Genomic DNA, 57,671 nt, shown 5'->3' with positions numbered 1-57,671 from the left:
CATTGTTTGAGGGAATCGGCGAACTTTTAAAAAGTGAACATCCCGCACTGTTGAAAGATAAAGTCATGTCGCCGGCGGGCACGACGGTTGCCGGATATATGAAATTGGAAGAGGGCAAAGTGCGCGACAGTTTCATCAAAGCAATGGATGCCGCGTACGAAAGAGCAAAAGATTTGAGCCGTTAAGCTCTCGACTTATTTGGCTTTAAAAAGCTCGGCTAAGCGAGCTTTTGAGCCTTTTTTTTTGCCGAAGACGCCTTCTTCGTCGCCTTCTTCGGCGTTACGACCGCTTTTTTCGCAACGGGTTTATCTTCGGTAATATCGGGGAGCACGTCTTCGAAAATGGTTTTAATATCGTTCCAACGGTGTTCGGAATTGAGCATGACGACCAAAATATCTTTGTTATCTTTTTTGGCGCGTGCGATGAGGCACGGTCCTGCTTTTTGCGTGTATCCCGTTTTGATTCCGACCGCATATTTGTAGTTGTTGAGCAATTTATTGTGCGTGTATGCCGCATAACTGCGTTTGGTATTGAGTGCCCTAAAATCATGGCGTTTGAGTTTTGCCATATCGTTGAACTGGCTGTTTTTGATCGCGTATTCGCTGAGTGCCAATAAATCTTGGGCGGTCGAGTAGTGGTTGCCGATGTCAAAACCGCACGGATTGGTAAAATTGGTATTTTTCATACCGATTTTTTTGGCTTTTTGGTTCATTTGTTTGACAAAATTGTCCACGTCGCCGTCGCCTAAATAGACGCCGATCGACATTGCCGCATCGTTAGCGGACATAACCATCGCCGCTTTGACGAGGTCTCGTAAATAAAATTTTTCGCCGACGCGTAAGTTGGCTTTGGTGGGTTCGACTTGAATCATCTCCCGCGTAATCGTCACGACGTCGTTCATGCGTCCGCTTTCGATCGCCAACATCGCCGTCATGATTTTCGTCAAACTTGCGGGTTGGTTGATTTTTTGTTCGTCTTTGGCAAAAATAAGTTGTTTATTGTTCAAATCTTTTGCAATAATCGCATCGGTATTTTTTTTAATACGGTCGGCTGTTTCTTTATCTAAATAGGCTGCACTCAAACCGGTGACTAAAAGGGTTGTTCCGCAAAAAAGCGTCAATAACGGTCGGATCATGGGACTCTTTTCAAAAAAAATTTTTTTCATTTTAATCAAAAAACCTTAAGTCTATCTTTTTGAAACGGCTAAAATAGCCGTTTTGCTCAAATTACGTCGTTTTAGAAAAGCATTGAGGCGTCTTCACGATCGTTAAAGCGTTTTGGTGAGTAAAAATTCATCATAAAGTCGTTATATCTTTTAAGGTAATAACGTTATAATGCATCGATGTTTAACCGTTTTAAGGTTATTTCGATCCATCGTTATATACTACAACTACATAAGGATAGAGGACGTTATGGAAAACTTCGGTACGGGACTTTTAAGCTTTGATAAACCGGCACTCCTTGAAAAGCGGATTCGGCTTTTAGAGGCGATCGCAACGACGGGATCGATCAGCAGTGCCGCCAAAAGCGTCGGCCTTAGTTACAAAGCGGCTTGGGAAGCCGTCGACACGATGAACAACCTCTCGGATCATCCTTTGGTCGTACGCGTAACGGGAGGAAGCGGCGGCGGCGGAACGACGCTGACTTCTTTCGGGCAAGAGGTCGTTGCCAACTACGCCGTTTTAAAAAAAGAGTATGAGAGGTTTTTAAATCGGCTTTCTGATGTGGGTAATTTTGAAAAAGGTTTTCTTAAACACATACAAAGGATAGCCATGCAAATCAGTGCACGAAATCAGTTAATGGGAAAAATAGGCGACATTAAGCTGGCAAAAGTGAATGCGGAAGTTAGCATCGTTCTTAAAAGCGGCGTGATTTTAGTCTCGAACATTACGCATAGCGCGGTGGAAGAGATGGGGTTAACTATCGGCGACGAGGTTGTCGGTATTATCAAAGCCTCTTCGGTATTGATTTCGAATCAAATCGAACTTGCGACCAGTGCGCGCAATAAACTTTTAGGCATGGTCACCGACGTCAAACTCGGCGAAGTCAATGCCCAAGTGAGCGTCGACATCGGGCAAAACGACGTGATCGTCGCTACCATCACGACCGAGTCGGTGAAAAGCCTTGCTCTTTGCGTCGGCTCACGGGTATGCGCCATCATTAAATCCAGCAGTATCTTAATCGGAAAATAAAATTATTCTAAGGAGTTTACATGTTAAAGTTTTTTCTTTCAAGCGTTCTTCTTTCCGTCTCCCTTCTTGCGGGAGAAATCAGCGTTGCCGTTGCGGCAAATCTGAGCGATGCGATTGAGGTTTTAAAAACGGAGTTTGCCAAAACCAACCCCAATACCAAGGTCAATACGATTTTAGGGGCAAGCGGAAAATTTACGACGCAAATTAAAAGCGGCGCGCCGTTCGATCTTTTTTTAAGCGCGGATATGAAATTCCCCGAAAACCTTTATGCGGAACACTTTGCGATCACCAAACCGGTCGTGTACGCTAGCGGTGCTTTAGCGATGGTGAGTACGAAAGGGTTGGATCTGAGCCGAGGAATGGCGGTTTTAAACGATCCGAAAGTCGAAAAGGTCGCTATTGCCAATCCAACGACCGCACCGTACGGAACGGCGAGCGTCGAAGCGTTTAAAACTGCCAAAGTATTTGAAAAAACCGAGCCCAAATTGGTTTACGGCGACAGCATCGGACAGGCTTTACAGTTTGCGCTAACCGCGGCTGACGTAGGATTTGTCAATGCATCGGCATTTTACAGCGATAAAATGAAAAATTATAAAGAGGGCAAAGAGTGGGTGATGGTCGATGCAAAACTCTATACGCCGATTGCACAAGGTATCGTCGTCTTGAAACAAGCCGAGCATAACGCGGAAGCCAAAGCGTTTTACGATTTTATTTTGAGTGTTCCCGCCAAAAAAATCTTCAAAAGCTACGGATATTTGGTGAATGAATAAGCTACCGGCACGTATCAGTCGAATCGAAGAAGCACAAAATCTTCATATCGTGCATTTTGAGGGGGAAAATTACTCCCTCAAAATGATGGGATTGGAGCTGCCTAAAAACGTACATGTAGGTTCGAACGTTATCTTAGGCGTCAAACCTTCCCACGTTGCTATCGCCAAAAATCTTTCGGGAGAATTGAGCTACTCCAATCAAATTCACGCAACGGTTCATCGTATCGAAGAAGGAACGCTTTTGTGTAACGTCGAGCTACATGTCGGTTCGTCTGTGATGCAAAGCCTCATGACGATGGCATCGTGCAAACGCATGCGTTTACAGGTGGGCGATGAAGTCGTCTTATTGATGAAGGCGAGCGAAGTCTTTATCACGGAGGTTCTCGATGTTTGAAAAAATAACGGCATTGGAATTGACCCCATTTTTCATTTCATTCAAGCTTGCGAGCATCACAACGGTTATCCTCTTGATTATTTCATTGTTTTTAGCATGGAAATTATCGCAGACTCGGTCACGTTATAAGCCTATTTTTGAAGCAATAACCGCTCTGCCTATTGTTTTGCCTCCTTCTGTTTTAGGTTTTTATATTCTGTTCACTCTTTCGTTTCACTCTCCTATCGGTCAATTTTTTAGAGACGTGTTCGGTATAAAATTAGTTTTTAATTTTACGGGTTTGGTTGTAGCAAGTTGTTTTTATTCTCTCCCTTTTATGGTACAACCTTTACAAAGCGGCTTTGAAGCTCTACCGAAAAATATGCTCGAAGCTTCTTATATTGCCGGTAAAAGCAATCTCTCTACGCTTTTTCGCGTCGCGCTGCCCAATATTAAACCCTCTATGCTTACCGCCGTCGTCATTACGTTTGCTCATACGGTCGGCGAATTCGGCGTTGTGTTAATGGTGGGCGGGAGTATTCCGAGTGAAACCAAAGTCGCATCGGTTGCCATTTACGAGATGGTTGAGATTATGGATTACCAAGGTGCGCATATCTATAGCGGCATAATGGTATTCATTAGTTTTTGTGTTTTGTTATCGGTGTATATGTTTAACCGTAAACAGAACAGCCATTTCGGTGGTCTATCATGATCGAAATCAGCATCGAAAAAGAGCTTTTAGGCTCTTTAGGAAAGATGGATCTTTGCATCGACCTTCGTATTGATCGGCAAAGCTTTGTCGCTTTGTCGGGTCAAAGCGGTAGCGGTAAAACGACATTGCTTCGTATTATCGCGGGATTGGAAAAAGCCAAAGGTCGTATTTGCGTCGACGGGGAGGTTTGGCTCGATCAAAACGTTTACCGTGCGCCGCAAAAACGCGGGATCGGTTTTGTTTTTCAAGACTATGCGCTTTTCCCGAATATGAGTGTTTTGGAAAACCTGCTTTTCGTTAAAAAAGACAAAGCTTTAGCAGAGCAACTTCTTGAAATGACAGAGCTAAGCGAACTGGCGCATCGAAAACCGGCAACGCTTTCGGGCGGACAAAAACAGCGCGTGAGTTTGTGTCGCGCGATGATGAACCGACCGAAGCTTTTATTGATGGACGAACCGCTCTCGGCACTCGATCCTTCGATGCGAACCAAGCTTCAGCATGAAATACTCAGTTTACACAAAGCGTTTGAAACGACGACGATCATGGTCAGTCACGATCCAAGCGAGATGTATAAGCTTAGCTCTCGCGTCGTCGTTCTCTCTCAAGGAAAAATCGTTCAAGACGGCGATGCTAAAAGCGTGTTGCTGCGTACGCAAGGCAGTCAAAAATTTTCGTTTGAGGGCGAGCTTTTAGACATTGTGAAAGTCGACGTGATTTATGTCGCGATCGTTGCGATCGGTCAACAAATCGTCGAAGTCGTATTGGACGAGGGCGAGGCGCAAAATTTGCGTGCGGGAGATATCGTCAATATCGGTACGAAAGCATTTGCACCGATTTTACATAAGAAATAAGGAGCTCTAAGATGAAGAGATGGTACGTTGGCTTGCTCGCAAGCGCATTATTGTCGGTTTGTTCGTATGCCGATGCGCTAAAAATCGCCGCGGGTGCAGGGTATAAAAAACCCGTCCAAGAAGTCCTCAAACTCTACGAAGCGAAATATCCGAAAGTCGAAGCGATTTACGGCAATATGGCGCAAATTTTTGCCCAAGCCAAACAGATGGATATTGCCGTCGTGATTGCCGATAAAAAGTTTTTGGAAAAGCAAAAAGAGTTAGCGTTCGTCGAGTATCAAACGATCGGAGAAGGCAAAGCGGTCATCGCATACGCTAAGGGAGTGCATCTTGAAAAAGCAGAGGACATTGCCGATGCTTCGATTAAGAGCGTAGGAATGCCCGAAGCGAAAAAAGCGATTTACGGCGATGCGGGTATCGAGTTTTTAGAGAATGCAAAATTGACGGACAAAGTCAAAGACAAACTCATCGTCGTCGCAACCGTTCCGCAAGTGAGCGCGTATGTCGGTTCGCACGAAGTGGATGCGGGCATTATGAACCTAACCGCCGCGCTGGATAGTTTTGATAAAATCGGCGGTTACGTCAAAATTCCGGAACACTACTACGGTAAAATCGAGATCGTCGCCGGTAGTTTGAAAGCCTGTGAAAGCGATGCTACATGTCGTCAGTTTAAAGCGTTTTTGAAAACGCCCGAAGCCAAAGCCGTATTCGAAAAATATGGGCTTTGAGTGGATGCAGGTTTGGCACCCTTTGGTGCTAAGCCTCAAAACATTGGGATGTGTCGGACTGCTTTTAGTGGTTTTAGGCATTCCTTTAGCATATTTGCTCTCGAAAGAAGAACTCAAATACAAATGGTTTTTAGAAACACTCGTGACCTTGCCCTTGATTTTTCCGCCGATCGCGATCGGTTTTTTGCTTTTACTTTTACTGGGAAAATACGGCTGGATCGGCACGTATTTGAACCAAATAGGCATTCGTTTTATTTTTGATTTTAAAGGGCTCGTATTAGCGGGATTTGTTGCAGCACTTCCTTTGATGGTTAAACCGCTACAATCGGCGATAGAACTCTTCCCCAAGGCGATCAAAGAAGCCGCGTACATGAGCGGAAAATCGCCCCTTTACACCTTATGTTTTATCGTCTTACCCTCCATTCGTAAAAGCCTGATTGCCGCACTGTTGATCGCTCTTGCCCGCGCCCTTGGCGAAGTCGGCATTACGCTGATGTTGGGAGGTAATATCGTCGGTAAAACCGATACGATCTCGCTTGCGATCTACAATGCCGTTTTCGACGGAGATTACCCGCTTGCTTTAAGCTTGTGTTCGATTTTGATCGTCGTCTCTTTAGCGGTATTTGCGGCATTGCATTTTTTAGAACGCCGCGATAAAGTGCTTTAACCCATCGAAACAAAGTCTTTTTAGGGATAATGGAAGCAATGGATTAAAGTTAGGCAATAGAAACTTTCGTTAAAATAAAAAAATGATTTTAATAGACAAAGGTTATACGTTATGATGGATATGATTCGAGAAGATATCGGCTTGATGGATGTAACGACCGTAGGTCTAGGCATCGGAGATTTGGATGCAAAAATTACCTTTGCACCGAAACGTCCGGTCGTTTTATGCGGTGCGGAAATCGTCGAGACGATGTGCAAAGAGATGCATCTGAGCGTCAAACGCTTTTGTAAAAGCGGCGATTTTGTGGAAGCGAATACACTCATTTTAGAAGCTTACGGAAGTGCGGCACAAGTTCATCAGGTTTGGAAAGTGTGTCAGAATATTTTAGAATATTTGTGCGGGATTGCGACGAAAACATCCGAGATGCTCACGCAAGCACGCCTTTACAATCCGCATATCGAACTTTTGACCACGCGTAAAATTTTTCCCCGTACCAAAGAATTAGCCCTTCAAGCCGTATACGCCGGCGGCGGAGCACATCATCGTTTGGGATTGTACGACTCTATTTTGGTTTTTAAACAGCATCGTGTTTTTTTCGACGACAAGGCATCGTTTGAAGCACAATTTCGTAAAATGAAACAACAATTTTTGGAAAAGAAAATCGTCGTCGAGGTCGAAAATGCAGACGAAGCACTCTATTTTGCGCGTTTAGGCGCGGATATTTTGCAGTGTGAAAAAATGACGCCCGAAGAGTTTAGCGCATGCGTCGCGTCGGTACGCCGCGAAGTTCCTTCCGTCTTCTTTTCCGCAACGGGCGGCGTGAACGAGAAAAATATCGGCGAATACGCTCAAGCGGGAGCCGATTGTATCGTGACATCTTCGCCCTATCATGCCAAACCCGCCGATATTCGCGTGATTATCGAGAAGTGCTGATGCAGACGGTGCAAGCCGTTTACCATGCTTCGTCGGAAGAAAAAAAGTCGACGTTTATAGCGTTTTTGTGCCCGATAGAAGCGTTTGAGGCTTTACATGTCAGATTAAAAAACGAACATCCCAAAGCCGCGCACATCGTTTGGGCTAAAAGGGTTTTTAACGAATACCGTCAAATCGTTGAAAACAACAGTGACGACGGCGAACCGAAAGGAACGTCGGGACCTCCGATTTTAAGCGTGATGCGAGGTTTTGAAATCGTCAATGCGGGCATTTTGATCGTTCGTTATTTCGGAGGTATCAAACTGGGAACGGGCGGTTTGGTGCGTGCGTACGGCAATGCCGCCAAAGAGGCGATCGCTGCTTCGACGCTTGTGACGTTCGAGTTTCAAACCGCGGTAGAATTTTTTACGCCTTTTGCGCTTCTCGCGCGTTTTGAACATTACTGTAGCACGCAAATGCTTCTATTTCAACGCACGTTCGATACGCAAGGGGCTTATTGGAAGATGACGCTCAGCGAAGCTCAAAAAGAGGCTTTTGTAAGCTTCGCAGGAGTGTTTGAAACGGAAGGATTTAAACTTTTATAATTCGATCGCTTCGACTTCTATCGCGATTTTGACGATCTCGTCGACCGTTAAGCCGCCGCCTTCTAAGAGTTTATTCCAATTCAATCCGAAATCTTTGCGGTTGATTTGCCCTTCCAAGCTAAAACCGATGCGTTGATGTCCTTGAAAGTCTTTAACGACTCCGTGAACGGTTGCATTTAAGACGACTTCTTTCGTAACGCCGTGCATCGAAAGCTTGCCGTAGACTTTTCCGTCTTTATAGCCGCTCATCGTAAAATCGATCGTTTTAAACTGGTCGACGTTGAAAAAATCCGCACTTCGCAAGTGATCGTCGCGTTTGGTAATGCCCGTATCGATCGAAGAGGCGTTGATCTTGGCGTTGAGTTTGGTAAAAACCTTCTTATCGACGTCGTAGTCGATATCGGCGGAGTAGTTTTCAAACGAACCTTTGACGTTGGATATCATCATATGTTTGATGCTAAATCCGATATTGGAGTGCGTATTGTCGATGACGAATTCTTTTGCATGCGCAAACGAGAAGAAAAGCGCCGTAGCACTTAAAAAAAGTACGATATGCCTCATAGACGATCCTTTCGAGTAAAGTAATGACGTCTATAGTATAATCGCACCTTCCTTACGGCTCTGCTACGGGGGAAAAGTAATTTTTTAGATTAAAGGCGTTACAAGTTGGTAGAGTGCGGCACTGCTGATACCCGCAAGTACACCCGCTAACATGTCGTCTCCCATCACGCCGAGCGCGCCTTTAACGTTGCGATCGATGCGTCCGATTAAAGAGGGTTTCCAAATGTCGTAGAGCCTAAAAAAGAGAAAACTTAAAACGATTTGAATCAGGGTTTGCGAACTGAGGATCAATGCGATCCACACGCCGACGACTTCGTCGATGACGATGCGGGAATCGTCGTGATTGCCGCTTTGTTCTTCGTACGCGTTAATCTGTTTAAAAGCGATCATCGTCACTAAAATCGTCAGCAATACCAACGTTTCCATCGAAATATAGCGTATCAGGACGACGCCTAAAACGGTGGCAAGCAAACTCCCCGCCGTTCCGGGTGCTTTGGGGGAGAGTCCGCTGTAAAAAAAGGTTAAAAAGCTATTGGGCATGAAAATCCTAAGTCAGTGAAGTGGTTTGGTGCAAGCGCATCAGCTCAAGGTAAAATTCGCGTTCGTCATGGTTTTCCAACAATCCGCTGTTCGGGAAAATCGCATCGTAAATTTTACCGATATTCTCGAAACGCTTTTTAAAGAGTTCGCTTAAAATGAGTGCCGAAATATCCTTGCGCATAAAAATCGCGGGAGGTAGCATACCGGCTTTGAGAATTTCCAAAAGCGATTCGGCATGGTACTTGATGTGGTGATGCGCGCCGTGAGGACACGTATTGGTGCTCACCAGCGTTTTGCATTCGTTACAGTAAACAAATTCGGTAATAATCTCGACGTCGATCTCTAAATCTTTGTAGTGATTTAAAATAGATCGCATTTCGTTTTTGTCGTAGTACGCGCCGATACCGCTGTGATTTTGCCCTAAGATCAGTTTGTTACACCCGAAATTCGAAGCGCAAATAGCATCTAAGACGGCATTTTTATAGCTTGAAAAAAGGTAGGTATTCTCAAACGGGACGATCACGACGCGATTTTTCGGCAAATAGTTGTCGACAAAATACTGCAACGCTTTAAAGCGTAAATCGTAGGAGAGAATGTCTTGTTTGTAAGGTTTGAGCAGAAAAATCACGAGCATATCGCATTTTTCCAACGTAATACGCATCACGCGTTCATGCGCTCTGTGAAAAGGATTGGCGTTGATCATGATCGCCGAGACGTTTTTGGCACCGAGTTGTTCTTTGGCATCGGCAATTTTGGCTTTAACGTTTTTAATATCGTCGAAAACGAGTTCGTATTCTCCGCAAACGGCAACGTCTCCGAGACGTTTTAAAAAGGTCAGCGTTTCGGGATTGGAAACGTCGTACGTTCCGAAAATTTGTTCGATGCGTCGTTTTTTATCGACTTCAAAGACTTCATCGACGATGATCGTTCCTTTGATCTTTCCGTCGACGATAAAATCAAGCGGTTCGCCTTTGTACGCGGTAGTGAGAATTTCTCGGTTTTTTTCTCCGGCGGGTGCGATGATAAACGGAAAGGGGAAGGGTTTTCCTTTGTAATAGCCGCTTTGAGCGACCTCTTCGTATTCGGCTTTATTCATCAGCTTGTCTACGGGATGCAAGATGCCTTCTTTAGCGAGGGCTAGGGTGGCGATAAACTCTTTGTCTAAGAAGAGTTGCCGATTATTTTTTCTTGTTGATTCCATACTTCTTCCTTTTTTCCCATAAACTTTTACGTGATATGCCTAATTTTTTCGAGAGCTCGGTATCGGGGAATTTATGTTGAAAATTACAAATCACGTATTTCACGTAATCGTCGATACATAAAATATCGCCTTGATCCAAGATTTTACTGTCGCTGGTGATTTCGATCGTATTCAAGTCGCTCTCTTCGTTCGGGTCGGTACTGCATATAATAGCACGTTTGCCTTCGATCATAGCGTAGATTTTGAGTTTTTCGCTCTTTTTGAGGTTCTGAAGATCGACGATGTAGAGTAACTCCTCACTATCGGCGCGGGTAATCTTTTCAAAGGCGTTAGGGTGCATCAACGAAATAAAACTAAACGTTTCGTTTTGGGAATTGGCGTAGTTAAAGACAAGGGTGTCGGCATGTTTTTGAAAGTTCGTTTTAATCAAGATCGGAAATTTCGTTTTTTTATCCAAAGGGTCTAAATGCGCGCTACTAAAGAGGTTCTTAACATACTCCTTGTAGGTTTCGTTCTCTTTTTTGAGGCTTTTAAATTGGTTGAGATGTTGAAGTTTGCGAATCAACTCTTCGATCATAAAAGGTTTTTGGATATAGTCGCATGCACCGGCTTTGATCGGGTTGGTAACGGTGTCGTTGCTGATGTAGGAGATCATTAAAATAATAATGGACGCACGGTGCTTTTCGATAACGGGGTAAAAATTTTGTCCCGAAATATTCGTAGAGAGTAAAATTGCGTCGTACTTTTCATCTTTGAGCGCATCTTTAATGCTGGTAGCGATTTCACAGATATGCCCGATTTCCATTAACTTAGAGGCGATACTTTGAGCGAGGTAAATCTCATTTTCAACGATTAAAATCTTCATCTATTCTTCCAATCATAGTATTTTAACGTAGCCGTTGCACTGACCGCAACACCTTCTTTTCTGCCCACGAATCCCAATTTTTCCGTTGTCGTCGCTTTGACGTTGACGTGAACGGGCGCAATGCCTAAAATGTCGGCAAGGCAAAAGCGTATGGGATCTTTAAAACCGCTCAGCCTTGGAAATTCCGCCATTACCGTAAGATCGCAATGAGTGATCGTAAAACCGACTTTGGCTAAAAAGGAGCATACTTCGCGTAAGAGTATTTTCGAATCGATATTTTTGTACCGTAGATCGTTATCGGGAAAGAGTTCGCCGATGTCGCCGGCTCCCGCTGCACCTAAAAGCGCGTCGATTAAAGCGTGAATTGCCACATCGCCGTCGGAATGTGCTTTAAAGCCGATGTCGGGGTGCACTTCAACGCCGCCGAGCATCATCACTTTGCCTTCTTCATACGCATGGACGTCGAAGCCGTAACCCGTAAAGTGATCCGAAGAGGGGGGCATCAAGCACGCTAAAGAGGCTAAATCTTCTTGACATGTCAGCTTTTTGGCATTCGCGTTGCCTAAGACGTAAGCGACGCTTCCGCCGATCGCTTTGATTGCACTGCTATCGTCGGTATAGGCAATCGGCGTTTCCAACGCTTTTCGCAAAACCTCCGTTTTTGAGAGTTGCGGCGTTTGGATCAGTTTGACGTCTTCACGCTCGATGGTTTGGTGTTCGTATACGACCGTATCGACGACATTAAGGTACGGTACGACGATATCGGCACTCTCTTTGGCGTCCAAAAGGCGCATCAAAAGCGCTTGATCGATGCAGGCTCGTGCGATGTCGCTAACCAAGACGTAGGGCGTATTGACATGTAAGAGTGCGTTTTTCAAAGAGGCTTGCCTTGTCTCTCCGCCCTCAATAAAACAGATAGCGTCGCTAAATTTTTCGGCATAAAAACGTTCATCGGGGCTTGTCGTTACGATCGTGCGGGCAAAAGGGAGATGTTGTTGAAGGTTTTGTGTGGCAAAAAGCCATAAAGGCAGGTCGCCTATGCGTAGCCACTGCTTCTTAACACGCCGATTAAAACGTGAGGAACTTCCCGCTCCCAACATTATAAGCGTTAAATCGGGCAAACTTTGTCCTTTTTTCTGAAGTGTTACGATATTATACATTTTGAAAGCTTTTTTTTATCTTTTTTGTGTTAAATTCCATCATCACTTACCTCAAAGGTTGAATAATGTTGAATAAAGATGTGGTATTAAAGGCATTAGGTGGCGTAAAATATCCCGGATTTGAAAAGGATATCGTGACATTCGGTTTTGTCAAAAGCGTCGAAGTTTCAGAGAATAATGTTTATGTTGAAGTCGATATCGTCTCCTCTAGTAAAGAAGTAGGTGACGAATTAAAAGCCAATATTGAAAAAGAAATTGATGCACTCGGCGCGGCACGTGTCGACGTTGTCGTTAAACAGCCCAAACCTCCGGTTGAAAAAAGCAATTCGCAATCGGGTAAAAATATGGCTCCGCACATTAAAAATTTCGTGATGGTTAGTTCGGGGAAAGGCGGTGTCGGTAAAACGACGACGACCGTGAACTTGGCGATTGCTATGGCAAGCCAAGGCAAAAAAGTCGGACTTTTAGATGCCGATATTTACGGTCCAAACGTGCCTCGTATGATGGGAGCGGTCGATCAACATCCCGAAATCGTCGGTCAAAAAGTCAAGCCTATCGTTGCGTACGGCGTAGAGATGATGAGTATGGGCTCTTTAATGGAAAGCGGTCAGTCGTTGATTTGGCGCGGAGCGATGATTATGAAAGCGATTGAGCAGCTCTTACGCGATATTTTATGGAGCGATTTGGACGTTTTGTTTATCGATATGCCTCCGGGAACCGGCGATGCACAACTTACCTTGGCTCAAAGCGTTCCGGTGACGGCGGGTATTTGCGTTACTACGCCGCAACAAGTCGCACTCGACGATACCGAGAGAAGCCTTGACATGTTCCAAAAATTGCACATTCCGATTGCAGGTATTATGGAAAATATGAGCGGTTTTATCTGTCCCGAGACACATAAAGAGTACGATATTTTCGGTAAAGGTACGACCAAGCCGTTGGCGGAAAAATTCGAGACGATCGTTATCGGGGAGATTCCTATCGAGCCTGCCGTTCGTGAAGGCGGCGATGCCGGAAAACCGGTCACGTTTTTCCATCCCGAGAGTGAAACGGCGAAACGCTACCAAGCGTCTGCTCGAAAACTATGGGAATGCATTGAGAAAGTCAACGAAGAGGGCGGCGCAAGCAACGAAGCGATCCAACCGACGATGGGTATCAACGGAAGCCCGAGCGCTTGTTCCCAACATTAAAAAAAAGGATAAAGAGATATGGCATTACGTATGACGGTTGACGAAGCCGATTTCAAAGCGTTAGTCGGCGAGATTGAAGCGCAAGAAGGGTATAAAAAACCGATTGCGTTCGGTATCGCTCGAGTGGATCGCGGACAACTCAATCCGCATAAAATTTTACAAGCCACGTTTCCCGTCGTAAACTGGAACGAAAATTTCGGTTCGGCGGCCATCTTGATCGCAGCGTTGCAAGAAAGCGGCGTCGAGATTGATTTTAGCGGAAGCGAATACGTTTGCGACGTGAAGAAAAAGTTTGTTAAAAATGCGATGAACGCGTTTACGCCTTATCTGAATAAAGCATTCGGCGATGCACATAAAAACGTGCAAGTGATTAAAACGCTCGATTGGATTGCGCAGACCGAAAAATTGAAAAAAGAGTATCGTATCGTGTTTATTTTTGAAGACGATAAGCCGCTCAGTCCCGAATCGGTCTACCTCAAACTTTACGCTCTTTCAACGGGTAAAGCCGCTTTACGCTCTTTAAATCTTACCGGAGCGTTCGGCGTACTCGAAAACGTTGCATGGTCATTCGGACAGCCTATCGAACTTGAATGGCTTCGTATGCATGAAGTCGAGATGAAGCTTTACGGTAATTATCCGATGATCGAGTCGGTCGATAAATTCCCGCGTTACCTCTCACATGTCATTCCTGCGGACAATACGCGCGTGCTAGACGCCAGTAAAGTTCGTATGGGAGCGCATTTACATTCGGGAACGACCATTATGCCCGGTGCAAGTTACGTCAATTTCAACGCCGGAACGACGGGTGCGGTGATGGTCGAGGGACGCATCAGCTCTTCGGTCGTCGTCGGTAAAGGCAGCGACGTGGGCGGCGGTGCGAGCATCTTAGGCGTTCTAAGCGGTACGAACGGCAATCCCGTCAGTATCGGCGAAAACACCTTGCTCGGCGCAAACTCGGTAACGGGCATTCCTTTGGGCGATGCATGTATCGTTGATGCGGGTATTGCGATTTTAGAGGGAACGAAAGTCGGCGTTAGCGCGAAAGAGCTCGTTAAAATCATCGAAGCCAATCCCAAAGCGAAACACTTGAAAAAAGCCGACAAAGAAGAGATCGTTTTCTTTAAAGGCTTAGACCTCTCAGGACTTAACGGGATTCATTTCCGTCAAAACAGCGTTAACGGAATGATTCAAGCCGCACGTTCTAAACGCGAGATCAAACTCAACAGCGACCTTCACTAATGCTTTCTAAAGCGAGCGGAAAATCTCCGCTTGCTTTAGTCACAAATCAAACAATTTCTTCCGCTCTCTTTTGCCTTATAGAGCGCATCGTCCGCTAGTTTGATAATCTCGTGAGGCGTTTTACCTTTGAAAGATTGTGCCGCGCCGATACTCACGGAGAGACGTTCTTTTTTAGGCTTTGCGGGAGCCGGCGTTTTTTTAGGTGCTTGTTCGGGACGGTTTTGATCGCGAATGACAAACCCTCGTCTAAAAATGCGCTCCCGTACCTCTTCGAGTGCCATGATGCAATCTTCTCGCTTTTTACCGCTAAAGACGATCGTAAACTCTTCTCCGCCGTACCGATATGCCCTACCGCCGTTTTTTACCTGCGAAAGTTCTTTGGCGACCATTTTGAGCACTTCATCGCCGATGTCGTGTCCGAAGGTATCGTTAAATTTTTTAAAAAAGTCGATATCCACCATCGCCAGTAGATAGTTGGAGCCGATATGCAAAAAACGCTCTTCAAGTGCTCTACGTGCGGGAATACCGGTGAGGGTATCGATGTACGCCATCGTGTAAGCGTCTCTGACCAGCGCGCTAATGGCAATGAGCGAAGCCAGTAAAGAGTAGAGGATAAAGCCGTGCGCTTCTTGCCTAAAAAGAAACGATACGCACAATGCGGCAAGCATCCAAAAAGGTGCTTTTTGCGTGTAGGCGTTAAAGAGCAAGGAGACGAGAAAAATAAAAAGCAGCGCAATGACGACGATAATCACCGTAAAGTCGTTGGTTTGGGTCAGTTGATGCAAAAAAGAGGGTAAAAGCGTCGTGTTGAGTGCGGTTTGAAGTGCAGGCGAAAAATACACGAGAGCGGCATAGCTTAACCCCAAAATCGCAATCGCAATCGTGGTACGCAACGCGCCGAATGCGCTAAAAAGTCCTCTTTCTTGCAGCGCATACAAGAGTAAATAGCCGATAGCACAACTCAAAGGAACGATGTGCCAAAACGCCGTTCCGCTCAGTTTGGTAAAAAACGTATTGGGAAACGCCAAAATCAGGTTGAAAAAAAGCGGGAAGAGGAGTAATGCGAAGAGTTTGCTTTTATTGAAATAGACACTTAACGCCAATGCCAATCCTAAAAAAACAAAGGTGCTTTGCCATAAAAAATAGTACATGTAAGCAGGAATCAGCTCAAAATAAAGCGCGACGAAGCCTAGAAGAATTGCTCCTAAACAAAGCGCGTTAAAGGTATAAAGTACCTCTTTCATTCGTTGCATTGCATCCCTTCATCTCCTGTCATTCCGTATGATTTTACCATCTTTAGGCTTTGGTTTGAGACGGTAAAAGGTATCGGAAGCTTTAAAAAGAACGGAAGGAAATTCTTTTCCTTCCGCAATGCAAGGGTTTGACATGTAAAGAGAAAGAGGCGCGTTAGGGCTATTTTTTCCCGGCAAAAATACCCGCGGCAGACGAGCCCGTTTTGGAAAGTGCCCACGTACCGCCGATCTCATTAGCCGCAGGACCGTAAAAGCTTCCTTTGATCGATCCGGTATTATCCGTACCGTTCAATCCGCCTGCAAAGCCGTTTCCGCTGATAGAGACCGCATTTAAATTGGTTGTCGCATAAGACGCGCCGCTTGAGGCGTAATTGACGTTCATTGTCCCCGTAATCGTACCGCTAGCAAAATTTGCATTCATCGTATGTGTACCGTTCAAGGTTTTCAATGCGCCGCTTTCATAGCTCATACCTTGTACCGTGCCGTTATAGGTTGCCGTTCCGCTTGATGGCATTGAGGTGGTCGGTGTCAATTTTCCCGCAATCCAACGTGACCCGTCTACGACCGTTTTGTGAGAAGCCGACAGTTCGGTGCTCCACGTTCCCCATGAAAGATAGTTGTAGCTATCGTTTTCGCTCATGGTCGTTGCCGCATAGGTTGGAACGCTTCCCGAATCTTTCATCGCAACGAACGCATTTTGGTTGACGTATACGTTTGTGTCGGTATAATCCGTCGTAAGCGTTCGATTGGTCGATCCGTCCGTAACCGTGATGGACGCTTTAACCTCTCCGGTTGAAGGTTTCAACGTCATTTGTACATCATCCGTCGTCGTACTAGCGTCGATTGCAACGGCACCGGTTGAACGGTTGGCTACGAAACCTACCGCATGTCCCGACCAAACTTCACCGTCGCTTGGCGTGTAAGATTTTGCAACGGTTTTCGTATTGACATACCCGCTCATCATCATCGAACTTAAAGACGGCGTACCGCTTTCACTGTAGTACGTCGCCCCGAATGTTCCGCCCATACCGTTAGGATAAGCGTTTCCATAAAGCTGAAGCGTCGTCGTGTCACGCATAGCATCTTTGATGACTCTGGGTAGATTACTGTTTTCGGATACGCTCAACCGACGTGTTTTAAACGTATAGTTTCCTGAAATTTCCAAAGCGGCTCGATCGATGTCGCCGACAAAAATCGTCGTTCCTTCGGCACTATCCATCAATGCGTTCGTATCAAACCCATACACTTTACCTGTCGCCCAATTGACAAATAGCTTCATCGTATCGGAAGCATAAGAAGTTTTTGTATAAGGAGAAACGACTCGTTCGCGAATATCGTAGGTAGAAACACCGGTCGTAGGAAGTTTGGAGGAAGAACTTAAGCGCTCCCCGTAATAGCCTTCAACGGTACTTGAACCGTTTTGCAAAATATACCTAAAGAAATCTTGATCGCCGTCGGCATGAAAAACGGAAGCACCGCTCATATCTTGACCGAAAATAGACGTTGCGTCGCTAATCGAACCTTGATAATATTCCGTTCCTACGACGTGTGCCGCACTCGCCGTATCGATGCTAAAGGTGCTATCGCTTTGGTTGGGATAGGTAAGCGTAAACGTTAGGATTTTACCGCTTGCGTCGCTTGACGCGGTGACGCTACTAGGGGTTCGTACGCGCCAAACCGTACTGTCGATTTTGGAGACCATACCGCCCGTCCATTTATTATCGGCGACCGCATCGTAAATAGCGTTTAAAACGGCATCTTGAATATTGGATACGTCGGTTAAGCGCATATAAGACCCGCCCGTAGCATCGGCAATTTCAACGGCGGCATCTTGCATTTGTTGACCCGACGTCGAAGCATAGACGTTGGATGTTTGTCCCACGTTAATTCCCGAAGTGTCGATGAACACTATTTTCGCTCCGGCGGCAATCGCCAAGGCTTTGAGCTCTTTTTCATTGACACTGTTTTGCCACGAAGGTGCGTCTCCGAAAACGACGATGACTTTTTGAGCACCGGTTCTCCAATTGGTTACTTGTCCACTGGCAAGCGAAGTATTGCGCGGGGTTGGGGCACCTGAATCAATGACTTGCTGAATCGCGTAAAAGTTACCTTCTTCCCAATCGCCGCCGCCTGACGCATACCATTGATTGATCGCCGTCGTGACCGCCGTATCGTTATTGGTAATCGGTTGGAGAAGTTGATAGGATGAGGTCGCCGTTTCACCGTATTCGCTCGGATCTCCGAGGTAACGCCCGACACCGAACTGCGCATTGACTTTGGAAAAACGGCTATCGGCGCGTAGGGCGTCTAAGATCGCTTGCGCATTGGTTTGAGCACTACCGACGAGCCCACCCATACTTCCGGTATTGTCGGCTAAGAGAAAAATATCGACGTCATGCTTGGCAAGCAATCGGTCAAGCTCAAGTTTTCGTGCCTTTTCGATCGTTTTAGTGTTATCTACCACTTTGGTGCTTAGAGCGTCTTTTAAATAGGCATCGGAAGACCATGCTTCCATTATAGGCAGAGGCATAGTGTCGCTTTCTTTTGCGGAAGCAAGCAGTACAACAGGTGTTTCAACTTCGTGCATATCATAAGCAACTTTGTCTTTCTTGGCATACCATTCTCGAAGTTTTTTCATCATAGCGGCTTCTTTTTCAGCTTGAGCTTTTTTCTTATAATATTCAATCATTACTTTTTTAGCTTTAGCTTCTAATGATGTTGATGTTTCTTTTTTAGCATCAATTAAATCGAGTATTTTCTTTTCAGGATCATCTTCTGCTGCATATGCTGTCGAAATACCCCATATTCCACTTCCTGTTTCGATACCTGCCGCTTCTCTTAATTCTATTAAAAACTCAATATTATATTTATCTCCCAATTCCAAGATTAATGCGCTTGCATCACCTGCTAATTGAAAAGCACCTGCTAGTTTTCCAATAGCGGCTGTTTTATTGTTCAATGCTAGCTCAATTAATGACAATGTTCCTAAATCATTAATTAATTTATCATTCATGTTTTCCATTTTTGAGAGACTAGTATAAATATCCATCATACTGCTTCCAATACTGATGCCATCATCAATTGCACTGCTTGCTTTTGCAATTGCCGTCAAACTTTTTAGAACACTCTCTCCGGTGCTTCTGTATTTGATTAATTCAGCATAAACATTTTTTAATGATTTACTGGAATCCAAATTTGCTGGACTGATGCTATGGATTGTTGTATTTAAATTATTAATTAAAGTTTTATTGCTATTAATTTGATTAGTATATTTTTTAATATTTTCTGCTCGTTGCGCAGAACTCAATCCTGGTTGACCACTTCTTATGATCTTGGTTAGTTCTTCGTTTTGTGCAGTGAGCTCACCTTTTAATTGAATTGCATTTTTTTTTGCTTCTAACATTGCATCCGTAAGATGATTAAGCAGGTTAACCATGACGGAATAAGTGTCTTTTACAAGAGCATCTTTTTTTTGTAAATGGCTATTAAAATTTTTTAATCCTTCTGCCGTATTTGTATTAAATTGTCCGCCTTTGGAAAAATCGTCACTGGTAGTTCCGACATAAGGATTAAAAGCATTTTCGCCACACACATTCCCGCTTAACACTATGCACGCCGCTACCGAAATGGCTATTTTTTTCATTGTATTTTTCATTGTTTGCCCCTAGTTTTGAATGTTAAAAATTTTTGGTCAACGTTAGCATCGTTTGTTGACGGTTATAGTCGTACATGTCGATGGTGGAACTGTTTTTCGTGTAGGTGTACGAGAGGGTTACGTTTGCCGCCCATTCTTGGATTTGGTAGTTGAGGTTGGCGGTTGCGTCAAAACGTTTATCGACTCTTCCCGTGGCATATGCCGCTTCGATGCCGTCGTAATCGGTTTTACTATAGCTTGGAGAGATATAAATGCTCCACTCGGCATTGATGGCATTAAAGTAACCGACGTTGACGCCTTTAGAGTTGTTTTCAAAAGTTTGGACGCCCGAGTTTTCATGTCCTAAATAGCCACCGAACGTAACGTATGAATGGTTATCTACTAAATAGCGCAAAGACGGCGAAAATGTGATGGCGTTACCGTCTCTATCGCTGTTATCGTAGTAGTGTTTCTTTTGAAGCGCAAGGCTGGAGATAAGTAAAAGTTCTTGGGAGAGCGCATAACTGACTTGCGGTACGATACCGTGGCTAAAGGAGTAATAATCTTTGTCGTGACCGATCTTGATGCGATTGACGACATAAGGCAGAGCAAACGTCCAATCGCCTTCTTTATACCCAAACCCCGTCGAAAGGGAGAGATTGGTCGAGTCGTACGTATTGACTTTGCGGTAGTCGATCGTGCTGACGCCGATGCTGTTTTGCCATGACCATTCATCTGACATGTCATAACTATAATCCGCTCCCGCTTTAAGCGTTAACGCCCAATCTCGCGTATTTTTTGCATTTTGATCGAGGGTAAACGGCAAGTCGTACATTAATACGGAGTCGATGCTCGGTCCTTGATTGGCGTTGGTATCGTACATGTAGCCTGCGCCGACGTAAGCGTTCCATTTTTTAGGAGACGAAGCGTCGATAGTCGCTAAGAATCGATCGATATTCTCGCCGACTTTCGCCGGAGGATTTGCCGATTTGACGTCTTGAAGTAGACGTTTTGCTTTTGCTTGGTCTTTTTCCAAATAATACACTTCGGCTAACTCAAGCTTAACGCGTAGGGCGTTGGGTTCTTTCTCGAGCAATTCGGAAAAATAGGCTTCGCTCTCTTTTAATTTGCCCGTTTCTTTCGCCGACATCCCCAGTAAAAAAAGTCCTTGGTTGGAAAGCGATTTGTCCGCATACGCAGGTGTTAACAACTCGTAAGCAATTTGCGGTTGATCGTTTTGTAAAGCCTCTTGCGAACGCACCAAAATACTTTTATCTTCTTGTGCAAGAAGATTCAGTGTTACTAAACTCATTAAAACCGTTATCTTTCGATACGAAACCCTCTTCATAGAACTTGCCCCTCTGTCATAAAATATTCGCCTTATATTGTAGTATCGCTGCGTTACGTGTCCCGTTATATTTTTTACTATGTACGATTTTTTGATAAATTTATCGTATGAAAGGTATACTTTTTGGAAAAAACGTGGATAAGCGATGCAAAAACTTTTTGTGTGGTGTCTGTGGGTACTTTCTTTATCGGCGGCTTCGATCGATATAGGGCAGAGCGATAACGTCTCGTTACTGGAACACGCCGAAATCTACCTTGAAAAAGGTGCAAACTTTGAAGTCTCGGACGTGCCGCCGCAAGAGGTCTTTCAGCCTTACATGTCATCTTTTATCAGCCAAGGGTATTTAGCCGATGAAGCGGTTTGGGTGCGTTTCAACCTCAAAAATGAAAGCGCCGTAACGGTGAAACGTTTCTTACATGTCAATAACTCGATGCTTGATAGCGTCGTGCTGTATGATAGCAATGGTAATGTGTTCAAAAGCGGTATTCTGTATCGAACAGTATTTAGCGATATTTTTGATTATTACTTTTCGGTTGAACTCAAACCCTTAGAAGAGCGAACGTTTTATCTCAAAGTTTTGAGCAACAGTTGTGCGACGTACTTTCATGTGCATTCTGAGAGTGAGGCGGTTTTATGGCAAAAATCACTCAAGAGAGAGCTTATCTTAACGCTTTTATTTTCCGTCATGGGAACACTCATCGTTTACAATACCTTTATTTTTCTTTTTACCAAAGAGCGCGTTTATCTTACCTATGTGTTTTATTTGTGCGTGGTGGTTTACAATAATCTAACGTATACGGGGATGTCTTTTCTCGTGATGGAACCGTTTTTTTCGTATCAAAAGATGCTTGCTTGGGCGCGTATCGATGCTTATTTGGGACCTTTATTTACGATTGCCGTTTCCGTGGCGATTATAGTCTTTATTCAAGATTTTATGCGGATAAAACGCTACCCTAAACTATATCGAAGTTTTCAATGGCTGTTGTTAGGAAGTGCCGGTTTTTCATTGCTTTATCTTGTGATCAATGAGGGCATGTTTGAGTGGATTATGTATTACATGTGTTTTATTTTGCTCTACATCTTGGCTATTGCCGTTTATCTTGTGTATAAGAAAGAAGAAAACAGTGTCTATTTTCTTGTGAGTTGGGGTGTCAATATCACGGGGACGTTTTTATTTTTACTTTACAATATGGGCGTTTATATCCCCCATAACGGCGAGTACTGGTACTTCTACGAGTTAAGCATGGTCTTTGAAGGACTTGTCTTTTCCATCGTGCTCTCCAAAAGGCTCAACCGTACCAAAGCCCTTGCTTCGGCGTTGGATACCGAACGTATTTTGATACGGGAATTGCATCATCGCGTTAAAAACAATCTCCAGTTTATCGTCTCTTTGTATCGACTCAAGTTGCGTCCGAGCTTGGATGCTATCGGGAAGTCCAAGCTCGTCGAGGCAGAGAGTAACGTACGCTCTATCGGTAAGATTCATGAGATTTTACATGCGCATCAAAATATCTCGGAACTCGCCGCTTCGGTGTATATCAACGATCTGATTAAAGAGATTAAACGAGGGTATCCGCAAAGCAACATTACCGTGGTGATCGAAGCGGACGAGGTGGTTCTCTCGATCGATCATGCGATTTATTGCGGTTTGATTATCAACGAGCTGGTGACCAATGCGCTCAAATACGCTTTTGACGCACATGAAGGGGAAATCATTCTCCACCTTACCTATGCGCAAAAGACGTACAGTTTGGAAATTTACGATAACGGAAAAGGGTTTGAATGGGGCGAGAAGCGCGATTCGTTCGGGATCTCTTTAGTCAAACGGCTAATACACGATGAACTTAAAGGAACGTTGCACTACGAGCAGACACACGGGAGTCATTATACGATTCGATGGCGCTAGTCGTTGAGTTTGTATCCGCTGTATTTGACGACTTCAAACGAAAGTTCGGGTAGTTTCGTGCGTAAACGATGCATCAATTGCCTTCGCGCCGTATCGCTGATAACGCTATCGGACCAGATAACTTCGTCGATGTAGGAGAGCGGAACGATTTTACCGCGATTGTGAAGCAACAATAAAAAAAGTTGTTGCTCTTTTGCCGCTAAAATGACCGGTACGTCGTTTAAATAGAGCTGTTGATGTTTGATACTGTAAACGTAGCCTTGTCCGATGTCGATAAAAGCAGAAGTCTCTTGAATCCTAAGCGCGCATAAACGTAACGAAGCGATCAGCTCTTCTTCGCGAAACGGTTTTAAAATATAGCCCGTGATACTGATGGAAGAAGCTCTTTTAAGCGTTGCTTCATCGCTAAAAGAGGTCAGAAAAATCACATGTGAATGGTACAATTGTTGGAGCATTTGCGCCGTTTCGATACCGTCGATTGAGCCTTTGATCTGAATATCGGCTAAAACGACGTGAAGGCGGTATTTATGGGCAATTTTCATAGCACTTGGCGTATCCGAAGCGATAAAAGCGTGAAATCTAGGCAAGGTGTCGACGATGCTTTTAATATCCAAAGCAATAATCGGATCGTCTTCTAAGATAAGGACATTGACCATAAAACCTCTTTAGAACGTAAATAGCGGTAGTATAACATGCGTGCGTTACGCATTGCGTTATAAAACCGCAGCGTCTTAGGCTGCGGTTTGGGATTTGGGTTTCATCGATTGAAGTTCAATGATGCGAAGGATAATCGCCGAGTAGTACGGAATACTTTGAATCAAAAGCGTAAACGCAAAAACGTAAATTTCGGTAATGCGCGTAAAATTGGTAAAGTAAAGCGCAAAAAACGAAATCGTTAGTAAGCTTGCCAAAATCATCTCGTGACGGATCGGATTTTTATTTACTTTTTTCGTATTGCCGCCTTTTTCGGTACGTTTGAACGGAAGCCCGTCTTTTACGAATCCGTCGTAAACCGCTTTAAAGATGACCAGTTGGAGGCTCATCGATGCAATCGCACTCAGAATCGTCTCTTTAATGCCCATTTTGACGCGGGTATGGTACAAAATAAACGCATGCAAGATGTTAACCAAGAAGGCAACGACGATAGGCAAGGTCAGCGGCAAGGTCGGGATCGTAACGCCGACGAAAATGATAAACGGAACCCAAAAAATATTTAAAAATGCAGTCATCGCGCCGAATGCGTCGGAGAGCCAGAAAAACCAACCTGCGACGAAGTGGTATTTTTGGTACGGTGTTAAGGTTTTGGAAGAGGGCATAAAATGACGCCAATGCTTTTTCAAAATCTGAATCGCACCGTACGCCCATCGATGGCGTTGCGTTCGAAACGCTTCAACGGTATCGGGCAATAGTCCCCAGCCGTAACGGCGGTTCGTGTAGTGTGCGCTGTAGCCCGCTTCAAACAGGCGAAGTCCCAATTCGGAGTCTTCGACGATCGTATACGTCGTCCAATCTCCCACTTCGTGCATCGCCGAGAGGCGCGCCATGAGCATCGTTCCGTGTGCAACGATGGCGTTTTCTTCGTTTCTTTCCACCATACCGATGTCGAAAAAGCCCGCATACTCGGCATTCATCGCTTGCTTGATCAAGGATTCGTTACCGTCTCTGTGATCTTGCGGTGCTTGAACGAGCGCGACTTTAGGATCATCGAAAAGCGGTACGAGATCGACGAGCCAATGATCGCTTACGACGTAGTCCGCATCGATGACCGCTAAAATCTCGGCTTTTTCGTTCGTGTGTTGGAGGGCAACGTTGAGCGCACCCGCTTTAAATCCGGTACAGGTAATGTTTAAAAAGACGAATTTGTCGCCGAGTTTTTTGCAATGCTCTTCAATCGGTTTCCAGTAAAACTCTTCGGACGTGTTGTTGATGACGACCAAAACTTCGTAATTGGTGTATTGCATTCTGGAAAGCGCATCCAGCGTTTCGATGAGAACGTGCGGTTGCTCTTTGTATGCGGGCACGTGAATCGAAACAAACGGAGCGTGTTCTAGTTTCAGGTGAAGCGGTACGAGACGCTTAGGCGCAATACCGAGCGTACATTTGAAGAGCTCGTTGATCTTTGCCAGCGTGATGATGACCAAAGGAATCATTAAAATAATACCCATCACCCACATGACCCACATACCGAAGTTCATATAGTAAACAAACGGATAGGTTGCCGCCATAGCGATACCAAATCCCATCGCCTGAGCCGCGGCGGCAAAGGTCATGGAATGCGCGAAATTGACGCGCTGGTTGCGCAGACCGAAATAGGTCAGTAAAATACCTAAAAAGACGGCTCCCGCCATTTGGTAACGCCAAAGAGGGTTTAAAACGGTTTGTTTAACGAAGTGAAATTTCGGTTGTTTATTAATATCGAACAGTCCCCAGTAAGGTCCAACGCTTCCCTCGTGAACGCCTTTCCACGGCTGATCGAATGCTTCGACGATATTATAACTCCATTTGTTCGCTTTTGCCATCTCTAAAAAGCCCGTAATCGCGGCGATTTGATTGCTAAGCGTGGCTTCGGCTTTTTCATTGTTGTAACCGCTGCTCGGCCAACCGAATTCCCCGATCGTAATCGGTTTTTTAGGATACATTGCGGCGATGGCGTCGTATTTTTCCTTGGCGAAAGCCAACGTTTTTTCGATAGGAATTTTTTCCCAGTAGGGAAGAATATGCACGTTAATAAAATCGACATGTTTGGCAAGTTCTTTGTTGGTCAGCCAGACATGTTGCACCTCCGCAGACGTTACCGGAATCCGCGTACGTTTGGAAACGCGGTCGATGTACTCGATGAGTTCGTCGGACGTTAAATCGGCACGCAGCAAAACCTCGTTTCCGACGATGATGGAAGCGATACGCGGTGCATACAGTTTGGTTAATTCAAACAGGGTTTCGATTTCGCCTTCGTTGGCACCTTTATCCGTGGAGAGCCAAAGACCCACGTCGACTTTGAGCTTGGTATCGCCGACGTTTTCCAAAACGCGTTTAGCGTCGCTGATAGCATAGGTACGAACTTTACGCGCGATACTCTCGATAATTTTCATATCGTCGGCGATTTCTTGATTGCTTTTGGGTGCTTTATCGAAACCTTTGTACGGCGTGTACGAGAGGGACTCGATTTTATCGCCGATTTGAGGGGACGTAACGATTTTGTCGCCGCCTCGCGTCCAAATGAAAACTTGCACCAACGAGGTGAGGAGAATAGACAACAGAATGTATTTGAAATATTTCAATCGAATGCTCCAAAAAGGATAATGTTTTTAAGCCGCACGCGGTGCCGCTAAAAAGTAGAAGATTTTACAACAACTTTGTTTAAAAAAATGAAGCCTATGGTTCCGAGATAGGTTTTTTCCCTTGAAGAAAACGTTCCAGCTCCTCTTTCAAAAGCGGTTTCGCAAAATAGTATCCTTGAAAAAGATCGCATCCCAAAGTGCTCAAAAGCTCTTTTTGCGCTTGAGATTCAACGCCTTCGGCAACGACGCGCATCCCGAAATTTTTCGCAATCGCTATGATATTGCGTACCGTACTTGCCGATACGTCGTCTTTTAAAATTTCGTCGATGAAGCTTTTGTCGATTTTGAGCTCATCGATAGGAAGTTTGCGTAGCATGCTCAAAGAAGAGTACCCCGTCCCGAAATCGTCCATCGAAATTTGAATGCCCATCGTTTTAATCTCTTGTAAAAGCGGTACTAAAAAATGAAGATCTTCGATAAAGAGATTTTCCGTGACTTCCAGCGTTAACGAAAGCGACCTAATGTGCGTTTTTTCAATCGTTTCGATTAGATGTCGTAAAAAAGAGGGGTCGGTGAATTGGCGTACCGAAATATTGATCGAGACGCAAAAATCGTATCCGAGGCGTTGATGCATGTCGTGCATTTGCGTACAAACGCTTTCAAGAATAAATCGTCCGATGTTCGGCATTAAACCCGAAGCTTCCGCTAAAGGAATAAACAGATCGGGAGCAACGGAGCCTAAGTGTGCATTGTTCCAACGTACCAAGGCTTCGACTCCGTGAAGCCTCTCTTGCGCGTCGACTTGCGGTTGGTAGACCATAAAAAGCTCATGAGTGTCGAGGGCTTTTCGTAACTCCTGTTCGACGTGAACGTTACGTAGAAAGCCTTCTTGCATCGTTTCGGCAAAAATATGCGCACTGTTTTTGAGTTTTTTGGAAGCGTAAAGGGCAATATCCGCCGCACGCATTAACATGTCAAGATTTTCCCCGTGTTGAGGGTAAAGTGCAATACCGACGCTAGCACCGATCGTGAAACGTAACGTATCGATCGTATAAGGCTTGGAAAGGGTCTCGATGAGGTGCGTCGCGAAATCGAGTACCGCTTGCTTCTCGCACAATGGCGTGAAGAGCATAAATTCGTCGCCGCCGTAGCGGATAATTTCGGCATCGGAGGGCAGAAGCGTTTTTAAACGGTTCGCGATCTCGACTAAGAGCCTATCGCCGTAGTGATGACCGAAGCTATCGTTGATATTTTTAAAATGATCCATATCGACGTATAAAAGCGTAAACGGGGGAGCGTCTTTTGCGATTCGGTTTGAGCTCACGGTTTGTTGTAAATAGTTGCGGTTGGGTAAGTCGGTAAGTTGATCGTGCGTTGCTTGGTACGTTAAATCCGCACGGCGTTTGGATTCTGCTTGTGCAATAAAGAGAAACAGAAGGTAAAAAACCGTACCGAAAAGAAGGAAAACGCCTGCATACAGTCCGAGCGTTTCCATAAATTCTCCCACAATAACGTCAAAAGAGGTTTGCGCCACGATCCAAAGTTGGTACTGGGCATTGTATTTCAACGAAGAGAGGTAGCGACGAGAATGTTCGTCTTGATAGCGAAACGACACCAAAAGTTCGTTGTTTTGCAACGTTTTAGGATTGAGCCCGTACGTATCGAAAATCGTAGTCCAAATACGCTCCATCGTCTCGGGAGGAAAAGGCTTTTGATAGGTTCGGTTGTACTCGTCGTGTTCTTGCGAACGGTATTGTAGGTACAAATCACTCTCGCGAATCACCGAAACGACGAGATTTTGGCGATAGCGCACCGTGCTAATCAGACGGTCGAACGTGCTGGTAAGTTTCAAAAGTGCGGTCATCACAAACAGAGGCTTTCCCTCGGCGTCGCGAATCGTTTTACGAATCGGCATCGCCCATCTTTGAAGTTCGGGCGTAAAATAGGTGCGACCGAAAACCATCCCTTTGTGTGAAAGTGCGTCCATAAAAGAGGCATAACTTTCGGGTCTATTTTTGAGATTTGGGAATACGCGTGGGATCGCTATCGGAACTGCCGTAGAGAAAAACGCCCTCGGGCGTCGTGACGCCGAATGCCAAAACGTCGGGGTTGTCTAAGAGTGCTCGGGCGTACTTGCCGATACCGGAAGGGTGATGTACGTAACGGTCGTCTTCGGCGATAGCCGCTCCTAAAACGTCCATTAAACGCTCTTGCGTATCAAACAAAGAGTGGGTTGCGTTGGCGATCAATTCGACGGTATTTTCCTGCGCAATTTGGTACTTTAAAGAGATGTTTTGCCATTTAAAATAGCTGAGTACAAGAAATAAGATAACGGCGGTTAAGGTTAAGCTGTAAAAAATAAACCAAATATTTTTTTTGAAAAGTGCCACAAAGCGTTCCTTACCACAATCTGCGTGCATTAATTGTAGCATTTTTTAGTCCGATTGGGCGATAAATCAAGATAAAAGAACCTTAATGGTATAATCCGCGAAAAACTAAAGCGAGTATGTATGGTCGAAGTTAATAATCTAACGATGCGCTTTTCGCATCAGCTTTTATTTGAAAATATCAATCTGAAATTGGACAAAGGCAAACGCTACGGATTGATCGGCGCAAACGGCGCGGGTAAAACGACGTTTTTAAAAATTTTATCGCGTCAAATCGAGCCGACCAGCGGTAATATTTCAATTGAAAACGGTCTTCGCGTCGGCGTTTTAAACCAAAACCAGTATGCGTTTGAAGAGTATACCCTCAAAGATGCGGTTATGTACGGCAATAAAAGATTGTACGATGCAATCAAAGAAAAAGAGCATTTGTATGCAACGGGCGATTTTAACGACGATAAAGTCAACGACCGCTTGGCGGAGTTGGAGATTATCTGTGCCGAAGAAGATCCGACGTATGAAGTGGAAGTAAACATCGAAAAGATTTTAGCCTCTTTGGGCTTTTCGGTCGATATGCACGACATGTTAATGAGCGAACTTACCGGCGGCGATAAATTTAAGATTTTGCTGGCACAAGTGCTCTATCCCAAACCGGACGTTTTATTTCTCGACGAACCGACCAACAACTTGGACTTGGAAGCGATTTCGTGGTTGGAAGAACAGTTGGTGCGCCATGAAGGTACGATGGTCGTGATCTCGCATGATAGGCACTTTTTAAATGCGGTCGTGACGCATATTTTAGATGTCGATTTTAAAAAGATTCGCGAATTTACGGGCAATTACGACGAATGGTACATGGCGGCAAATTTGATCGCCAAACAGCAAGAGATGGAGCGCGATAAAAAGCTCAAAGAAAAAGAGGAGCTCGAAGCGTTCGTGCGCCGTTTCTCCGCCAACGCGTCTAAGGCCAAACAAGCGACTTCCCGTCAAAAACGTCTTGAAAAGCTCGATATCGCCGATATTCAAACCTCTTCGCGAAGGGATCCGAGCATCGTGTTTCGCATGGGGCGCGACATCGGTAACGAAGTCTTGGAAGTCGAAGGCATCGAAAAAAGCTACGGTGATCAAAAAGTGTTGCATTCGGTTTCGTTTAAAGTCGAAAAAGGCGAAAAAATAGCGTTAATCGGTCATAACGGCGTCGGAAAAACGACGTTGTGCAACATCATCATGGAGCAATTGGAGAAAGACGCCGGAACGATTAAATGGGGCGCGACGATTATCCCGAGCTATTTCCCTCAAAATACGACCGATATGATTAACGGTGATTTGCAGTTGTTTGAGTGGTTGCAACAATTTGACGACAAAAAAGATCTGGACGAGATTCGTAAATGTTTGGGGCGAATGTTGTTCTCGGGCGAAGAGCAAAAAAAAGGCGTCGGACAACTCAGCGGCGGGGAAAAACACCGTATCGGACTTTCGAAAATGATGTTGGAAAAAGGCAACTTTTTAGTGTTAGACGAGCCGAACAACCACCTCGATCTTGAGGCGATTATCGCTTTGGGCGAAGGATTGTTCAAATTCCCCGGCAACGTGATTTGCGTCACGCACGATCGCGAACTGATCGACGCGTTTGCCAACCGAATTATCGAACTTCACGCCGATGGGAGTATGATCGATTTTAAAGGCAATTACGAAGCGTTTCGAGAGACGTATGGCCGATAAAAAAGCCCCTTTTACGATCGGCTCGTCGTTAGATTGTATTCAAGCGTGGGAAATGGAGGAAGAAAAGTCCTCCGTGCTTACATGTGAGTTTAAAGAGCCTTGCAAGCACCTTTTAGTCATGCATATGGAAAAACGCCAAGGCAAGCCCGTCAGTATCGTCGAGCCTTTTTTTCTAGGCAAAGAGGCGTTGAGCACTTTGTGTTCGCAGTTGAAAAAAAAGTTGGGAAGCGGCGGTACATGTAAAGATGATCGATTGGAATTTCAAGGCGAATGCCGCGAAAAATTAAAAGTATTACTGCAAGCGCAAGGATTTCGTTTTAAAGGATAAACAGTGTCGACTCTTTTAATCAACGCGTTGTTACCGATTGCTTTGATTATTTTTACGGGCTACCTTTTTAAGCATATGAAATTTCCTACGGCGGATTTTTGGCCGAAGATGGATCGCTTTACGTATTACGTTTTGATGCCTTCGTTGTTGGTTTACGAACTCGCCGTCGCCAAAATCGACGTGAGCCATACGGTCAATTTGGTGGCAATCAGTTTGTCGGGAATTTTTCTCGTTCTGGTACTTTTGATGTTGCTTAAGGGCGTTTTCCATTTTGAAAACCGAGCGTTTACCTCTATCGTTCAAGGCGGCATTCGTTTTAATACCTATGTTCTTTTGGCTCTGGTCAATGCGCTTTACGGTGCACAGGGCTTGGTTTTAAGCGCAATCGTCATCGCCTTTGCGATTCCGTTCATCAACGTCTTGTGCATTAGTGTTTTTGCGATTTATACGCGCGAGGGAACGTTTTCGATGAAACGTTTTTTGACGACGGTCGTGAAAAATCCTCTGATCGTCGCATGTGCGATCGGCGGATTGTTAAACGTGCTTGGAAACCCTTTGCCGACTTTTATGCTTAAAAGTATTGCAATTATCAGTCATGCGGCGTTGCCGATGGGGCTTTTATCGGTCGGCGTGGGATTGGAGTTAAAGCATCTAAGCCATGCTAAAAAAGCTCTGGTCGTCTCTTCGAGCGCTAAATTGGTCGTTTTCCCGCTGATTGCCTACGCTTTAGGAACATTTACGGGATTAAGCGGTATGAGTTTGAGCATCGCCGTTATTTTTGCTTCGATGCCTACAGCAACGTCGGCGTATATTTTAGCACGCGAAATGGGCGGAGACGTCAGTTTAATGGCGTCGATTATTACCGTGCAAACTTTGACATGTATGGGAACGCTTTTTTTGATTCTTCCGTTACTCTAAACAAAAATCCGTCTTAAAACGACGGATCTCGCTCATTGAACCTATAACGACAAGAACATCTCCGGCGTCGAGCTTATGCGTATGGCCTTCGGTAATGAAAATAAACTCTTTGGTTAATTCTTTATCGTGGAGTCCTAACAGTAACATGTTATATGCTTTCCATGCGGAATATTGACTCAAAAGCGTACCGTTGAGAGGCGACGTCTCGGTCACGGTCAGTTGCGCCATATTGACGTCTTCTTCTCCAAAAATCGTCGTTTCGACGATTTGCATGACTTCGGGTTGCGTAATAAGCTTGTAAATTTTTTTACCCGTAATTTGGTAAGGATCGAGAATGGTCGTCGCTCCGGCAATTTCGAGCTTATGAACGGCATCTTTCGTGTGCGTGGTCGCAATGATAGGAACGTTTGGATCGATAGCGCGCACGGAAAGGGTTAAAAAGACGTTGTGTACGTCGTCGTCAAAAAGGCAAAAGACGAAACCGACGTTTTGGGCGATACCGAGCGATTCGAGCGCATCGTCGTCGCCGTAGTCGCAGACGATCAGATCAAATCCCTCTTTTTGCGCTTTGACAAGAGCCGCTGGGTCGTAATCGACCAGCCTGAACGCGTAGCCTTGTTTTTTGAGTTTTGTCGCAATTTCTAACGCCGTACGGCTAAAACCGAAGAGTAAAATCAAAGCATCGTTCATTCGCGACTCCTCTTCTCGTTTTGTTTGCGAAAAGCGTTAATAGCGTGTTTACGCCCCATGACGATGAGGCTGTCGTGCGGTTGCAAGACAAAATCGTCCGCAGGGTTGAAGAAGAAGTGTTTTTCACATGTACTTTCGTCTTGACGTACGATACCGAATAAGAGCAAACGCCTAGAGGATAAGCTCAAAGCAGTAACCGTTTGGCGGTTAAAAAAAGAGTATTCATGCACAAAAATACTTTCAAAAACAATACCCGTATTTTCGCTAAGTATTCCTTCCAACGCGGCATACGAAACCGGTTGGGTTACCAGTTGCGCACCCAGAAGGCCGATCGTTTCATCGGCACTAAACGCATAATTTGCACCGGCAAGCAAATACTTTTTCTTGTGCGCCGCTTTAATGACGCGCGCGATAATCGTCGCGTGAGGACTTAAGCTTCGAGCGCTCAACGTGATAAAAATATTCAGTTCGTCGCTGTTGGTTGCACAAATGATATGCGTAGCACGTTTGTCGATACCGAGTGTTCCTAAGAGCTTGCTTTTGGAGGCGTCGCCTACGATACCGATCAATCCTCTTTCTTGCGCAAGTTTGATTTTCGCGGCGTCCGTATCGATAATCACCAAGGCGTTTCCGTCTTCATGGAGCATTTTAGCAACGACTTCGCCGACCCTTCCGTAGCCGCAAATGAGAATATAGCGTTCAAGTTTTTCGATGTCGTAGTAAAGACGGCTCTCTTTTAGCTCGACGAGTTTGTTTTGAAACGACGAGACGATAATGGATGTTAAAAATGCCAACACGCATATGCCGAGAATAATCAACACCATTGCAACGACCATACCTTCTTGCGTTAAGGGGACGATGTCTCCGTATCCGACGGTTCCCATCGTAACGATAGACCAATAAATCGCATCAAAAAGCGTGTTGATTTTCGGATTTTGATTGGTTTCAAAGATATAAATTGCCGAACTGCCCGCAAAAATTACAAAACCAGCAAAAATTGCCAAGGTCATAAGCTCAAATTTCTTTTCATGTAAAATGGCGGCAAACGTTTTCATACTTCTGGCATAGCGAAAGAGCTTAAAAATACGGAACAGAAGAAAGATACGCAAAAATCGAAGCGGTCTGTAACTAGGCAGAATTGCTAAAAGATCGATAATTGCCAAAAGCGAAAAAACGTAATCTAATTTTTTACGAACGACTTTGGCAAGCGCACGTCCTAAGGAAAAAGGGAGATTGTTTTTAAGTGCGTATTCATAGTGTTCGATAATAATCGCATGGCTATCGGAATAGATCCAAAATCGTAAAAGATACTCTAAAATGAAGATGAAAAGCGATCCTTGAATGATCCATTCAAGGACGGATTCATCGGGATGCTTGACTTCATAGAGTAAACATAAAACGCTTAAGACGACTAAAATGACCATAAAAATATCGAAATAAAACTTGATTTTGGAATGAGGGTACTCTAAAAGTGTGCGTGCAGCTTCTTTCAAACGTCGGTAAGAAACGCTGGTGTCAAGAAAATAAGCGAAACGAATCACTAAAGTAGCCAATGACACAAGGCGTTCCTTAAAAGTTAATTTGGTTACGCAAGATGCTAAAAAGACGTTTTGCGTATGAGCGTTGCGATTTCTCCGATTTCGGGGAAACGCTCAACCTTGGTTCCGATTTTCTCGGTTTTGGAAAAAATGACGACATTATCGACGACAACGTCGAAAAAACCGCCCGTTTTAGGGCTTAACGTAATGGAGGCATCCGGAAATGCTTGTAAAATTTCTTCTTTCACACGGAAAGCTCTTGGCATATATCCTCAACGCGTACAATAATAAATCGTAACATTCATGTTTCAATCCTTTGATTAATGTTCGGTTTCTTCAACAAAAACGAGCGCTTTGGTGCATGCCTCGTAGAGCTGATCGGTTGTAAAGCAGCGCGTATCGTTGATGGAATTGACGATATTTTGAGCATCGTTGGCATGGTTCATCTCAATTGCGATTTGCAATAAATTGCCTAAAAATCCCTCTTTGCGCAATAATGCGATTTTGATTTCGTCGTCCAAGTGAATATGCGCCAAGAATTCTTCCATCGAAACGTTTAGATAAGCGTCGATGAGCGAGAGACTTCCGGTTAAAAACGCTTGGTTAGCATACTCTTTTTTATTGCAAATGAGCGTGAGTTCTTCCATAACTTTAGCACGAAATTTCGCATTGTTAAACAATTCGCCTCCGAAAGGGCGATGGTTCGGCGTCATATACAGAAAAAGTCCGAGCCACGAAAGCAGTTTTTTAGGACCGAGCAGCAATACCATCTGTTTGATCGAGCTAATTTTATTTTTAAAATGGTAAGCACCGGAGTTGACATGTCGTAACAGATTGTAGACCAAATCCGGACATGTCGCAAAACGACTCGCGATAAAGGTCGCGTCGCTGTCTTCGTGAATGCAGTTCATCAATTGGATGGCACTTAGCGTGTTAGGCTCGATTTTACGGCCGCTTAGGATAACGGGTTTTTCAAAAAAATAGCCTTGGTAAAACGTAAATCCGTGGTGAAGACAGGCTTCATGCTCTTCATAAGTTTCGATCTTTTCCGCCAATAAAGGGATATTGTAGTGCGCCAGTTTTGCAACGGCTTGCGGAAGATTGTCCAATCCGATGGCTTGAATATCGACTTTGATAAAATCGATGTAGGGGAAAAGAGGTTCATAGGCTTTAAACATCGCTTCACTGCAATCAAAATCGTCTAGGCTCAGTCGGTACCCCAATGTTCTTAAATGCTTAATGCGCTCGTACAATGCCAAGGAAATTTGCGTATGTTCTAGGATCTCAAACCCGAAATACTCTTTGGGGAGCAGTAAAATCGCATCGCTAAAAATCATCGTCTCGTCGACGTTGATAAAACCGAACTTTTGTCCGATAATAGGAGAAAGTCCGATATTATGGATAATATTTACAATGACGCGTGCGGTCGCCTTGGCGTTGTCCATAAAGGTCGCAAGGTTTTGCGTATCGCCCGAGCGGTACAGCAATTCATAGCCAAAACAAGCCCCTTCGGTGTTAAAAATGGGCTGCCTACCGACATACGTGCTCACGAATCGTTCCTTTCAAGAGAGATCAAGACCTACGTCTATTTTTTGCTTTTGGCCGCATCTTCAAATTTAACCGTGACGATACCGCAAAACTTTTTATCTTTATAGAATTGTACCATGTAGATGCTTTCTTGTTTATCGATAGCGTAATTACTCATAATTTCTTTTTGCATAATCTTAAGACCGCTTTCGTTTTCGACGCCGTGTTTGGAATAACCGATGACGTTAATGCGGTACCCTCTAATCGGTTCGACCGAAAAGTCGTTTTTAACGGTGACGAGCGAGCCGATTTTCACTTTTTGGACTTTCCCGTCGATGACGATCGAAACGCTATCCAACGAATGATCGAATTCGATAAAATCGGGAATCAGCGTCGAGACGACTTGGTTACCGTTCATCACTTTGTAGACGTTTTTTTCTTTAATGACGGCAACGAGCGGGTTATTGCTTTTATATTCCAATTTGTTCGGATCCATCGGAAAAAAACGAATGGAAGATTTGAGCGTTGAAAGGTCTAAGAAAATTTTTGTCGGAGGAATTTCAAGCGTGCCGTCGTCTTCGAGGAGTTTTTTAATCACGGGTTGCGAGAGTTCGAAAGGGCGTGAAAATTTTATACCCATAAGGTCCATAAATTTCTCGATCGTACGCAGTTGATAATAGACTTTTTGGGAAAGATCGGTAATGTTTTTACTGGTTTCGATTGCAAAAGCGGGCTTATTGTTCGTAATCGAAAAATAGGTCAAACTTTGTTGCATTGCTTTATCTTGCGTCTTGGTATTGGTATTTTTGACGTTAAATTCATGGACGTCTTCAATCAGTGCGATATTGGTTTCTTGATTGACTTTTTTTGCGATATCACCTAAATTACCGAATTTGGCACTGGGAATTTGCTGTTGATCGATAATCGTCGCTTGTCCCCATGCTTTGGGATTAAAATCTTTATTGAGGTTGCGTTCTCGGTAAAATCCGATGCCGTCGTGAAGGTTGAGCGTGAGGTCGACTTTGGGCGTTAAAATCAATTTTTTGATTTCGTTTACAATCTCAAGGTCTTTATCTTTGGGCTCTATTTTGGCAAATTTTCGGTTCATATCGCCGTAAACGCCGCGCTTATTTTGGACGATACTGTCAAAGTTAAGGTTGGGAACGACCCAAACATTGCCGCTTTCGATTTTATAATGTTTGGCTAAAAGCATCGGCGCGAAGTATCCGCCCGGTTCGTCTCCGTGAATTCCTCCGATAATCAATAGCGTGCTACCGGCTTGGGAGCTCTCTTTTTTAATCAGCGAATAGTGTAAGTTAGCGGCATCAAGTGTTGCGATGCAAAGAAGGCAAAGAAAGATCAAACGTTGAATCATCGTCATGGGCATGGTTATCTTTTTCATAAAATTTTTTCCAAGAAGCTTAGCAAATAGGAGATTAAATTTTACCAAAGCTTCTCTTTAGCCGACAAGTTTTCACGTAAAACGGTAACAAACGCTTCAAACGAAGGGAGAAAAAGTTGTGATTCGCGTTGTTGGGTTCCCCACATGGATTCGGGGAAATGCGTATCGTTTTGAAAGCGTGCCATCACGTGAATGTGCAAATGCGGCACGTAATTGCCGAACATCGCAATATTGATTTTATCGGGAGCGTAAAAATCGAGCATCGTTTTTTCAACGACGAGCATGGCGTCTAAAAGAACGCTTCGCGTCTTTTCGTCACAATCGCTGAGCTCTTTGTAAGGGTGTCGGCTAAAAATCTTAACCCACGGGATAGAAGCGTTTTCTTTTTGAAGGTAAAAAAAGTCGTTTTCGTAAATGTTTTCGTTCATTGTTCATCCTTTTGAAATCGGTGTTTATAGGTGCATTTTCGACATAAGGTTTCCACACAGCGACCTTGTCGAAAACCTTGGAGAATCGTTTGGGCTCTTTGAGCGTTTAAAATCGTCTCTAAAGAGTCTACATGTAAGTTTCCAAGCGGTATAACGCCTTCTTTATCCAAGCAACACGGAACGACGATACCGCTTGAGAGAATGCCAAAATGCGATTTTAAACCCAAACAAGTTCCTTCGCTCTCGTTCGTCGAAGCTAAGGAAGGCCATTCGAAATAGCGATCGAAATGCACGAGGACTTTTTCGGCAAGACGAAGCGAACGCGGTCTTTCGCGCTCGATGGTTTGGGCGTCTAACGTAACGCCGAAGGCTTGCGAAAGGTAAGCAAAAAGCATAGCGTTAAACGCTTTTTCGCTTTGCTTTTCGTCGAAATTCCAGACGCGCAGATTGATAAAGAGGTCTTTGCGCGTCTCGTTTTTTGCGCGACACAGTTCAAGGATGGGTTGCATATACGCTTCAAACGAGAGCGGCATAGCGTTTTTGTTGTAGCTATTGAGCGAGATATTCACTTGTTTTAAAGCAGGGTGTAAAAGCGTTTCGTGCGAATGTTTACCCAGATAGTATCCGCTGGTCGTTAACAAGCCTTGCAATCCGTATCGCTTCGTTGCGCCGAGGTAAGCTTCAAGGTTGGAAAGGCTCAGAGGATCGCCTCCCATATGGTAAGCGATCTCTTTCGTATAGGCTAAAAGTTGAGCTAAAAGAGACTCGAAAAAATCGAGCGACATGGATTGAGGTTTCAAGGTGCTTTGCGGACAAAAGCTACACTTAAGCCCGCAAATATTACTCAGCTCGACGTAAACGCGATGAAACTTCATTGAACTCCCGTTAAAACGCGTTTTTGAGCTCTTGCTCGTCTAGCATGGAAGGGTCAAAACGTTTGACGCAATTGCGCCCGCTCTCTTTGGCTTTGTAAAGCGCGATATCCGCAAATTTGATGCATTTCCAAAGCGAATCGGAATTTTTCGGGAAGATAGAGGCTCCGACGCTGAGTGTTTTGTAAAACGCCGTGCCGTTAGGTGCTTGAATCGGCGTCTTTTCAAAAGCGAGGCGAATTTTTTCGGCGATATTTTGCACCATCGCTTCATCGCATTCGTAAAGCAAGACTAAGAACTCTTCGCCGCCGAAACGAAACGCCGTATCGGCCTCGCGAATATTCTCTTTGAGGCATTTGGTAAGGGCGCGAATCGCTTGATCGCCGACATCGTGACCGTAGGTATCGTTGACCATTTTGAAAAAGTCGATGTCGATCATTAAAATGCCGTAAACAATGTTATTGCGTTTGGCTTGCGAAAGGGCTTTTTCAATATATTCGTCCAAATATTTGCGATTATACAGTCCGGTCAACGCATCGGTCGTCGAAGAGACTTTTAAAATTTGCGTTAGGTTCTTACTGACGAGCTCGGGACGTGCGGCATCGATATAATTTTGAATTTTCGGCAATTGCGCTTTAATTTGGTTTAACTCTTCGTCCGAGCGCGCCCAAATACTAAGGAGCAATTCTAAATCGTTGGAAATGAGATAAGGAATACATAAAAAATGCTGACACGCGTCGCACGTTTCGCAGATATTGTGAAACTGATCGGAATAGACCGACTGTTTCGTACGAAGAGCGCGACACGACATCTCGACGTTACGTTCTTTCGTGGAAGCGTCGAAAACGACTTGCGGACGGAAAAACTCTTTTCCGGATTCGACCAAGACGAAATCGTTAAGTGAAAAGTCGTTTTTTAAAATCATACCGATACGGCGATATACTTGCTCTTTATCTTCGTCGAATTCAATGGTTCGTTTAAACTGGTAAATATCGGACAGTTCATGCACGATTGCTTGTGCGTCGAGCAAAAGATCGGGTTGATGATTCGGAGAGAGTGCTAGAAATTTTTTGACGGTCACTTCGATGTCGTTGAGTGTGTTCTCCAGCTTTTCTAAAAGCGAATTGATCCAGAACATCACGTTATGGCACTCTTTATCGCTGCCGCTAAAACGAATACGTTTGCTATAATCCCCCTCTTGGGCTTTGTTCATCACATAGGTAATGGAATCGAAAAGCTCCATGAGAGGTTTCATCGAGTTGTTGATGACCAAAAAGACTGCCGTCATAATGACCAAGGAGAGTACAAAAACGCTTAAGGACGTCAAAATACCGTTCGTGCGAATTTCGGAAATATCAAAAACGATGCTGATCGCGCCTAAAACTTCACCTTCTTTAGCGTGGTGACACTCCATACAATTAGGGTTACTGCGTTCTTTAGCGATGTAAGGCGTACTGATGCGAAGTTTTGCCGTATGCGAACTCTCTTCGCTTTGCTGATGCACCAGACCGGTTTTAAGCGTTTTATCATCGATGTCGTCGCGTACGGTTTCATTGTTGAACCCTTTACCGAACTGCTTAATGACCGAATCGCTGCGAACGACCCATAACGCTTCGACGCCTTTGGCTTGGCTGATTTTATTGAGAAAAAACTCGCGTTGATCCATTGTTCCGGTGAGCATATGCGCCGAAAGACCGTCTTGAACCAAGTCGGCAATGATTTGCGCTTTTTCCTCCGCGTTCTTTATCCCTAAATTGCGGATGGAAAGTGCGGAATAGAACATGGAAAGCATAAAAGAGGCGAAAATCGTTCCGACAATGACGATCGAGAGTTTTTTCTGCATTGCGTATCCTTAAATTTATTCTACCGTAACGCTTTTGGCTAAATTTCGAGGCATATCCACGTCGTTACCCAAACGCACCGAAATTTCCAAAGCAAGCAATTGCGTTATGACCATCATCTCAAAATATTCGCTCATAACATGGGTATGCGTTCGCGTTTTAATGACGTCGTCCGCCAAATCAAAAGGTTCAGGACTAATAATTAACATCGTCGAATCACGCGCTCCGAGCTCTTCGACGTTACTTTTCATCTTATCGTAGAGGAGATTTTTGGGCATTAGAGCGATCGTAAAAAGTTCGCTGTCGGCTAGTGCAATCGGCCCGTGCTTCATCTCTCCGGCAGGATACCCTTCGGCGTGTAAGTAGCTGATCTCTTTAAGCTTTAAAGCCCCTTCCAACGCTAGGGGATAAAAAAGATCGCGCCCGATAAAGAAGAAGCCGTGACCGTGCAAATAGCGCTTGGAGAGGCGTCTGATTTTTTCGTGAACGCTTTCGTTGACTTTTAAGACCAAAGGAATATGCAACAACGCGTCGATTTCGGTTTTCATGCGTTCTTTTGTGATCGTCTTTTTCTTTTCGGCAAGAAAGAGGCTTAAAAGCCATAAGGTCACGACTTGCGTCGCAAACGCTTTGGTACTGGCAACTCCTTTTTCGATGCCCGCACGCGTTAAAATGCTCATGTCCGCGGTTCGTACGATAGAAGAATTATCGACGTTACAGATAGCAAGGGTCTTCATACCGCCTTTTTTGGCCATTTTTAACGCTTCTAAGGTATCGGCGGTTTCGCCGCTTTGGGAAATCACGATAAAGAGCGTTCGAGGCTCTAGCAAAGGGTCTTTATACCGAAATTCGCTCGCAATTTCGACGTTGGAGCGGATTTTGGAAAGGCGTTCGAAAAGATAGCTTGCGCTTAGTGCGGCATGGTAACTCGTACCGCAGGCACAAATTTTAATCGCATCGATTGCATCGACGTCAAGAGAAGATAGTTCGTCTAAAACGACGCTATCTTCTTTGGTTCTGCCCATCAGCGTTTCGGTCACGACATGGGATTGTTCGTAGATCTCTTTTTCCATAAAATAGCGGAACCCATCTTTTTGGGCGGAAAGTTTGTCTTTCGTTAATGCTTTAAATTCAAGGCGATGTTCGATACCCTCGCTTTTAAGCGTGACGGTTTTGTTTTTTGCCCAGCCGTATTGACCGTCTTCGAGGTAGCATACTTCTTTTGCCAAACCGATTAGCGGTGCGTCTGAGGAGCTGAAAAAGACTTCGCCGCATTCATTTTTGCCGAGTAGAAGCGGTACGGCGTTTTTAGCGAAGAAAATGACGTCGGGTTGTTTTTGCGTAATCAGTAAAATCGCATACGCGCCGTGAAGCGCTTGGATCGTAGCTTCGAAGGCTTGAAAGCAGTCGTTCAAAAGGCGCACGTTTTTTTCAAACAGATGCACGGCGACTTCCGTGTCGGTTTGGCTTAAAAAGTTGACGCCGTCTTTGAGCAGTTCGTCTTTGATCTCTTTGTAGTTTTCGATAATACCGTTATGAATGATGTACGAAAATTCGCCCCAATGCGGGTGCGCGTTGGCTTCGGTCGGTTTGCCGTGCGTTGCCCATCTTGTATGTCCGATGCCGACGCCGAATCCTTCCGAGCTATAGTGCTCGACTTTGCGTGCAAGGTTGGAAAGCTTTCCCGTGGCTTTAAAGGCGTCGATTTCGCCGTCTTTTAAAACCGCAATGCCTGCCGAGTCGTACCCTCTGTATTCAAGCTCTTTAAGTCCGCCGAGTAAAAAGCTTCTTTTTTCCGCCGTTCCGATGTATCCTACGATTCCGCACATACCGTTTTACCTTTCTTTTCTTATTGAGAGTTCTTGCAAAAGAACTTTTTGCACATCTTTGAAGCAAAGCTTGAAAGACTACGTTAACACACGCACCTTTGGGTGCTTTTACTGCTTGTAAAACTTGTTTTGCGAGCAGCCTATTTAGAGAAAAATGCCGAGAATTTTCTCTTTATTGTCACATAAAGGGACTGTTTTTTCAATTAAGATCAAGTTTCGCGTCTTATTCTTGATCGTTTGTATTTTTGCCATCGCAATGTCGATGCCGTATTCGTCGAACATACTCATCATGTACGCCATCAAGCCCCGTTGGTTCTTTGCGTTGACGTGCATGAGCGCGTACGATTTGGAATGTTCGCAGTTGAGGTCGATCTCGCCTTTTAAAATAATCGGCTTTTTTAAGACGGCTTTTTTATGCATGTCAAACGAATTTTCGATCAATTCTTCTATCAGCGGAATATCGCTTTCGTCGACTTTTTCGTTAAAGTCGAGTTGAAAATATTTTTTGCCGTCGAAGAGTTTGTAAATATCCATTTGCACCAAATCGAGGTAGGAGAGTTTCCCCAAAAGGTAGCCGATATTAAAGCTGATACCTCGAATCACGTTGATACTGAGATGATCGTCGTTTTTAATCACGTAACGGTACGAATTAAGCGGCGTATCTTCTGCTTCTTTGACGGTTTTGACGATGGCTTGCGGTTTGAGTTTTAAAAAGAAAAAGTTTGAAGGCACCGAGAGCGTTTTTTTCTGCAAGGTTTTGGAAAGCTCTAAAAATTCGGGGCTCTTTTTCAGACTGTTTTCTTTACGAAGGCGTTTGGTCGTTTCGTCGATGAGCTCTTCTTTATCGAACATTTCCATCGACGCGTTGTAAAATTCTCGTAAAAGCTTACCGATAAAACCGGTGTAAATATTGTCGTTAACGGCGTTCATATCGGCATACGTTAAAATGTAGAGCATTTTTAAGACATGCGGGGTTTGAAGTTTGGAGATAAACGCCAAAACGACTTTTTCACTGTAGATGTCTTCGCGACTGGCGGTATTGCTCATCAACGTATGGTAGCGAATCAGCGTTGCGCCCGTTTCAATCGCCTCTTCGGAAAAATAGAGTTTGGAGGCGTAAATGCGGAAAATCTTCGCGCCCAGCTCGCTGTGGTCGTTTTTACGTCCTTTGCCGATGTCGTGCAAAAAGGAGACCAAGCGTATTAAGGCTTTGCCTTCGGGGCATAAATCGTCGAAGAGCGATTGAATGAACGGATCTTTGATATGTTCGAGATGATAAAGCGTATGCAACGAGTGAATATCCGCCGGAAGTTTGTGGTATCCGTCGAATTGCGCGAGGTTTTGGATCTGTTTCAACGGTTTAATTAATTGTTGAAGCAGCGAAGCTTCGTAGAGAACGTTAAAAAGCGCATACACATTGGACTGAAATAAAAGCGCGTAAAACTGTTTATAGATTTTTTTAGAGTTATGGGCGGCAAAACGCGCTTGTCGGATGTAATGAATGTAGCTAATATCAAAGCTCACGTCGCGATCGTCGAATTGTTGCAGTTGTTCCAAAACCGTTCCGAGCGTCGGGATCGGTTTTTTGAGCGACGCGTATACGCAATGATCGACAAGGTACAAACCTTGGGCGATACGTCCTTGTTTTAAGACGCTTAAGCGTGAAGGCACGGCAAGAAGCGAAGCGGTGAGCTTACGCGTGAAGATTTGGAACGTAATGTCGATCGTGTGCATGCAGGCAAACGTTTTGGAGGCAAGTTGCATCTGCGCATTTTTAAGGATTTTGTTTTCAAATCCCAATTTTGCGGCGACGTCCGGAATATACTCAAGGATCAAGACGTCTTGTTTTTTCTTGGCGCTGAGATGTAACGCGGAGCGTACGCGGTAGAGAAATTCGAGTGCGCTTCGAAACTCTTTATACTCCTCTTCATCGATAACTTCGGGGACGCGATCTTTGAGGCGAATGCTTCCGAAGAGAATTTTACAAATCCACGAAAGCGTATTGGCGTCGCGTAATCCGCCCACACCTTCTTTGATGTTGGGTTCCATGCTCATCGGGTTTTTTTTACGTCGCTCTTCGCACGCTTGAATGATGCTTTGAATGACCTCTTTTTTTTGCCAGCGTTGGATTTTAAGCAGTTCGCGTTCGGTTTCCATCCAAAGCAGTTTCGAGCCGCACAAAAAACGCGATTCGAGCATCGCGGTTTTGATTGTCAAGTCTTGGTTGCTCGCATGGACGATCTCTTCGAGTTTGTGCGTACGATGTCCTAGTTTCATTCCCGCATCCCACGCCAAATAGAGCATCGATTGAATAATCGGCTCGATGTTGTAGCCCGGAACCGCTTTGTAAACGACCATCAAATCGACGTCCGAATAGACGCACAACTCTTCCCTTCCGTAACTGCCCATCGCAACCAGCACGATCGGTACGGCATTGGCAAAAGGCATGTAGTAGCCAAAATATTTGCGAAGCGTGTATTTGTAAATGATCGTAATGAAATGATCGATGGTTTTGGTATGTTTTACTAAAAAATCTTTACCCTGATTCTCGGTAAAAATTTCGTTTAAAGAGCCTAGATAATGTTTGATATGCTCTTTAATCAGTTTTGAAATCTCAAAGTCGTCCGCATTTTTTTCGATTAAATCTTCAATAATTTCTTCGATGTCCATCCTACTTCCTGCTCTCGTTTGAAGTCACATATGATACATTAAAAGAGCTTGTTTGTAACCAAAACGTAATAAAATCGTGACAAAAATTTTCCGAGAGACTCCAAATAGGGTGTTAATATTTATTTTAACAAGAAAGGAGTAGGATTTCAAAACGCAAATCAAGCGCGGTCCGTTAGCTCAGTTGGTAGAGCATATCACTCTTAATGATGGGGTCGTAGGTTCGAAGCCTACACGGACCACCACCTCTTTGTTTCCTCTTTCGCACGCTTAAAAGTGCGATATAATGCTCTCAAAAAATTTCATTCACGTTACATGTCAAAGGAAAACGTATGCAAAAGCCTTATATTAACGCCTTTCCGGATGCCGAGGGATATTTTGGAAAATTCGGCGGTGCTTTTTTGCCGCCCGAATTGGAAACCCAGTTCAAAAAAATAGAACAAGCCTACTTAACCATCGGAAATTCTCACGATTTTATTCGTGAGCTTCGCGATATTCGCAAACACTATCAAGGTCGTCCGACCCCCGTTTATTATGCCAAGCGTTTAAGCGAGTACGTCGGGGGAGCACGCATTTATTTGAAGCGCGAAGATCTAAATCATACCGGCGCTCACAAGCTCAACCACTGTATGGGCGAGGCCTTGCTCGCAAAGTATTTGGGCAAGAAAAAGCTCATCGCCGAAACGGGAGCGGGGCAGCACGGCGTGGCGTTGGCGACGGCGGCGGCGTATTTCGGGTTGGAGTGTGAAATTCATATGGGTGAAGTGGACATCGCCAAAGAGCACCCTAACGTTGTGCGTATGCGCGTACTCGGCGCGAAAGTCGTTCCGGTCTCCTTTGGCGCGCGAACGCTCAAAGAAGCGGTCGATTCGGCATTTGTAGCGTACCTTAAAGACCCGGAAAACAGTATCTATTGTATCGGTTCGGTCGTAGGGCCTCACCCGTTCCCCAAAATGGTTAGAGATTTTCAAAGCATCGTCGGTATCGAAGCAAGGGAGCAATTCTTGGAAATGACGGGCAATCTTCCCGATAACCTCGTCGCCTGCGTGGGCGGCGGCAGTAACGCGATGGGACTTTTCTCCGCATTCATCGACGATCCGTGCGAGATGTACGGCGTTGAACCCGGCGGTCGCGGTACGAAACTGGGCGAACATGCGGCGAGTTTGACGTACGGAAGCGAGGGCGTATTGCACGGCTTTAACTCCATCATGCTTAAAAACGACGCCGGAGAGCCTGCCGAAGTTTACTCGATCGCTAGCGGTTTGGACTATCCGTCCGTCGGACCCGAACATGCCTATTTGAAAACCAGCGGACGCACGAAAGTGGGTATCGCCGATGATGCGGAGACGATTCGGGCATTTTACGATTTAAGCCATTACGAGGGTATTATTCCGGCTTTAGAGAGTGCCCATGCGGTCGCATTTGCGATGAAGCTTGCCAAAGAAAAACCGTATGAATCCATCTTGGTAAATCTAAGCGGCAGAGGCGATAAAGACATTGATTTTGTGGTGGAAAACTATAAGCCCGAAGATTACATGTAAGGGAAAGAAGGAGCGTGGAGCTCCTTCTTAAACAAAAGAGCAGTGAGGAATGCTTTAACCTCACTTTATAAAAAAAGTGGTTAGAATCTCTCTTTATTTCTTTCTGAAAGAATTCCATGACACTGATCGAAAAATTAGAAAACGATGAACGCCTCAGCCTTGATGAGGGCATCGCGCTGTACAATTTAGACCTGTTTACGCTCGGTAAATATGCCAATCAAAAACGTCGTGCGCTTCACGGCGATAAAGTGTTTTTTAACATCAATCGCCACATCAATCCTACGAATATCTGCAAAGACGTCTGTAAATTTTGTGCGTTTAGCGCGCACCGCAAAAATCCCAACCCGTATACGATGAGCCATGAAGAGATTTTACAGGCCGTTTCGCATTCGCTGAAGGAAAAGCATATTACCGAAGTGCATATCGTTTCCGCCCACAATCCTCATACGGGGCTTGAGTGGTATTTGGAAGTTTTCTCCAAAATCAAAGCAAAATTTCCCTCTTTACATGTCAAAGCGTTAACCGCGGCGGAGATTAACTTTTTAGCCGGCGAGTACGGCTTAAGCTACGATCAAGTGATCGATAAAATGATCGAACACGGCGTGGATTCGATGCCCGGAGGCGGTGCCGAGATTTTTGACGAAGGCGTGCGCGAATACATTTGCAAAGGCAAAGTTAGCTCGCAACAGTGGCTCGAAATTCACGAGAAATGGCACCAAAGAGGCAAAGAGTCCAATGCGACCATGTTGTTCGGGCATATCGAAAAACGCGAACACCGCATCGATCATATGCTTCGCTTAAGAGCACTCCAAGACAAAACGCACGGCTTTAACGCCTTTATCCCTTTGGTCTATCAACGCGACAACAATTACTTACATGTAGACGATTTTTTAAGCTCCACCGAAATTTTAAAAACCTTTGCGATCAGCCGTTTGATGTTGGATAATATCGCTCATATCAAAGCCTATTGGGCAACCTCGACGATCAATTTGGCACTTGTCGCGATGGAATACGGCGCGGACGATTTAGACGGGACGATCGAAGTCGAGTCGATTCAAAGTGCCGCGGGAGCCAAAAGTGCTCACGGCCTTGGCTTGCAAACGATTTTGGAGCTGATTCACACGAGCGGTTTTCAGGCGATCGAGCGTGACAGTCTTTATCACGAACTTAAACATCACACACTATCTTAATTCAAAGGATTGACTTTGAGCGACTTTTTCAAACTTGAAAAAAACGGTACGACGGTTAAAACCGAAGTAACGGCGGGTTTTACGACCTTTTTAACGATGATGTACATCGTACCGGTCAACGCGATTATTATGAGCAAAACGGGTATGCCTATGGACGCTCTGATTACCGCGACGGCATTGATTACGATCTTCTCGAGTATCCTCAACGGACTTTGGGCCAATACGCCGATTGCGATGAGCGTGGGTATGGGGCTTAACGCGTATTTTACGTTCGGTTTGGTTTTAGGGATGAAAGTACCGTGGCAAACGGCGTTAGGCGTCGTATTTCTTTCGGGCGTTTTATTTCTCGTGCTTTCGTTGACGCCGCTTCGCGTTTGGATTATGAAAAGCGTACCGCACGATTTAAGGCGTGCCATTAGTGCCGGTATCGGCTCTTTCATCGCGTTTATCGGGCTTAAAAGTATGGGAATGGTCGTTGCCAACCCTGCCGTTTTAGTGGGCGTCGGCAATTTTAAAAATCCAAACGTGCTCTTAGGCGTCGTAGGATTGGTTTTGGTCGTCGCGTTTTATACGTGGAAACTCAAAGGTGCGTTTATTTTAGCAGTCGTCTCGACGGCGATTATCGCGTGGGTGTTAGGCATTGCCGCGTATCCGAGCGAATTTTTTTCACTTCCCGCATCGGTCAGTCCGATTGCTTTGCAGTTGGATATAAAAAGCGCGTTGACGCTTTCGTTGTTTCCCGTCATTATTACTTTTTTGATTACCGATCTGTTCGACTCGTTAGGAACGCTTGCGGGGGTCGGCTTTCGTGCGGGTCTGTTTAAAGACGACGGAAAAGAGCTTCAAAAAACGCTTGAAATCGATGCGCTTGCGAGTACGGCATGTGCGGTGGTAGGCGTTTCGACGACGACGGCGTTTATCGAAAGTGCCGCGGGTGTGGAAGAGGGCGGTCGCACCGGTTTAACGGCCGTGGTTACGGGATTGTGTTTTATTTTGACGTTGTTTATGATGCCGCTTTTTAAAGCGATTCCCGAAAATGCGATTTATCCCGTTTTGGTGATGGTCGGCGTTTTGATGTTCGGCGAATTGTCGCATATCAATTTTAAAGACACGGCGATTGCGGTTTCGACTTTTTTGATCGTCATTATGATGCCTTTAACGTTTTCGATTACGAACGGATTGGCGTTTGGTTTAATTGCGTATGTTTTTATTAAATTACTCAAAAAAGAGTTTAAAGAGATTAATTTCGGTATCATCTTTTTAACCTTGGTGAGTTTAACCGTATTTATCGTACAAGAGGGGCATTAATGCGTTATTACAGTTATGAAGAGTTCAAAGTCGATGTCAATCATCTCGCCAAAGAGATCAAACCCTACGCGCCGGATGTGATTTTAGCCGTGGCGCGCGGCGGTATGACCTTAGGACATTTTTTATCGGAAGCCTTGGAAATGCGTTCGCTTTATTCGATCAATTCGATTCACTATGAAGAGACGCGCAAGCTCGATACGATTCAAATCTTTAATATTCCCGATCTTTCGCGTGCCAAGCGGGTCGTTTTAGTGGACGACATTATCGACAGCGGCGAGACGATGATCGAGATTAAGCGCGTGTTGAACGCAAAATATCCGGACGTGGACTTGAAGGTGGCGGCGGTTTTCTATAAAGAAAAAGCCTTACTTCGTCCCGATTTTGCCGCCAGAGAAGCGACCGAATGGATCGAATTTTTCTGGGACTTCCAAATTGACCAATACAAATAACAAAGGGAGCTTAGGCTCCTTTTTTATGTTTTTGACGCGTTACCAACTTCTTATTATTTATACATGTACGATTTTAACGCTTTGCACCCTTTATGCGGTGCAGCCCATTCAACCCCTTTTTGAAAAAGAGTTTGCCTTAAGCCGTTTTGAGGCGGTTATTTTTACGACCGTCATTATGCTCCCCTTAGGTTTTGCGCCGATTGTGTACGGGTATGTTTTAGAAACGCTCTCCTCCAAACTCTTTTTGAGAAATGCCGTTTTGATTTTGGGCGTGTTGGAACTTTTATTTGCTTACAGCGATACGTACGCGGCGTTACTCGGCATTCGGGCGCTTCAAGGCGTTTTGATTCCCGCCGTTTTAACCTCTTTGATGAGCTATATCAGTTTTATTACGCCCAAAGAGAGGGTTCAGCAAGCCATCGGTTACTACATCGCGGCGACGATTTTGGGCGGTTTTATCGGACGATTGCTCTCCGGAACGCTGAGCGATCTTTTCGGGTGGCGACTCTTTTTTATTCTCTTGGGCATCGCATTAATCGCGATGTACGGTTGCTTGCATTACGTCGGCGAAGAGGTGAAGGTCGATTTCGTAAAGCCGAAACTCTCTCAAATCGTCGATGTTTTAAAGCAAAAAAGTTTTTTGAATATTTATACGATGATGTTTTTTATCTTTTTCGTCTTTCAAGCACTGTTAAATTTTATTCCGTTTCAGCTCAAACAACTCAGCTCAACGATGGGATACGGAAAAGTCGGAATGATGTATGCGGGGTATATCATCGGTTTTATCGTGTCGATTCGGATTTTGTGGCTGATCAAACGCTTAGGCGGCGAGACGAAAACCATTATGATCGGCATCGTGATCTTCGCTCTCGGGCTTCAAATCTTTCATATCGGCGATTATACCGTGATGTTTGCGGGGATGTTCGTCTTTTGCGCGGGATTTTTCATTATCCATTCGGTCGCGTCGGGGCTCATCAGCAAATTGGCGCATGAAAAACGGGCGATTTCCAACGGACTCTACCTCTCTTTTTACTATGCGGGAGGTACGATCGGGACGTTCGCGCCGGGTGTTTTTTACGCATATTTGGGATGGCACGCGTTTATCGGGTTGTTGGCGTGCATCGCGTTTGCGACGCTTTGGTTTGCTTACGCGCTTCAAAAAGGAGTGTAATGGTTTTCTCTGAAGTGCCCCAAACAAGCAAGGTTCGAAGGCAAAAAATCAGAGAATTTTTACAAAGCGTTTCATTGGAAATGTCCGAAGACGTCGAAACGTTCGTCGTCGCTAAAGAAGAAGATCGCATCGTCGCGTGCGGCGGACTGAGCGGCAAAGTGCTGAAAAATATTGCTATCGACGAGAGCGTTCGCGGCGAAGGCGTGGCCTTAAGTTTGATGAGCGAGCTCTTAAAAGTCGCTTACCGTGAAGGGCGTTTTGAGCTCTTTTTATTTACCAAACCCCACTATCAAGAGGTCTTCGAATCGTGCGGATTTAAATACATCGAACAAGCACACGGCGAAGTCATTTTGATGGAAAACAGCTACGCAATCGAAGCGTATAAAAAGCGCCTACGAAAACTGCGCCATTCGGGCGATACGGTCGGATGCATCGTGATGAACGCCAACCCCTTTACGTTGGGGCATCGTTATTTGGTGCAAGAAGCGTGTGCGCGATCGGATTGGGTGCATCTGTTCGTGGTCAAAGAAGACGCTTCGTTCTTTCGTTTTGCGGATCGCTACCGTATGATTGAAGAAGGCGTGCGCGATTTTATGAACCTCACGTTGCACGAGGGTTCGGATTATATGATCTCCAAAGCGACGTTCCCGACGTACTTTATTAAAGACAAGGGGCGAATCAATTCGCTTTATACCGAACTGGATTTGGCAATTTTTAGGCATCATTTAGCCCCTCCTTTAGGCATTACGCATCGTTTTGTGGGAGAAGAGCCTTTATGTGTCGTCACAAACGAGTATAATACGCAAATGAAACGACGGCTTGCCGAAGCGAGCGAGTATCCGCCTATCGAGCTTGTGGAGCTTAAGCGTATCGCCGAGTCGGGTGAGCCGATTTCGGCTTCGAGAGTCCGAGGTGCGATGAAAGAGAATCGTTGGGACGAGATAGCCCGTCTCGTACCGCAAAGTACCTATCGATTGCTTGCGGCGATGAAAGAGGAAGTAGAATGAATACCTTACATGTACAATTACAACCCGCACATGCGGGAACGTTAGAATCGAGCGATGCGTTTGTGCGCGTGATGCCGAACGATCAAGCGGGAGTCGAAATCGTGTTGGAGAGCAGCGTTGCCGAAATCTACGGCGATGCGATCGAGGCGTTAGTGCTTCAGACGGTACTTTCCATGAACGTTGATCGCGTGAAAGTGACGATTCAAGATAAAGGGGCTTTGGATTTTGTGATCAAAGCGCGCGTGCAAACGGCACTTTTGCGTGCTTTGGGTGTGAATGAGCCCGATTGGAGTACGTTATGAAACAAAAACTTCGACGTAGCATGCTTTTTGTGCCCGGATCCAACACCGGTATGGTCTGCAACGCGTTTATTTATCAACCCGATACCGTTATGTTCGACTTGGAAGACTCGGTGGCACTGAGCGAAAAAGATTCGGCGCGGATGATGGTTTTTCACGCTTTACAGCATTTTACCTACCAAAATATCGAAACCGCCGTGAGGGTCAATCCGCTGAGTTCGCCTTTCGGGTTACAGGATTTAGAAGCGGTGATTCGTGCGGGAGCGGATATTATTCGTCTTCCCAAAACCGATACGATGGACGACGTTTTGGAGATGGAACAAGAGATCGCGCATATCGAAAACCGCATCGGAAGGGAGAAAAAGACGCTGCTTCTTGCGGCGATCGAGAGTGCCTTAGGCGTCGTAAATGCCGTCGATATCGCGCGTTGCTCCAAACGGATGATGGGCATTGCCTTGGGCGCGGAAGATTTCGTACGCGACCTTCGCACTCAACGGACTAAAGAAGGAACCGAACTGAGCGCGGCACGCAATCAGATTTTACTGGCGGCGCGTGCGGCAAAAATCGGCGCGTTCGACTCGGTCTTTTCGGACGTGAAAGACAAAGAGGGGTTTGTACACGAAGCGCAGTACATCAAAGGGCTTGGATTTGACGGAAAATCGCTCATCAATCCCAATCAGATTCCATGGCTTCACAAAGTGTTCGAACCTTCCAAAAAAGAGGTCGATTGGGCGATAGAAGTTTGCGAAGCGGCGAAAGACGCCAAAGAAAAAGGGCTCGGCGTCGTCTCCTTGGACGGAAAAATGGTCGATGCTCCGGTTGTCTTGCGCGCGGAATGGATTTTGGATTTGGCGCGTGCATCGGGCGTGTTAGGAGAAGAACAATGAAAGATATCGAAAAATACGTTAACCCTAAAGCATTAACGCCGAGTAACGCTCCTTTTTTTCGCTACGAAGAGAAAAATAAAGGCGAAGAACGACGTGCGAAGCTGTGTTTGAGTATCGAAGAGGCGATTTACCGCTCCGGATTGAAAGACGGCATGACGATTTCGTTTCATCATGCGTTTCGGGGCGGTGACTTGCTTTTAAATAACGTGATGAACGTTATCGCCAAAATGGGATTTAAAAATTTGACCTTGGCGTCGAGCTCTTTGGCTTCCGTTCACGATCCGCTGATCGAGCACATTCAAAACGGTGTCGTAACGCAAATTTATACGTCGGGACTTCGTTCAAAACTGGGTGAAGCGATCTCGAAAGGGTTGATGCAAAAACCGGTACAGATTCACTCGCACGGCGGGCGCGTGCATCTGCTTCAATCGGGCGAACTTCACATCGACGTTGCCTTTTTAGGCGTTCCAATCAGCGACGAGTTCGGCAATGCCAACGGCTATTCGGGACGTTCCAAATGCGGCTCTTTGGGATACGCGATGATGGACGCGCATTATGCCGATTACGTCGTCGTTTTGAGTGAATCGCTGGAAGCGTACCCGAACGTTCCGGCAAGTTTGCATCAAGACCAAGTCGATGCGATCGTCGTGGTCGACGAGGTAGGCGATCCTTCTAAAATCGGCGCGGGAGAGACGCGGATGACGACCAATCCCAAAGAGCTTTTGCTCGCGAGCCTTACGGCAAAAGTGATCGAGCATTCGGGATTGTTTCAAGAGGGATTTAGTATCCAAACCGGAACGGGCGGAGCTTCTTTGGCAACGACCGTCTTTTTGAGCGAACGTATGGAAGAAAAGGGCATTAAGGCCAGTTTCGGACTTGGTGGGATCACGGGAACGATGGTGTATATGCTCAAACGAGGCTTAATCAAAAACCTATTGGACGTGCAAAGTTTCGACGAATTTGCCGCCAAATCGCTCGGAGAAAATAAAAACCATATCGAAATCAGTGCCAACGAATACGCCAATCCAAGCTCTAAAGGCGCATCCATTAAACAACTCGACATCGTCGTTTTGAGTGCGCTTGAAGTAGACGTGGCGTTTAACGTCAACGTCATTACGGGTTCGAAAGGTCTTTTGAGGGGAGCTTCGGGCGGACATAGCGACACGGCGGCGGAAGCAAAGCTCTCCATCATCGTTGCTCCTTTGACGCGCGGGCGCATTCCGACCGTGACCAAGCGTGTCAATACCGTCGTTACGCCCGGAGAGAGCGTGGACGTGCTCGTCACCGACCAAGGTATCGCGGTTAATCCTAAAAACCGTGAATTGAAAGAGCGACTCCAAAAAGCAGGCTTACATGTCGTCGATATTCATACCCTGTATGAGCGCGCGATTGCACTTTGCGGGGAACCTGCACAGATCGCGTACACCGACAAAATCGTTGCGGTCATTCGCTATCGCGACGGCTCGATCATCGACGTGGTGCGACAACTTGCCTAAATGATCGATACGTATGCGACGCTAGAGAGTATTTTAAACGCCAAAGAGAAGCGCGCGCAAAGGCAACAAGAGCTTTTGGCGCACTTTGGCGAAGTATCGCTCATCTGCTTAAGCCTCACGATTCCCGGTTCGCTCAAACTTTCGCATTCCGCCGTCGTGATCTTTGACATTGCCCTTCGCGAAATTCGCCTCCTTTTAGAGCGTGAAGCACTGACGCTTTTAGCTTTTGAATCCACCTTAGCCATCAGCGGTGCGGAAGCTATCTTTGCATGTCAGGCTCGTTCTGAAGGATTGAAAAGGCTGACATGTAAGATCGAAGAAGAGCATCCCTTGGGGCGTTTTATGGACATCGACGTGCTCGACGCACAAGGAAAAATCCTCTCGCGCGAAGCATTCGGATACCCCAAAAGACGCTGTTTGATATGCGATAACGAAGCCAAAATCTGTGCAAGAGCGCACGTTCATTCGTACGAAGAACTGCATCGTCATATCGACGCATCGGTGCAAAAGCACGCATGGAAACAGAGCATAGCCCTGTGGTGTAAACGCGCGATGAAAACGGAAGTCGAGCTTACCCCAAAACCCGGACTGGTCGATCAAGCAAATTCCGGTGCGCATTGCGATATGGATATTTCGACGTTTTACGCAAGCATCGAAGCGATCGTTCCTTGGACGCAACGTTTTCTCGAAGAGGCTTACATGTACGCAAATGAAGAACCTCAAGCAGCATTTTCGCGTTTGCGACGCATCGGAATTGCGTGCGAAAACGCGATGTTTGAAGCGACCCGAGGCGTCAATACGCACAAAGGCATGATCTTTTGTTTAGCCCTTTTGTGCGGAGCGATCGGGCGGCTAAAAGCTCGAAACGAAAGTTTGACATGTCAGGCGTTGCAAACGGAGATTCACGTTTTGTGCGCGCATGTCGTCGAAGAAGATTTGATGCGGCATACACCCAACAGTGCGGGAATGCGTTTTTTCAAAGAGACGGGCAGTTTGGGCATTCGAGGGGTGGCGCAAAGCGGTTTTGCACTCGTCTTTGAAACGTCGCTCCCGTTTTTTCGCGAATGCTATGCGCGTTTCGGCGAGGAAAATGCTCTCAAACAAACGCTTCTTTTGCTCATGAGCACGGTCGATGACAGCACACTCTGGTCGCGCGGCGGTTTGGAAGGCTTGGCATTTACGAAAAACGAAGCGCAAAAAATCTTACATGTAGGTCTAAAACACCAAGATTTGGACGACGCGCTCAAACGTTTCGATCAAACCATGATCGCCAAAAATCTCTCCCCCGGAGGCAGCGCGGATTTACTGGCGCTTACGTGGCTACTCTCCCGAATTGTCGAATCTTAAGCAAAAGCGTGTTATGATAGTTAAAACTTGCTTATGGAACTACTTATGGTGTTAATGATCGATAATTACGATAGTTTTACGTACAACATCGTGCAATATTGTTTAGAACTCGGAGCCGATCTTAAGGTTATTCGAAACGACGAGTTGAGCGTTGAAGAGATCGAAGCGTTGCATCCGGAAAAAATTATCATTTCCCCGGGTCCAGCAACTCCCAACGAAGCGGGTGTGAGTTTGGACGTTATTCGATATTTCGGCGGGAAAATCCCTATTTTGGGTATTTGTCTAGGACACCAAGCTATCGGACAGGCGTTCGGGGCGAAAGTCGTTCGCGCCAAACGTATGATGCACGGTAAAACTTCTCAAACCAAACAGCTTCACAACAGTTGTTTATTTGCAGGATTGCCTGAAGAATTTACGACGACACGTTACCATTCGCTCATCGTGGAGCAAGAAGGGCTTCCTGGGTGTGTGATTCCTACGGCGTACAGTACCGACGACCACGAGATTATGGCGTTGCAAATCAAAGATAAACCCATCTACGGCGTTCAGTTTCACCCCGAGTCTATTTTGAGTGAACACGGTCATGCCATTTTAAATAACTTTTTAAAACTATGAGAGAGCGTCTTTTTCTCGGACTCATCTTACTTTTCAGTGCCGCGGCGTTGATGTTTGAGACGCAAACGCTTTCGATTAGCTACGATGAAGCCGAGATTTATTTCAACGCCCATACGATCGTGCATTATTTGGCGCATGCTTCGACGAGTCTTTTGGGACAAAATGATTTGGCGTTACGTTTGCCGTCCATCATTTTGCATTTACTTTCGATCTTTTTGCTTTATAAAATCGGAAAATTATTTTTAAAAAGAACGATCGATCGCATTATCGCCGTGGCGATTTATGCGTTTCTTCCGGGCGTCAATAGTGCGGCGTTACTGGTCAATCAAGGAAGCCTCGTCATCTTTTTAACGCTTCTTTTTACCTATTGTTACCTCAAAGAGTATAAAGTCGCTTCACATGTCATCTTGATCGGCTCGCTTTTTGTCGATAATTCGTTTGCGATTTTTTACATTGCTTTGTTCATTTATGCGTTGATTCAGAAAAAAACCGACTTGGCGATTTTGACGCTAATCTTGTTTAGTGCGGCGATGTACCTGTACGGTTTTGACACGGGAGGAAAGCCTAAGGGCTATTTCGTCGATACGCTCGGTATTTATGCGGCCGTATTTTCCCCGTTGCTGTTTCTCTATTTTGTGTATGCGATGTACCGTATTTTGATTAAAGAAGAGAAAAATCTTTTATGGTATATCTCGTTTATCTCTTTGATCGTTTCGTTTATTTTGTCGCTTCGTCAGCGTTTGGCATTGGAAGATTTTGCGCCGTTTGTCGTTCTGTCCGTTCCGTTGATGGTTAAAGTCTTTTTTAACAGCTATCGCGTGCGCTTACCGCAATTTCGCAAATGGCATACTTTGGTCTTCGGATTGATCCTGATCACGCTTGTGTGCAATACGGTTGTAAGTTATTTGCACAAACCGCTATACTACTTTTTGGAAAATCCGTCGCGTAATTTTGCCATCAAATACCATATCGCTAAAGAGTTGGCGCAAGCTTTACATGAAAAAGGCATCGATAAAATTATTCTCAAGGACGACAAACTCTCCTTGCGTTTGAAATTTTACGGTATTCAAAGCGGCGGTTTCGTCAAACTCAGCCCTCAAAAAGAACTAGATGAAGGGTTTGAACAAATCGATATCGTCTATGTCGGAAAAGTCGTCAAAACATTTTACGTCTACAGGCTAGGCTAAAAGAGGCTCGCATGAAAAAAGCATTCACGATGTTGGAATTGGTTTTTGTCATTGTCGTCGTAGGAATTCTCTCCTATATGGTAGCCTCAAGCTTCACGCGCAACCCCCTCCGAGAAGCCGCCGACCAAGTGGTAAGCCACATACGCTATACGCAACATTTGGCAATGATGGATGATAAGTTTGATGTGAATGAAGCACAATGGTTTATGCGACGATGGGCAATTCGTTTTCAGCAAAATGTAGTTTTTGGAGGAGTTGCTAATAATAACGTTTGGGCATATACGATTTTTTCCGATATCCCAAATTTTACTGGTCATAATCCAGATTTAGCAGGAATGGCATTAAATCCTCAAGACCCAAATCAATTTCTAAGCGGTGGATACGACAATACTTTAAATATTAGCGATGCAAGAGCTATGCAATCATTACAGTTGGGTACGCATTATAGTATAGCAAATGTTACTTTTGGCGGGGGATGCCGTGCCGATACGATGTTTATTCATTTTGATTATCTAGGACGACCGATGAATTCTTTTCCACCTATAGCATCTACCCATGCATATCAGCCACCTTTAGCAGGATGGCATTATCTATTAACAAATCAATGCCGGATCACATTAACGGATGCATCCGGTAATGCAATCATTATTGCAATAGAACCGGAAACAGGGTATACGCATATTTTGTAGCCTTTCTTTTCTTTAACCTAATTTTAAGGAGTTCGAGTATATAATTTCGTCCTCGTTTGAGAGAACGGGGTTAAAGAGAAGCTCCCAAAGTAGGGGATTAGCTTCACGTTCATTACCATTTTAACAATGTCAAATTCAATCTTTGAAATCTAAATAAGCGACCGAGCTAGGACGCAAACATGTAAGAGATTATCAACTCTTCGGAATAAAAGAGATAAATCAAACTTCATAAAACTAAAGATTTCGATTCGTCGATTCTGACCGTAAGGTCTAGCTTTAGTGTAATGAATTCAAAGCGAATTACTTCGCTTTGAAGAAACATTATAATGGAGAGTTTGATCCTGGCTCAGAGTG

General features: G+C 45.1%; 52 protein-coding genes and 1 tRNA gene (1 of these 53 running past the window's edge). 30 read left to right on the top strand and 23 right to left on the bottom strand.

What is annotated here, in order from left to right:
• Positions 1 to 185: the end of a pyrroline-5-carboxylate reductase gene (proC, locus tag OA34_RS07890; RefSeq protein ID WP_039674146.1), read on the top strand. 562 nt of this gene lie to the left of the window's left edge; the window shows 185 of its 747 coding nt (coding positions 563-747); the start codon falls outside the window, past its left edge; the stop codon is at positions 183 to 185.
• Between the two features lie 32 nt (positions 186 to 217).
• On the opposite strand, the gene OA34_RS07885 is transcribed toward proC, so the two are convergent.
• Positions 218 to 1,135 (bottom strand): D-alanyl-D-alanine carboxypeptidase family protein, encoded by a 918-nt coding sequence (locus OA34_RS07885; protein WP_254377374.1) that lies wholly within the window; start codon positions 1,133 to 1,135, stop codon positions 218 to 220.
• Between the two features lie 277 nt (positions 1,136 to 1,412).
• Between OA34_RS07885 and OA34_RS07880 the strand changes: the two genes are divergently transcribed.
• From OA34_RS07880 to OA34_RS07840, 9 genes are all read left to right on the top strand, one after another.
• Complete coding sequence (locus tag OA34_RS07880; RefSeq protein WP_039674144.1) at positions 1,413 to 2,192, top strand: TOBE domain-containing protein; 780 nt, start codon at positions 1,413 to 1,415, stop codon at positions 2,190 to 2,192.
• A gap of 20 nt (positions 2,193 to 2,212) precedes the next feature.
• Complete coding sequence (gene modA / locus OA34_RS07875; RefSeq protein ID WP_039674142.1) at positions 2,213 to 2,962, top strand: molybdate ABC transporter substrate-binding protein; 750 nt, start codon at positions 2,213 to 2,215, stop codon at positions 2,960 to 2,962.
• The gene (locus OA34_RS07870; protein WP_039674140.1) at positions 2,955 to 3,356 is read left to right on the top strand and encodes a TOBE domain-containing protein; all 402 of its coding nucleotides are present in this window, start codon (positions 2,955 to 2,957) and stop codon (positions 3,354 to 3,356) included. The genes modA (OA34_RS07875) and OA34_RS07870 overlap by 8 nt, the downstream gene beginning before the upstream one ends.
• Positions 3,349 to 4,047 (top strand): molybdate ABC transporter permease subunit, encoded by a 699-nt coding sequence (gene modB, locus OA34_RS07865; RefSeq protein ID WP_039674137.1) that lies wholly within the window; start codon positions 3,349 to 3,351, stop codon positions 4,045 to 4,047. The genes OA34_RS07870 and modB (OA34_RS07865) overlap by 8 nt, the downstream gene beginning before the upstream one ends.
• Complete coding sequence (locus OA34_RS07860; protein ID WP_039674136.1) at positions 4,044 to 4,898, top strand: ABC transporter ATP-binding protein; 855 nt, start codon at positions 4,044 to 4,046, stop codon at positions 4,896 to 4,898. The genes modB (OA34_RS07865) and OA34_RS07860 overlap by 4 nt, the downstream gene beginning before the upstream one ends.
• 11 nt (positions 4,899 to 4,909) lie before the next feature.
• Positions 4,910 to 5,626, top strand: a complete 717-nt coding sequence (gene modA, locus OA34_RS07855; RefSeq protein WP_039674134.1) for a molybdate ABC transporter substrate-binding protein — start codon at positions 4,910 to 4,912, stop codon at positions 5,624 to 5,626.
• The gene (gene modB / locus OA34_RS07850) at positions 5,616 to 6,293 is read left to right on the top strand and encodes a molybdate ABC transporter permease subunit (protein ID WP_286682921.1); all 678 of its coding nucleotides are present in this window, start codon (positions 5,616 to 5,618) and stop codon (positions 6,291 to 6,293) included. Before modA (OA34_RS07855) ends, modB (OA34_RS07850) begins: the two co-directional genes overlap by 11 nt.
• 111 nt (positions 6,294 to 6,404) lie before the next feature.
• Positions 6,405 to 7,226 (top strand): ModD protein, encoded by an 822-nt coding sequence (gene modD / locus OA34_RS07845; protein ID WP_039674131.1) that lies wholly within the window; start codon positions 6,405 to 6,407, stop codon positions 7,224 to 7,226.
• Positions 7,226 to 7,810, top strand: coding sequence for an IMPACT family protein (locus OA34_RS07840; protein WP_039674129.1), 585 nt, complete (start codon positions 7,226 to 7,228; stop codon positions 7,808 to 7,810). Before modD ends, OA34_RS07840 begins: the two co-directional genes overlap by 1 nt.
• Here the strand turns inward: OA34_RS07840 and OA34_RS07835 are convergent.
• The 5 genes from OA34_RS07835 to OA34_RS07815 all read right to left on the bottom strand — a co-directional run bounded on the left by OA34_RS07835 (position 7,805) and on the right by OA34_RS07815 (position 12,098).
• Positions 7,805 to 8,371: a YceI family protein gene (locus OA34_RS07835; RefSeq protein WP_039674127.1), complete on the bottom strand. Its 567-nt coding sequence runs from the start codon at positions 8,369 to 8,371 to the stop codon at positions 7,805 to 7,807. The two genes, OA34_RS07840 and OA34_RS07835, sit on opposite strands and share 6 nt — an antisense overlap.
• A gap of 84 nt (positions 8,372 to 8,455) precedes the next feature.
• On the bottom strand, positions 8,456 to 8,911 hold the full coding sequence (locus OA34_RS07830; protein WP_039674125.1) for a phosphatidylglycerophosphatase A family protein: 456 nt from the start codon (positions 8,909 to 8,911) through the stop codon (positions 8,456 to 8,458).
• A 7-nt stretch (positions 8,912 to 8,918) separates the two neighbouring features.
• On the bottom strand, positions 8,919 to 10,112 hold the full coding sequence (locus tag OA34_RS07825; protein ID WP_039674123.1) for a sulfate adenylyltransferase: 1,194 nt from the start codon (positions 10,110 to 10,112) through the stop codon (positions 8,919 to 8,921).
• Positions 10,090 to 10,977 carry a response regulator gene (locus tag OA34_RS07820; RefSeq protein WP_039674121.1) on the bottom strand — a complete coding sequence of 296 codons (888 nt, stop codon included), beginning with the start codon at positions 10,975 to 10,977 and terminating at the stop codon, positions 10,090 to 10,092. The genes OA34_RS07825 and OA34_RS07820 overlap by 23 nt, the downstream gene beginning before the upstream one ends.
• Positions 10,974 to 12,098 (bottom strand): bifunctional 2-C-methyl-D-erythritol 4-phosphate cytidylyltransferase/2-C-methyl-D-erythritol 2,4-cyclodiphosphate synthase, encoded by a 1,125-nt coding sequence (locus tag OA34_RS07815; protein WP_039674303.1) that lies wholly within the window; start codon positions 12,096 to 12,098, stop codon positions 10,974 to 10,976. The genes OA34_RS07820 and OA34_RS07815 overlap by 4 nt, the downstream gene beginning before the upstream one ends.
• Positions 12,099 to 12,202: 104 nt before the next feature.
• Here OA34_RS07815 and OA34_RS07810 point away from each other — a divergent pair, with 104 nt between their 5' ends.
• Together OA34_RS07810 and OA34_RS07805 are read left to right on the top strand one after the other, a co-directional pair.
• Entirely contained in the window at positions 12,203 to 13,327 is a 1,125-nt protein-coding gene (locus OA34_RS07810) for an Mrp/NBP35 family ATP-binding protein (RefSeq protein WP_039674119.1), read from the top strand.
• A gap of 18 nt (positions 13,328 to 13,345) precedes the next feature.
• Positions 13,346 to 14,566, top strand: a complete 1,221-nt coding sequence (locus OA34_RS07805; RefSeq protein ID WP_039674117.1) for a tetrahydrodipicolinate N-succinyltransferase N-terminal domain-containing protein — start codon at positions 13,346 to 13,348, stop codon at positions 14,564 to 14,566.
• A gap of 35 nt (positions 14,567 to 14,601) precedes the next feature.
• Here OA34_RS07805 and OA34_RS07800 read toward each other — a convergent pair whose 3' ends face one another.
• The 3 genes from OA34_RS07800 to OA34_RS07790 form a co-directional block, all read right to left on the bottom strand.
• Positions 14,602 to 15,819 carry a GGDEF domain-containing protein gene (locus tag OA34_RS07800; RefSeq protein ID WP_039674116.1) on the bottom strand — a complete coding sequence of 406 codons (1,218 nt, stop codon included), beginning with the start codon at positions 15,817 to 15,819 and terminating at the stop codon, positions 14,602 to 14,604.
• A 160-nt stretch (positions 15,820 to 15,979) separates the two neighbouring features.
• Positions 15,980 to 18,931, bottom strand: coding sequence for a transferrin-binding protein-like solute binding protein (locus OA34_RS07795; protein WP_286682920.1), 2,952 nt, complete (start codon positions 18,929 to 18,931; stop codon positions 15,980 to 15,982).
• A 565-nt stretch (positions 18,932 to 19,496) separates the two neighbouring features.
• A complete protein-coding gene (locus tag OA34_RS07790) occupies positions 19,497 to 20,765 on the bottom strand; it encodes a surface lipoprotein assembly modifier (RefSeq protein ID WP_039674112.1) in 1,269 nt (422 codons plus the stop codon).
• A gap of 181 nt (positions 20,766 to 20,946) precedes the next feature.
• On the opposite strand from OA34_RS07790, the gene OA34_RS07785 reads away from it, so the two are divergent.
• Complete coding sequence (locus OA34_RS07785) at positions 20,947 to 22,707, top strand: 7TM diverse intracellular signaling domain-containing protein (protein ID WP_039674110.1); 1,761 nt, start codon at positions 20,947 to 20,949, stop codon at positions 22,705 to 22,707.
• Here the strand turns inward: OA34_RS07785 and OA34_RS07780 are convergent.
• From OA34_RS07780 to OA34_RS13675, 4 genes are all read right to left on the bottom strand, one after another.
• Positions 22,704 to 23,363, bottom strand: coding sequence for a response regulator (locus OA34_RS07780; protein ID WP_039674108.1), 660 nt, complete (start codon positions 23,361 to 23,363; stop codon positions 22,704 to 22,706). The two genes, OA34_RS07785 and OA34_RS07780, sit on opposite strands and share 4 nt — an antisense overlap.
• Before the next feature lie 75 nt (positions 23,364 to 23,438).
• Positions 23,439 to 25,985 (bottom strand): glycosyltransferase, encoded by a 2,547-nt coding sequence (locus OA34_RS07775; protein WP_039674106.1) that lies wholly within the window; start codon positions 25,983 to 25,985, stop codon positions 23,439 to 23,441.
• Between the two features lie 94 nt (positions 25,986 to 26,079).
• Positions 26,080 to 27,972 carry a putative bifunctional diguanylate cyclase/phosphodiesterase gene (locus OA34_RS07770; protein ID WP_286682919.1) on the bottom strand — a complete coding sequence of 631 codons (1,893 nt, stop codon included), beginning with the start codon at positions 27,970 to 27,972 and terminating at the stop codon, positions 26,080 to 26,082.
• 22 nt (positions 27,973 to 27,994) lie between these two features.
• Positions 27,995 to 28,375: a hypothetical protein gene (locus OA34_RS13675; protein ID WP_286682918.1), complete on the bottom strand. Its 381-nt coding sequence runs from the start codon at positions 28,373 to 28,375 to the stop codon at positions 27,995 to 27,997.
• A gap of 120 nt (positions 28,376 to 28,495) precedes the next feature.
• Here OA34_RS13675 and OA34_RS07765 point away from each other — a divergent pair, with 120 nt between their 5' ends.
• Genes OA34_RS07765 through OA34_RS07755 form a run of 3 tightly spaced genes read left to right on the top strand, consistent with a single transcriptional unit; the run spans position 28,496 to position 31,337 of the window.
• On the top strand, positions 28,496 to 30,091 hold the full coding sequence (locus OA34_RS07765; protein WP_039674104.1) for an ABC-F family ATP-binding cassette domain-containing protein: 1,596 nt from the start codon (positions 28,496 to 28,498) through the stop codon (positions 30,089 to 30,091).
• Complete coding sequence (locus OA34_RS07760) at positions 30,081 to 30,419, top strand: translation initiation factor (RefSeq protein WP_039674102.1); 339 nt, start codon at positions 30,081 to 30,083, stop codon at positions 30,417 to 30,419. Before OA34_RS07765 ends, OA34_RS07760 begins: the two co-directional genes overlap by 11 nt.
• 3 nt (positions 30,420 to 30,422) lie before the next feature.
• Positions 30,423 to 31,337 (top strand): AEC family transporter, encoded by a 915-nt coding sequence (locus tag OA34_RS07755; RefSeq protein ID WP_039674100.1) that lies wholly within the window; start codon positions 30,423 to 30,425, stop codon positions 31,335 to 31,337.
• On the opposite strand, the gene OA34_RS07750 is transcribed toward OA34_RS07755, so the two are convergent.
• From OA34_RS07750 to OA34_RS07705, 10 genes are all read right to left on the bottom strand, one after another.
• On the bottom strand, positions 31,329 to 32,027 hold the full coding sequence (locus tag OA34_RS07750) for a potassium channel family protein (protein ID WP_039674098.1): 699 nt from the start codon (positions 32,025 to 32,027) through the stop codon (positions 31,329 to 31,331). The genes OA34_RS07755 and OA34_RS07750 overlap by 9 nt on opposite strands.
• Entirely contained in the window at positions 32,024 to 33,586 is a 1,563-nt protein-coding gene (locus tag OA34_RS07745) for a potassium channel protein (RefSeq protein WP_039674096.1), read from the bottom strand. Before OA34_RS07745 ends, OA34_RS07750 begins: the two co-directional genes overlap by 4 nt.
• Before the next feature lie 38 nt (positions 33,587 to 33,624).
• Positions 33,625 to 33,831: an Rdx family protein gene (locus OA34_RS07740; protein ID WP_256497325.1), complete on the bottom strand. Its 207-nt coding sequence runs from the start codon at positions 33,829 to 33,831 to the stop codon at positions 33,625 to 33,627.
• Between the two features lie 54 nt (positions 33,832 to 33,885).
• Complete coding sequence (locus tag OA34_RS07735; RefSeq protein WP_039674092.1) at positions 33,886 to 35,115, bottom strand: EAL and HDOD domain-containing protein; 1,230 nt, start codon at positions 35,113 to 35,115, stop codon at positions 33,886 to 33,888.
• 35 nt (positions 35,116 to 35,150) lie between these two features.
• Positions 35,151 to 36,494 (bottom strand): M14 family metallopeptidase, encoded by a 1,344-nt coding sequence (locus tag OA34_RS07730; RefSeq protein ID WP_286682917.1) that lies wholly within the window; start codon positions 36,492 to 36,494, stop codon positions 35,151 to 35,153.
• Positions 36,495 to 36,535: 41 nt separating this feature from the next.
• Complete coding sequence (locus tag OA34_RS07725) at positions 36,536 to 36,922, bottom strand: HIT family protein (protein WP_039674091.1); 387 nt, start codon at positions 36,920 to 36,922, stop codon at positions 36,536 to 36,538.
• Complete coding sequence (locus tag OA34_RS07720; protein WP_039674089.1) at positions 36,919 to 37,797, bottom strand: radical SAM/SPASM domain-containing protein; 879 nt, start codon at positions 37,795 to 37,797, stop codon at positions 36,919 to 36,921. Before OA34_RS07720 ends, OA34_RS07725 begins: the two co-directional genes overlap by 4 nt.
• A 10-nt stretch (positions 37,798 to 37,807) precedes the next feature.
• Positions 37,808 to 39,637 carry a GGDEF domain-containing protein gene (locus OA34_RS07715; protein WP_286682916.1) on the bottom strand — a complete coding sequence of 610 codons (1,830 nt, stop codon included), beginning with the start codon at positions 39,635 to 39,637 and terminating at the stop codon, positions 37,808 to 37,810.
• Positions 39,638 to 39,652: 15 nt separating this feature from the next.
• Complete coding sequence (gene glmS, locus OA34_RS07710; RefSeq protein WP_039674087.1) at positions 39,653 to 41,464, bottom strand: glutamine--fructose-6-phosphate transaminase (isomerizing); 1,812 nt, start codon at positions 41,462 to 41,464, stop codon at positions 39,653 to 39,655.
• 144 nt (positions 41,465 to 41,608) lie between these two features.
• On the bottom strand, positions 41,609 to 44,134 hold the full coding sequence (locus OA34_RS07705) for a [protein-PII] uridylyltransferase family protein (RefSeq protein WP_039674085.1): 2,526 nt from the start codon (positions 44,132 to 44,134) through the stop codon (positions 41,609 to 41,611).
• 166 nt (positions 44,135 to 44,300) lie between these two features.
• On the opposite strand from OA34_RS07705, the gene OA34_RS07700 reads away from it, so the two are divergent.
• The 14 genes from OA34_RS07700 (at position 44,301) to OA34_RS07635 (ending at position 57,317) form a co-directional block, all read left to right on the top strand.
• Positions 44,301 to 44,376, top strand: a tRNA-Lys gene (locus tag OA34_RS07700).
• A gap of 87 nt (positions 44,377 to 44,463) precedes the next feature.
• On the top strand, positions 44,464 to 45,672 hold the full coding sequence (gene trpB, locus OA34_RS07695; protein WP_039674083.1) for a tryptophan synthase subunit beta: 1,209 nt from the start codon (positions 44,464 to 44,466) through the stop codon (positions 45,670 to 45,672).
• A gap of 116 nt (positions 45,673 to 45,788) precedes the next feature.
• Positions 45,789 to 46,862: an aminofutalosine synthase MqnE gene (mqnE, locus tag OA34_RS07690; protein ID WP_039674081.1), complete on the top strand. Its 1,074-nt coding sequence runs from the start codon at positions 45,789 to 45,791 to the stop codon at positions 46,860 to 46,862.
• Between the two features lie 15 nt (positions 46,863 to 46,877).
• A complete protein-coding gene (locus OA34_RS07685) occupies positions 46,878 to 48,170 on the top strand; it encodes an NCS2 family permease (protein ID WP_039674079.1) in 1,293 nt (430 codons plus the stop codon).
• Positions 48,170 to 48,619 (top strand): phosphoribosyltransferase, encoded by a 450-nt coding sequence (locus tag OA34_RS07680; protein ID WP_039674078.1) that lies wholly within the window; start codon positions 48,170 to 48,172, stop codon positions 48,617 to 48,619. Before OA34_RS07685 ends, OA34_RS07680 begins: the two co-directional genes overlap by 1 nt.
• Before the next feature lie 25 nt (positions 48,620 to 48,644).
• Entirely contained in the window at positions 48,645 to 49,790 is a 1,146-nt protein-coding gene (locus tag OA34_RS07675; protein ID WP_286682915.1) for an MFS transporter, read from the top strand.
• Positions 49,790 to 50,797, top strand: a complete 1,008-nt coding sequence (gene citC, locus OA34_RS07670; protein WP_039674076.1) for a [citrate (pro-3S)-lyase] ligase — start codon at positions 49,790 to 49,792, stop codon at positions 50,795 to 50,797. The genes OA34_RS07675 and citC overlap by 1 nt, the downstream gene beginning before the upstream one ends.
• Positions 50,794 to 51,099: a citrate lyase acyl carrier protein gene (citD, locus tag OA34_RS07665; RefSeq protein WP_039674074.1), complete on the top strand. Its 306-nt coding sequence runs from the start codon at positions 50,794 to 50,796 to the stop codon at positions 51,097 to 51,099. The genes citC and citD overlap by 4 nt, the downstream gene beginning before the upstream one ends.
• Positions 51,096 to 51,983 (top strand): aldolase/citrate lyase family protein, encoded by an 888-nt coding sequence (locus OA34_RS07660; RefSeq protein WP_039674072.1) that lies wholly within the window; start codon positions 51,096 to 51,098, stop codon positions 51,981 to 51,983. Before citD ends, OA34_RS07660 begins: the two co-directional genes overlap by 4 nt.
• Entirely contained in the window at positions 51,980 to 53,479 is a 1,500-nt protein-coding gene (gene citF / locus OA34_RS07655; RefSeq protein WP_039674070.1) for a citrate lyase subunit alpha, read from the top strand. The genes OA34_RS07660 and citF overlap by 4 nt, the downstream gene beginning before the upstream one ends.
• Positions 53,480 to 54,826, top strand: coding sequence for a triphosphoribosyl-dephospho-CoA synthase CitG (citG, locus tag OA34_RS07650; protein ID WP_039674068.1), 1,347 nt, complete (start codon positions 53,480 to 53,482; stop codon positions 54,824 to 54,826).
• 45 nt (positions 54,827 to 54,871) lie between these two features.
• A complete protein-coding gene (locus OA34_RS07645) occupies positions 54,872 to 55,441 on the top strand; it encodes an aminodeoxychorismate/anthranilate synthase component II (protein WP_039674066.1) in 570 nt (189 codons plus the stop codon).
• Complete coding sequence (locus tag OA34_RS07640; protein ID WP_039674064.1) at positions 55,438 to 56,628, top strand: glycosyltransferase family 39 protein; 1,191 nt, start codon at positions 55,438 to 55,440, stop codon at positions 56,626 to 56,628. The genes OA34_RS07645 and OA34_RS07640 overlap by 4 nt, the downstream gene beginning before the upstream one ends.
• A gap of 11 nt (positions 56,629 to 56,639) precedes the next feature.
• Positions 56,640 to 57,317 carry a pilus assembly FimT family protein gene (locus OA34_RS07635; protein WP_039674062.1) on the top strand — a complete coding sequence of 226 codons (678 nt, stop codon included), beginning with the start codon at positions 56,640 to 56,642 and terminating at the stop codon, positions 57,315 to 57,317.
• The last annotated feature ends 354 nt before the right edge of the window (positions 57,318 to 57,671 follow it).

Source organism: Sulfurospirillum sp. MES, assembly GCF_000789415.1.
Lineage (GTDB): Bacteria > Campylobacterota > Campylobacteria > Campylobacterales > Sulfurospirillaceae > Sulfurospirillum > Sulfurospirillum cavolei.
Note: the sequence above shows the minus strand (reverse complement) of the source record. Positions and strands in the feature narration are given on the sequence as shown.

Excerpts from the sequence above, each read along its gene's own strand:
- OA34_RS07885 (WP_254377374.1), bottom strand. The coding sequence starts at position 1,135 with ATGATCCGACCGTTATTGACGCTTTTTTGCGGAACAACCCTTTTAGTC.
- OA34_RS07880 (WP_039674144.1), top strand. The coding sequence starts at position 1,413 with ATGGAAAACTTCGGTACGGGACTTTTAAGCTTTGATAAACCGGCACTC.
- modA (WP_039674142.1), top strand. The coding sequence starts at position 2,213 with ATGTTAAAGTTTTTTCTTTCAAGCGTTCTTCTTTCCGTCTCCCTTCTT.
- OA34_RS07870 (WP_039674140.1), top strand. The coding sequence starts at position 2,955 with ATGAATAAGCTACCGGCACGTATCAGTCGAATCGAAGAAGCACAAAAT.
- modB (WP_039674137.1), top strand. The coding sequence starts at position 3,349 with ATGTTTGAAAAAATAACGGCATTGGAATTGACCCCATTTTTCATTTCA.
- OA34_RS07860 (WP_039674136.1), top strand. The coding sequence starts at position 4,044 with ATGATCGAAATCAGCATCGAAAAAGAGCTTTTAGGCTCTTTAGGAAAG.
- modA (WP_039674134.1), top strand. The coding sequence starts at position 4,910 with ATGAAGAGATGGTACGTTGGCTTGCTCGCAAGCGCATTATTGTCGGTT.
- modB (WP_286682921.1), top strand. The coding sequence starts at position 5,616 with ATGGGCTTTGAGTGGATGCAGGTTTGGCACCCTTTGGTGCTAAGCCTC.
- modD (WP_039674131.1), top strand. The coding sequence starts at position 6,405 with ATGATGGATATGATTCGAGAAGATATCGGCTTGATGGATGTAACGACC.
- OA34_RS07840 (WP_039674129.1), top strand. The coding sequence starts at position 7,226 with ATGCAGACGGTGCAAGCCGTTTACCATGCTTCGTCGGAAGAAAAAAAG.
- OA34_RS07835 (WP_039674127.1), bottom strand. The coding sequence starts at position 8,371 with ATGAGGCATATCGTACTTTTTTTAAGTGCTACGGCGCTTTTCTTCTCG.
- OA34_RS07830 (WP_039674125.1), bottom strand. The coding sequence starts at position 8,911 with ATGCCCAATAGCTTTTTAACCTTTTTTTACAGCGGACTCTCCCCCAAA.
- OA34_RS07825 (WP_039674123.1), bottom strand. The coding sequence starts at position 10,112 with ATGGAATCAACAAGAAAAAATAATCGGCAACTCTTCTTAGACAAAGAG.
- OA34_RS07820 (WP_039674121.1), bottom strand. The coding sequence starts at position 10,977 with ATGAAGATTTTAATCGTTGAAAATGAGATTTACCTCGCTCAAAGTATC.
- OA34_RS07810 (WP_039674119.1), top strand. The coding sequence starts at position 12,203 with ATGTTGAATAAAGATGTGGTATTAAAGGCATTAGGTGGCGTAAAATAT.
- OA34_RS07805 (WP_039674117.1), top strand. The coding sequence starts at position 13,346 with ATGGCATTACGTATGACGGTTGACGAAGCCGATTTCAAAGCGTTAGTC.
- OA34_RS07800 (WP_039674116.1), bottom strand. The coding sequence starts at position 15,819 with ATGCAACGAATGAAAGAGGTACTTTATACCTTTAACGCGCTTTGTTTA.
- OA34_RS07790 (WP_039674112.1), bottom strand. The coding sequence starts at position 20,765 with ATGAGTTTAGTAACACTGAATCTTCTTGCACAAGAAGATAAAAGTATT.
- OA34_RS07785 (WP_039674110.1), top strand. The coding sequence starts at position 20,947 with ATGCAAAAACTTTTTGTGTGGTGTCTGTGGGTACTTTCTTTATCGGCG.
- OA34_RS07780 (WP_039674108.1), bottom strand. The coding sequence starts at position 23,363 with ATGGTCAATGTCCTTATCTTAGAAGACGATCCGATTATTGCTTTGGAT.
- OA34_RS07770 (WP_286682919.1), bottom strand. The coding sequence starts at position 27,972 with ATGGACGCACTTTCACACAAAGGGATGGTTTTCGGTCGCACCTATTTT.
- OA34_RS07765 (WP_039674104.1), top strand. The coding sequence starts at position 28,496 with ATGGTCGAAGTTAATAATCTAACGATGCGCTTTTCGCATCAGCTTTTA.
- OA34_RS07760 (WP_039674102.1), top strand. The coding sequence starts at position 30,081 with ATGGCCGATAAAAAAGCCCCTTTTACGATCGGCTCGTCGTTAGATTGT.
- OA34_RS07750 (WP_039674098.1), bottom strand. The coding sequence starts at position 32,027 with ATGAACGATGCTTTGATTTTACTCTTCGGTTTTAGCCGTACGGCGTTA.
- OA34_RS07740 (WP_256497325.1), bottom strand. The coding sequence starts at position 33,831 with ATGCCAAGAGCTTTCCGTGTGAAAGAAGAAATTTTACAAGCATTTCCG.
- OA34_RS07730 (WP_286682917.1), bottom strand. The coding sequence starts at position 36,494 with ATGAAAAAGATAACCATGCCCATGACGATGATTCAACGTTTGATCTTT.
- OA34_RS07725 (WP_039674091.1), bottom strand. The coding sequence starts at position 36,922 with ATGAACGAAAACATTTACGAAAACGACTTTTTTTACCTTCAAAAAGAA.
- OA34_RS07720 (WP_039674089.1), bottom strand. The coding sequence starts at position 37,797 with ATGAAGTTTCATCGCGTTTACGTCGAGCTGAGTAATATTTGCGGGCTT.
- OA34_RS07715 (WP_286682916.1), bottom strand. The coding sequence starts at position 39,637 with ATGCAGAAAAAACTCTCGATCGTCATTGTCGGAACGATTTTCGCCTCT.
- glmS (WP_039674087.1), bottom strand. The coding sequence starts at position 41,464 with ATGTGCGGAATCGTAGGATACATCGGAACGGCGGAAAAAAGAAGCTTT.
- OA34_RS07705 (WP_039674085.1), bottom strand. The coding sequence starts at position 44,134 with ATGGACATCGAAGAAATTATTGAAGATTTAATCGAAAAAAATGCGGAC.
- trpB (WP_039674083.1), top strand. The coding sequence starts at position 44,464 with ATGCAAAAGCCTTATATTAACGCCTTTCCGGATGCCGAGGGATATTTT.
- mqnE (WP_039674081.1), top strand. The coding sequence starts at position 45,789 with ATGACACTGATCGAAAAATTAGAAAACGATGAACGCCTCAGCCTTGAT.
- OA34_RS07680 (WP_039674078.1), top strand. The coding sequence starts at position 48,170 with ATGCGTTATTACAGTTATGAAGAGTTCAAAGTCGATGTCAATCATCTC.
- OA34_RS07675 (WP_286682915.1), top strand. The coding sequence starts at position 48,645 with ATGTTTTTGACGCGTTACCAACTTCTTATTATTTATACATGTACGATT.
- citC (WP_039674076.1), top strand. The coding sequence starts at position 49,790 with ATGGTTTTCTCTGAAGTGCCCCAAACAAGCAAGGTTCGAAGGCAAAAA.
- citD (WP_039674074.1), top strand. The coding sequence starts at position 50,794 with ATGAATACCTTACATGTACAATTACAACCCGCACATGCGGGAACGTTA.
- OA34_RS07660 (WP_039674072.1), top strand. The coding sequence starts at position 51,096 with ATGAAACAAAAACTTCGACGTAGCATGCTTTTTGTGCCCGGATCCAAC.
- citF (WP_039674070.1), top strand. The coding sequence starts at position 51,980 with ATGAAAGATATCGAAAAATACGTTAACCCTAAAGCATTAACGCCGAGT.
- citG (WP_039674068.1), top strand. The coding sequence starts at position 53,480 with ATGATCGATACGTATGCGACGCTAGAGAGTATTTTAAACGCCAAAGAG.
- OA34_RS07645 (WP_039674066.1), top strand. The coding sequence starts at position 54,872 with ATGGTGTTAATGATCGATAATTACGATAGTTTTACGTACAACATCGTG.
- OA34_RS07640 (WP_039674064.1), top strand. The coding sequence starts at position 55,438 with ATGAGAGAGCGTCTTTTTCTCGGACTCATCTTACTTTTCAGTGCCGCG.
- OA34_RS07635 (WP_039674062.1), top strand. The coding sequence starts at position 56,640 with ATGAAAAAAGCATTCACGATGTTGGAATTGGTTTTTGTCATTGTCGTC.